Origin of the sequence: Pseudomonas sp. CP4, from assembly GCF_047758505.1 — a bacterium.
Taxonomy (GTDB): domain Bacteria; phylum Pseudomonadota; class Gammaproteobacteria; order Pseudomonadales; family Pseudomonadaceae; genus Aquipseudomonas; species Aquipseudomonas fluorescens_AO.
Genome location: NZ_CP180489.1, coordinates 2,808,715 through 2,865,517 on the forward strand (window position 1 = coordinate 2,808,715; position 56,803 = coordinate 2,865,517).

Genomic DNA, 56,803 nt, shown 5'->3' on the forward strand with positions numbered 1-56,803 from the left:
CTGTCGTTCGGCCTGCTGGCAGTGTCCAGCACGCCAGCGGTGAGCAATTTCGGCCTGTCGGTGAGCCTGGGGCTGGCGTTCAGCTTCATGCTCGCGCCGTGGGCCGGGCGCCATGAACCGGCTGCGGAGCCAAGCGCATGATGGTCTTCGGCTTCTGGTTGCTGGCCTTGGCGCTGTTTGCGCTGGCGACCCGGGTCGGCCGCCATGTCGGCCTGATTCCGATCGTCAGTCAGTTGCTGCTGGCGAGCTTCGGTTTGCCGTTACTAATGTATTTCTGGATCGAACCGGGCTGGCAGCTCAGCGGCGCACAGCTGATCGCACCGGACTGGTTGAAAAACCTCTACAGCCTGAGCTTCGCCTTGCTGCTCGGGCATATCCTCAGCGACGTCATCGACCTGCGTCTGGATCGCCAGAGCGTAAAAATCGCCGTGCCGAGTTTCGCCGTGCCGTTCGCTTGCGGGCTGGCGGTCGCGTATTGGTTGCTGCCGTCGCAGCCGTGGCTCAACGCACTGGCCATCGGCCTGGTCTTCGCGATTACGGCGATCCCGGTGTTGTACCTGTATTTGCGTCACATCGATTACCCGCCCGCTGCCACCCGGCGTCTGGTGCAGACCGCGATCCTTATCGACCTGATCTGCTGGACGCTGTTCGGCCTCGCCCAAGGCAGCCTGCACTTGAGCAGCCTGTTGCTGCCCGTGGCCATGGCCGGCGTGCCGCTGCTTTTGCACCTGCTGCGCGTGCGTCGCCCGCTGACTTACAGCCTCGGCTTCTTCGCGTTGCTGGTGATGGCGGAGCATTACAAACTCAACGCGCTGATTTTCGGCATCGGCTATCTGCTGTGCATGGCGCTGCTGAAAGTGCCGTTGGTGCTGCCGCTGCCGACGCGCTGGATGAGCCGCTTGCAGACGTGTATCGCAATCCCGCTGATCCTCACGTTCGGCATCGTCCAGATCGACGTGCACAGCGCCCTCGCCAGCCTAGACGCCGGGCAGTGGGCGGCGCTGCTGCTGTTGCCGATTGCCAGTAAACTGCTCGGCAACTGGCTCGGCCTCGGTTGGGCGGGCGCCTCGTTTGCCGGCGCCAGCCGCTGGCGCGAAAGCGTGCTGCTGAACATTCGCGGCCTCAGCGAAATCGTCTTTCTCAACCTGTTGTTGCAACAACAGCTCATCACCCCGGCGCTGTATTTCGCGCTGATGCTGATGGGCCTGATCGCGACGCTGCTGCCGGCCCTTATCGGCCTGCATCGCGCGCCCCTGAATCTGAACAGTCCCTTGCCCCGGAGCTCACGTGCCAATCGTTGAAATGGAATCCCGTCAGGTCGTGATCATCGGTGCCGGCCCGTCCGGCGCTATCGCCGCCGCCCTGCTCAAGCGCAAGGGCCACGATGTGCTGGTGCTCGAGCGCCAGCACTTCCCACGCTTTTCGATCGGCGAAAGCCTGCTCAGTCACTGCCTGGATTTCGTCGAAGAAGCCGGCATGCTCGACGCCGTCAATGCCGCTGGTTTCCAGCGCAAGACCGGCGCGGCGTTTGCCTGGGGCGAGCGTTACAGCGCTTTCGATTTTGGCGACACCTTCACCGCTGGCAAACCGACCACGTTCCAGGTGCAGCGCGCCGATTTCGACAAGTTGCTGGCCGATCAAGCGGCACTGCAAGGCGCAGAAATCCGCTATGGCGATGCGATCGTCAGCGTCGATTTCGATCAGGCGAAACCATTCCTTGATGTGCGTCGCGAAGACGGCAGCGAGTACCGCGTCGAAGCCGATTTCGTCCTGGACGCCAGCGGCTATGGCCGCGTGTTGTCGCGTCTGCTCGACCTCGAAGCGCCTTCGAATTTCCCGGTGCGTCAGGCGGTGTTCACGCACGTTGAAGATCACATCGACAATCCGGCGTTCGACCGCGAAAAGATCCTCGTCACCACACATCCCGAGCATCGCGATGTGTGGTTCTGGACCATCCCGTTCAGCAACGGCCGCTGCTCGGTGGGCGTGGTGGCTGCCGCCGAGCACTTCGCCGGTCGCGATGCCGATCTCGATGTCTGCCTGCGCAGTTTTATCGCCGAGACGCCAAGCCTCGCCGGGGTTCTGAACAACGCGGTCTGGGACACCCCGGCGCGCACCCTCGGCGGCTACGCGGCCAACGTGAAAACCCTGCATGGCCCGGGCTTCGCGCTGCTGGGCAACGCCGCAGAATTTCTCGACCCGGTGTTCTCCTCCGGCGTGACCATTGCCATGCGTTCGGCGAGCATGGCCGCTGGCGTGCTGCACCGTCAGTTGCAGGGTGAAACGGTGGACTGGCAAAGCGAATTTGCCGAGCCGTTGAAACGCGGCGTCGACACCTTCCGCTGCTACGTCGAAGGCTGGTACGCCGGCACCTTCCAGGACGTGATTTTCTACGAGGACAGCCAGGCGGAGATTCGCCGGATGATCTGCTCGATCCTCGCCGGTTACGCCTGGGACGAGCGCAACCCGTTCGTCAGTGAAGCGCGGCGCCGGCTGAAGATGATTTCCCAACTCTGCGCGCAGGACACCCCATGAATTACCTGAGCGACAGCTACGTCGAGGAAACCCGCTTCGGTCTCTGGTTCCTGCGCAGCCACACCTGGCAGCACCATGTGCTGCGCGTGGCGATCAACGACTTGCGTGGCTTGTTCAGTGAAGCGCTGCCGGAACACCCGGTGCTGCTGGACGCCGGTTGCGGGCAGGGCAAGTCGTTCGGCCACCTGCGCCAGACCTTCGCCCCGCAGCGCCTGATCGGCGTCGACGCCGACCCGCACAGCCTGCAACTCAGCGCCGAAGAGGCCGCGCGCCTGGGCATGCAGGTCGAATTGATCGGCAGCGATTGCGCCACGCTTCAAGTCGCCGATGACAGTGTCGATCTGCTGTTCTGTCACCAGACCTTCCATCATCTGGTCGAGCAGGAAAAGGCCTTGGCCGAGTTCTATCGCGTGCTCAAGCCGGGCGGCTATCTGCTGTTCGCCGAGTCCACCGAGGCTTACATTGATACCTGGGTGATTCGCTGGCTGTTCCGCCATCCGATGCATGTGCAGAAGAGCGCCGCCGGCTATCTGCAGATGATTCGCGAGCAGGGCTTCGAGTTTGCCGAGCGCAATGTGTCCTACCCGTATCTGTGGTGGAGCCGGTCGAAGGATTTCGGTTTGCTGGAGCGGTTGCGTTTGAGCAAACCCAAGCCATTCGGTGAGCGTGAAGAGACGCTAGTGAATGTCGTCGCGCGCAAGCCATTGCAAGGTGAGATCTGATGCACCACTTTCGACCTGAATACATTGGTCCCTGTGGGAGCTGGCTTGCCAGCGATGGCGGTGTGTCTGTCAAAAAAAATGCTGGATGTGCCGACGCCATCGCTGGCAAGCCAGCTCCCACAAGGTTTGTGGTGTGGTTAGTATTGGTGCTAGTTGCCTTGCTCAGCGCCTGCGCCAGCCAGCCGCCACTACCCGCAGCCAACCCGACTTTGCCCCTGCCGCTGCAACTGCACATCGAACGCGAGCAAGCCGGACAGCGGCAGGACTGGCTGCTGGTGATCCAGCACGAAGGCGCCGGCACGCGTTGGTCGATGATGGATCCGCTGGGCATTCCCCTGGCCCGTCAGCAGCTGATCGACGGACACTGGCAGGCCGACGGTCTGCTGCCGCCGAACCCGGAAGCGCGGGAATTGTTCGCCGCATTGCTGTTCGCCCTGACGCCGTCCGCCGAGCTGCTGCGCAACTATCCCGACGCCCGGCAACAGGCCGATCAGCGTTCACTGCCGGCGCGCTGGAACATCCGCTATTCACAACCGTTGAGCTTCCAATTGAATCTGCCTCAAGGCCCGCACTATCGCGTTTCCCAGTTAGGTGAATCGACGCCATGACCGCTTACCTGAATGCCCTCGGCGTGATCTGCGCTTTGGGCCGCGACAAGTCTGAAGTCGCGCGCAATCTGTTTGCCGGCGACTGCTCGGGGATGCGCCGCGATACCGGCTGGGTCGCTGAACGTGAGCTGCCTGTCGCGGGCGTGCACGGTGAATTGGCGCCGATCCCCGCCGAACTGCTCGAACACAGCAGTCGCAACAATCAGCTGCTGTTGGAAGCCGCGCTGCAAGTCCGCGCTGACATCGATCGCGCGATCCAGACCTATGGCCGTGAGCGCATCGGCGTGGTGCTCGGCACCAGCACCTCGGGCATCGACGAGGCCAGTAGTGGTCTGGCCCACTACATCCGCGAGCAGCAGTTTCCCCGCGAATACGACTATCGCCAGCAGGAACTCGGTGCCCCGGCGAATTTCCTTGCCGAATGGCTACAACTGAGCGGCCCGGCCTACGTGATTTCCACTGCCTGTACCTCCAGTGCCCGCGCGCTGATGAGCGCCCAGCGCCTGCTCGATCTGGGCCTGTGCGATGCGGTGCTGTGCGGCGGCGTCGACAGTCTGTGCAAGCTCACGCTGAACGGTTTTTCTTCACTGGAAGCCGTTTCAGATGAACGCTGCAATCCGTTTTCCGCCAACCGCAACGGCATCAACATCGGCGAAGCAGCGGTGCTGTTCGTGATGAGCAAACAGCGCGGCGAAGGCCCGGGCATTGCCTTGCTAGGTGCAGGCGCCAGCTCGGATGCGCATCATATTTCCGCGCCGGAGCCGAGCGGTCGCGGCGCCCTGCAAGCGATGCAAAAAGCCCTTGGCCGTGCGCATCTGCAAGCCGGGCAAATCAACTACCTGAACCTGCACGGCACCGCCACTGCGCACAACGACGCCATGGAAAGCCTGGCGGTCGCGGCGCTGTTTCCCGAAGGCGTCGCCTGCTCGTCAACCAAACCGCTGACCGGTCACACCCTCGGCGCGGCTGGCGCGCTGGAAGCGGCGTTCTGCTGGCTGAGCCTGAGTGCCGAAAACCCTGAACAGGCGTTGCCGCCGCACATCTGGGATGGCCAGGCCGATCCCGCGCTGCCGCCACTCAAGTGGGTGACCGCGAGCGAACGCCTGACGTCCATTGCACCGCGCTACCTGATGAGCAACTCGTTTGCCTTCGGCGGCAACAACGTCAGCCTGATTATCGGAGACGCCCCATGAGCCACTGGCCGCTCGCCGAACTGCTGCCGCACGCCGGCGACATGATCCTGATCGACGCCATCGAGCGCTTCGACGACGAGCAGATTTTCACCCGCCTCACGGTCAAGCCCGACGGCCTGTTCAACCTGCCCGACGGCAGCCTGCCGGCGTGGGTCGGCGTCGAGCTGATGGCGCAGAGCGTCGCCGCTTTCGCCGGTTGCCACGCCCGGCAAAAAGGCAATCAGGTGGAGCTGGGTTTTCTCCTCGGCACGCGCAAATTCGAGTGCAACGTCGAAGCCTTTGCGGCCGGCAGCGAGCTGACCATCCATGGTCTGCGCTCACTGGAGGACGACAACGGCATGGGCGTGTTCGAATGCCATATCCACGGCAACGGCATACTTGCCAGCGCTCGGCTCAACGTTTTCCGTCCACCCGAAGCCAACCAATATCTGCAACAGACAAAGGAGTCGCACGATGACTGAATCCGTACTGGTCACCGGCTCCAGCCGTGGCATCGGCCGCGCCATTGCCTTGCGTCTGGCGCAGGCGGGGCATGACATCGTCCTGCATTGCCGTAGCGGCATGACCGAAGCCCAAGCGGTGCAGGCCGAAATCGAAGCACTGGGTCGCCGTGCGCGCATCCTGCAATTCGACGTCGCCGACCGCGAAGCCTGCAGAAGCATTCTCGAGGGCGACGTCGAAAACCACGGCGCCTATTACGGCGTAGTGCTCAACGCCGGGCTGACCCGCGACGGCGCGTTTCCAGCGCTGAGCGATGACGATTGGGACGTGGTCCTGCGCACCAATCTCGACGGTTTCTACAACGTTCTGCACCCGGTGATGATGCCGATGATCCGTCGTCGCGCCGCCGGACGCATCGTCTGCATCACCTCGGTGTCGGGCCTGATCGGCAACCGTGGGCAAGTCAATTACAGCGCCTCGAAGGCCGGCGTGATCGGTGCGGCAAAGGCGTTGGCGATCGAGTTGGGCAAGCGCAAAATCACCGTTAACTGCGTCGCCCCTGGCCTGATCGACACGGCCATGCTCGACGAAAACGTGCCGGTGGAGGAACTGATGAAAATGATCCCCGCGCAGCGCATGGGCACCCCGGAAGAAGTGGCCGCTGCGGTGAATTTCCTGATGTCGGCGGAAGCCTCGTACATCACCCGCCAGGTGCTGGCGGTCAACGGAGGCCTGTGCTGATGAAGCGCGTCGTCGTCACCGGCATGGCCGGCATCACCTCGCTGGGCAGCGATTGGCCGACCATTGCCGGCAATTTCGCAGCCAATCGCAGCGGCATTCGCCGCATGGACGAGTGGGATCGCTTCACTGAGCTCAATACGCGTCTGGCCGGGCCCATCGATGATTTTCTCGTGCCGTCGCACTGGACCCGCAAGCAGTTGCGCAGCATGGGCCGGGTTTCGCGACTGGCGGTCGGGGCAGCAGAAAAGGCTCTGGCCGATGCAGGCCTGCTCGGTGACGAATCGATCAAGGACGGGCGCATGGGCGTCGCTTGTGGCTCGTCCACCGGCAGCACTGACGAAATCAAAGCGTTCGGCAACATGCTGCTCAACTCGGTGGCCGAGGGGCTGAACGCCAACTCCTACGTGCGGATGATGCCGCACACCACCGCCGCCAATATCAGCATCTTCTTCGGCCTCACCGGCCGCCTGATTCCGACGTCCAGCGCCTGCACCAGCGGCAGCCAGGGCATCGGCTATGCCTACGAGGCAATCAAGTTCGGCCGCTTGCCATTGATGCTCGCCGGCGGCGCCGAAGAACTGTGCCCGACCGAAGCCATGGTGTTTGACGCGCTTTACGCCACCAGCCTGAAAAACGATGCGCCACAGACCAGCCCACGCCCGTACGACAAGGGCCGCGACGGTCTGGTGATCGGCGAAGGCGGCGGCATGCTCGTGCTTGAGGAGCTGGAACACGCCCTCGCCCGTGGCGCACGTATTCACGCGGAAATCGTCGGTTTTGGCAGCAACGCCGACGGTCAGCACACTACGCGTCCAGAGCAAGTGACCATGCGCCGCGCCATGGAGCTGGCGCTGGAAGACGCTGGGCTGGCGCCAGAGGCCATCGGTTATGTAAATGGCCATGGCACGGCTACAGAACAGGGCGACATCGCTGAAACGCTGGCCACCAACAGCCTGTTTGGCGAACACATGCCGATCAGCTCGCAGAAGAGTTTCCTCGGCCACACCCTCGGCGCCTGCGGTGCGCTGGAGTCGTGGTTCAGCATCGAGATGATGAATCGCGATCAGTACGTGCACACCTTCAACCTCGACGAGGTCGACCCGCACTGCGGCAAGCTCGATTACCTGCGCGGCGAATTCCGCCAGATGCACCACGACTACGTGATGAACAACAATTTCGCTTTCGGCGGCGTCAACACTTCGTTGATCTTCCGCCGCTGGGCATAACCGAATCAATCCAGGTCAAGGAGACCTTCATGCACTTCAAGAATTTTGCCGCCGTCACCCTGCTGCTCTGCGCTTTGCCAGCGGTCAGCCAGGCCCGCGACACGGCGGTCTACCTGCCATTCGACAAAGCCGTCGCCGAAGCCACCCGCTCGGGCAAGATCGATGGCAGCGTGAAATTCTATCTGGCCGGCAACACCCCGGCCGGTAAAGTCACCGTGGTCAGCCCCGGCGCCGTGACCAACAAGAAAACCAACGCTTTCAATAAATCTGACGAAGTTGCCTGCGAGTGGGTCGCCCAATCGGCAATCATCAGCCTGCACCAGGCCGCGAAAAACGCCGGCGCCAATGCCGTGACCAACATCGTCAGCTTCTACAAGAGCAACGAGCGCAAGGACGCGCAAACCTACGAATGCCACGCCGGCGCGATCATGGCGGGCGTTGCATTGAAGGGCGATCTGGCGAAGGTTCAGTAAAGGCCAGAAATGACAAAGGGCGCCATTCGGCGCCCTTTCACAGACAGGTTGGCATGTCATCGCCGATTACCTGCCTGGCTCTGCGATGGCTGGTTGCCCAGGATCCTCAGAGTCTCACAAGCCCCTTTCGGGATAGTTACTCATAATTTCAAGACGCGCTCGCTCTATTCAGAAATGATCACTGACCACAGAGTGTGCTGCTACCGGGACCAGCATGTGTGCTGCTTCCGGCTTCTTCGCGAGCAGGCTCGCTCCCACAGGAGCTAGGAGACATACACAATTTCGGTGGAGACCCAGCTCAACTGTGGGAGCGAGCCTGCTCGCGAAAGCGCCGGCCGCCTTCACACCGTCAGCGGCTCGACCTTGCGCGTCAGCAGTTCGACAAACGCCTTGGCCATCGGCGATTTCTGGTCTTTGCGCTGCACCAGCCACACCGCCGAGATTGCTTCCGGATCTAGCAGCGAACGGTAGACCACGCCATCAATGCGCATGCGTTGATAAGACGCTGGCAGTACTGATACACCCAATCCCGCCGCCACCAGACCAATAATGGTCATCGCCTCGCCAGCCTCTTGGGCAAAATGCGGGCTGAAGCCGGCGTCACGGGCCAGACTGAGCAGTTGTGCGTAGAGCCCGCTGCCATAGCTGCGCGGAAAAAACACGAACGGCTCCAGCGCCAGCGCCGAGAGAAACAGGCCTTCGTCTCTGCCTTGGGCCAACGGATGCTTGGAACTGAGCACCGCCACCAATGGCTCGCGCATCAACTCCACAACACTCAGTGAATCTGGCAATCCGAGCGGGCGCATGATGCCGACTTCGATCGACTCGTCCACCAAGGCGTCGGCGACCATGGTGCTGCTCATTTCGCGCAGGTTCAGATGCACCGCCGGAAAGCGCTGACGAAAGGAAAAAATCGCCTGCGGAATGGTCGAGTTGAACGGTGCCGACGAGGTGAAGCCAATCTTCAGTTCGCCAAGCTCACCAAGCTGCGCGCGCCGGGCCACATCCGCTGCCTTGTCGACCTGCGCCAGCACCAGCCGCGCCTCCTGCAGAAACAACCTGCCCGCCTCGCTCAACTCGACCCGACGATTGGTGCGCTCGAACAGGCGTGCACCGAGCTGCTGCTCCAGCGCTTGAATCTGCTGGCTCAGCGGAGGCTGCGAGATGCCCAGCACCTGTGCGGCCCGGCCAAAATGCAGTTCTTCGGCGACGGCAATGAAGTAACGCAGATGACGCAATTCCATAGGATTTCCATTAGGTCGCTGAAGCTATCAAACAGGTCGAACAATATATTGGATAGAAACATTAGCCAGCTATATGATTTTTTCATTGCCTGCCCGGCTGCGCTCTCTGAGGTCTGAAGTGAAAACTGCTGTCGCGCCCCTTGCCCACGAAATCCCGCCCGCTGCCGACGACGATGTGCGCGCCGAGCTGCAGGAGATCTACATCGAAAAAGGCACGCCGGCGTTCATGCGCACGGTGCTGGCGCTATTCTGTGGCGGCTTTGCGACGTTCGCGCTGCTCTATTGCGTGCAACCGATGATGCCGCTGCTGTCCCACGAATACGGGATCAACGCGGCGCAGAGCAGTCTCATCCTCTCGGTGGCGACCGGCATGTTGGCCTTCGGTCTGCTGATCACCGGGCCGATTTCCGACCGCATCGGACGTAAGCCGGTGATGGTCGCCGCACTGTTCGCTGCCGCGTTGTGCACCATCGCCAGTTCGATGATGCCGAGCTGGCACGGCGTATTGATCATGCGCGCGCTGATCGGCCTGTCGTTGAGCGGGCTCGCAGCGGTGGCGATGACCTATCTGAGCGAAGAAATCCATCCACAACACATCGGTCTGGCGATGGGTTTGTACATTGGCGGCAACGCGATCGGCGGCATGAGCGGACGCTTGATCACCGGCGTGCTGATCGACTTCGTCAGCTGGCACACGGCGATGCTGGTGATCGGCGGTCTGGCGCTGGTCGCAGCGGCGGTGTTCTGGAAGATACTCCCGGAATCGCGCAACTTCCGCGCTCGCTCGCTGCACCCGCGCAGCCTGCTCGACGGCTTCACCATGCACTTTCGCGACGCCGGCCTGCCGCTGCTGTTTCTTGAAGCGTTTGTGCTGATGGGCGCGTTTGTCACGCTGTTCAACTACATTGGCTATCGCTTGCTGGCAGCGCCTTACAACCTGGATCAGGTGTATGTCGGATTGCTCTCGGTGGTCTACCTGTCCGGTATCTACAGCTCGGCCAAGATCGGCTCGCTGGCGGACAAACTGGGGCGGCGCAAAGTGCTCTGGGCGACGATTGCACTGATGTTCGCCGGACTGGCACTGACCATGTTCACTTCGTTGTTGCTGGTGATCGTCGGCATGCTGGTGTTCACCTTCGGCTTCTTCGCCGCGCACTCGGTGGCGAGCAGCTGGATCGGCCGGCGCGCGTTGACGGCCAAGGGGCAGGCCTCTTCCCTGTACCTGTTCAGTTATTACGCCGGATCGAGCATTGCTGGGACGGCGGGCGGGGTGTTCTGGCATCTGGGCGGGTGGAACGGGATCGGGCTGTTTATTGGTGCGTTGTTGCTGATTGCCCTGCTGGTGGCGTTGAAGCTGGCGAAGTTGCCACCGTTGCAGGGCGTCAAAGCCTGACATAAAACCATGTGGGAGCGAGCCTGCTCGCAAATGCACTGTGTCAGGCAACATCAGTGTTGAATGACACACCGCTTTCGCGAGCAGGCTCGCTCCCACAGTTGATCTGTGTCCGACATTGGATCGTGCAAACAAAAACGCCCGGCATTTGGCCGGGCGTTTTTTATTGGGCGCTGATCACTCGTGATACTGAGCCGACAGCTCATGTACCGCACGCAGGAACGCGCCGGCATGTTCCGGATCGACTTCCGGGGTGATGCCATGACCAAGGTTGAACACATGGCCGCTGCCCTTGCCGTAGCTGGCCAGAATGCGCCCGACTTCAGTGCGGATCGCTTCCGGTTTGGCGTAGAGCACGGTCGGGTCCATGTTGCCTTGCAACGCGACCTTGTCGCCGACGCGGGCGCGGGCGTTGCCGATGTCGCAAGTCCAGTCCAGGCCGAGGGCGTCGGCGCCGGCTTCGGCGATGCTTTCCAGCCACAGGCCGCCGTTCTTGGTGAAGAGGATCACCGGCACTTTGCGGCCGTCGTTCTCGCGGATCAGGCCGCTGACGATTTTCTTCATGTAGGCCAGCGAGAATTCCTGATACGCCGCCGCCGACAGGTTGCCGCCCCAGGTATCGAAGATCTGTACCGCTTGCGCACCGGCCATGATCTGGCCGTTGAGGTACGAGGTCACCGACTGCGCCAGCTTGTCGAGCAGCAGGTGCATGGCTTGCGGATTGTCGTAGAGCATCGCCTTGGTCTTGCGGAAGTCTTTCGACGAGCCGCCTTCGACCATGTAAGTCGCGAGCGTCCATGGGCTGCCGGAGAAGCCGATCAGCGGTACGCGACCGTTGAGTTCACGGCGGATGGTGCTGACCGCATCCATGACATAGCCGAGGTCTTTGTGCGGGTCAGGGATCGGCAGGGCTTCGATGTCGGCGAGGGTGCTGACGACTTTCTTGAAGCGCGGACCTTCACCGGTCTCGAAGTACAGGCCCTGGCCCATGGCATCGGGAATGGTGAGGATGTCGGAAAACAGGATCGCCGCGTCCAGTTGCGGGTAGCGGTCGAGCGGTTGCAGGGTGACTTCGCAGGCGAATTCCGGGTTCATGCACAGGCTCATGAAGTCGCCGGCGTGGGCGCGGCTGGCGCGGTACTCCGGCAGGTAGCGACCGGCCTGGCGCATCATCCACACAGGGGTGACGTCAACGGGTTGCTTGAGCAGGGCACGGAGGAAGCGGTCGTTCTTCAGGGCAGTCATGTCGGCATCCGGAAAAAAAGTGCGGGCATGGTCTCAAAAGACAGCGGCAAGCAGCAAGCTACAAGCGGCAAGTTAAAAGCAGGATTGCTTTGTAGCTTGCCGCTTGAAACTTGAAGCTTGCCGCTGGCGTCGTCAGACGCCCAGATAATCGAGGATCCCTTCAGCCGCATTGCGCCCTTCGAAGATCGCCGTCACCACCAGGTCAGACCCGCGCACCATGTCGCCACCGGCGAAGATTTTCGGGTTGCTGGTCTGGTGCTTGTACTGACCTTGCTCAGGCGCAACAACGCGGCCCTGGCTGTCGGTCTGGATCTCGAACTGTTCGAACCACGGCGCCGGGCTTGGGCGGAAGCCGAAAGCGATGACCACGGCGTCGGCCGGGATGATCTCTTCGGAACCCGGGATCGGCTCGGGGCTGCGACGGCCACGGGCGTCCGGTTCGCCGAGACGGGTCTCGACCACTTTCACGCCTTCGACCTTGTCTTCACCGACAATGGCGATCGGCTGGCGGTTGTAGAGGAATTTCACGCCTTCTTCCTTGGCGTTCTTCACCTCTTTGCGCGAGCCGGGCATGTTCGCTTCGTCACGACGATAAGCGCAGGTCACCGACTTGGCGCCCTGACGGATCGAGGTGCGGTTGCAGTCCATCGCCGTGTCGCCGCCGCCGAGTACCACGACCTTCTTGCCTTTCATGTCGACGAAATCTTCTGGCGACTTTTCAAAGCCCAGGTTGCGATTGACGTTGGCGATCAGGAAATCCAGCGCGTCATAAACGCCCGGCAGGTCCTCACCGGCAAAACCGCCCTTCATGTAGGTGTAGGTGCCCATGCCCATGAACACCGCGTCGTATTCGGCGAGCAGTTGTTCCATGGTCACGTCTTTACCGACTTCGGTGTTGAGGCGGAACTCGATGCCCATGCCGGTGAAGACTTCGCGACGATTGCTCAGCACGGTCTTCTCAAGCTTGAACTCGGGGATGCCGAAGGTCAGCAAGCCGCCGATTTCCGGGTTCTTGTCGAACACCACCGGAGTTACGCCGCCACGCACCAGCACGTCGGCACAACCCAGACCCGCCGGGCCTGCGCCGATGATCGCCACGCGTTTGCCGGTCGGCTTGACCTTGGACATGTCCGGGCGCCAGCCCATGGCGAACGCGGTGTCGGTGATGTACTTCTCGACCGAACCAATGGTCACCGCGCCGAAGCCGTCGTTGAGGGTGCAGGCACCCTCGCACAGACGATCCTGCGGGCACACCCGGCCGCAGACTTCCGGCAGGGTGTTGGTCTGGTGCGACAGCTCGGCGGCCTGAAGGATGTTGCCCTCGGCCACCAGCTTCAGCCAGTTGGGAATGAAGTTGTGCACCGGGCACTTCCATTCGCAATACGGGTTGCCGCAACCCAGGCAGCGGTGGGCCTGATCGGCCGACTGCTGGGGTTTGAACGGTTCGTAGATTTCAACGAACTCTTTCTTGCGTTGACGCAACAGTTTCTTCTTCGGATCCTTGCGCCCGACATCGATGAACTGGAAGTCGTTATTCAGACGTTCAGCCATTACTAAAACCTCTTACACGACAGCTCCAAGCTACAAGCTTCAAGCTGCAAGAAAATCACATTAGTCCGGTACAACGCGTACTAGCTTCAGCTTGTCGCTTGAAGCTAGTGGCTTGCAGCTGCGTCGTTACTGCGGACTCGCACGAGTACTGGAGAGCAGAGATTTCAGACTCGCTGCCTTCGGTTTGACCAGCCAGAAACGACGCACGTAATCGTCGAGGTTCTCGGCGAGTTCACGACCCCACTCGCTGTCGGTTTCGGCGACGTACTCGTTCAGCACGTTCTGCAGATGGCTGCGATAGGCTTCCATCGCCTCGCCGCTGATCCGCTGGATCTCCACCAGTTCGTGGTTGACCCGGTCAACGAAGGTGTTGTCCTGATCGAGCACGTAGGCGAAACCACCGGTCATGCCAGAACCGAAGTTGTAACCGGTCTTGCCCAGCACGCAGACGAAACCACCGGTCATGTACTCGCAGCAGTGATCACCAGTGCCTTCCACGACGGTGTGAGCACCGGAGTTACGCACGGCGAAACGCTCGCCTGCGGTACCGGCGGCGAACAGCTTGCCGCCAGTGGCACCGTACAGGCAGGTGTTGCCGATGATGGCGCTTTCCTGAGTTTTATAAACGCTACCCTTCGGCGGCACGATGACCAGCTTGCCGCCGGTCATGCCTTTGCCGACATAGTCGTTGGCGTCGCCTTCCAGGTACATGTTCAGACCGCCGGCGTTCCACACACCGAAGCTCTGCCCCGCCGTGCCTTTGAAACGGAAGGTGATCGGCGCTTTGGCCATGCCTTGGTTGCCGTGCTTGCGCGCGATTTCGCCGGAAATCCGCGCGCCGATCGAACGGTCGCAGTTGCAGATGTCCAGATCGAACTCGGCGCCGCTGAGGTCGTTGATTGCCGATGAGGCCAGCTCAACCATCTTCTCCGCGAGCAGACCTTGGTCGAACGGCGGGTTGCGCTCAACGCCACAGAACTGCGGTTTGTCCGCCGGGATGTGATCGCTGCCCAATAGCGGCGTCAGGTCCAGGTGATGTTGTTTGGCGGTCTGGCCTTCGAGGATTTCCAGCAGATCGGTGCGACCGATCAGCTCTTCGAGGGAGCGCACGCCAAGCTTGGCCAACCACTCACGGGTTTCTTCGGCGACGTAGGTGAAGAAATTCACCACCATGTCGACGGTGCCGATGTAGTGATCCTTGCGCAGCTTCTCGTTCTGCGTCGCGACACCAGTGGCGCAGTTGTTCAGATGGCAGATGCGCAGGTATTTGCAGCCCAGTGCGATCATTGGCGCGGTACCGAAGCCGAAGCTTTCGGCGCCGAGGATCGCCGCTTTAATCACGTCGAGGCCGGTTTTCAGGCCGCCGTCGGTCTGGACCCGGACTTTGCCGCGCAGGTCGTTGCCGCGCAGGGTCTGGTGGGTTTCAGCCAGGCCGAGTTCCCACGGCGCGCCAGCGTATTTGATCGAGGTCAGCGGCGAAGCACCGGTGCCACCGTCATAGCCGGAAATGGTGATCAAGTCCGCATAGGCCTTGGCCACACCGGCGGCGATGGTGCCGACGCCCGCTTCTGCTACCAGCTTCACCGAAACCAGCGCCTGCGGGTTGACTTGCTTCAAGTCAAAGATCAACTGCGACAAATCTTCGATTGAATAGATGTCGTGGTGCGGCGGTGGCGAAATCAGGGTCACGCCCGGCACTGCGTAACGCAGCTTGGCGATCAGCCCGTTGACCTTGCCGCCCGGCAGTTGCCCGCCCTCGCCCGGCTTGGCGCCCTGGGCGACCTTGATCTGCAGCACTTCGGCGTTGACCAGGTATTCCGGAGTCACACCGAAACGGCCGGTGGCAACCTGCTTGATTTTCGAACTCTTGATGGTGCCGTAACGTGCCGGATCTTCACCACCTTCGCCGGAGTTGGAACGCGCACCGAGACGGTTCATGGCTTCGGCCAGGGCTTCGTGAGCTTCCGGCGACAGTGCGCCCAGCGAGATGCCAGCGGAGTCGAAGCGCTTGAGCACCGACTCCAGCGGCTCGACTTCACTGATGTCCAGCGGCGTGTCGAGGGTCTTGACCTTGAACAGGTCGCGAATCATCGACACCGGACGGTTGTCCACCAGCGACGTGTATTCCTTGAACTTGGCGTAGTCGCCCTGCTGCACAGCGGCTTGCAGAGTGTTGACCACGTCCGGGTTGTACGCGTGATATTCGCCACCGTGGACGAACTTCAGCAGACCGCCCTGCTGGATCGGCTTGCGCGGACTCCAGGCTTCGACGGCGAGGGCTTTCTGCTCGGCTTCGATGTCGACGAAACGCGCGCCCTTGATCCGGCTCGGCACACCACGGAAGCTCAGGTCGCAGACTTCTTCGGACAGGCCGATGGCCTCGAACAGCTGCGCACCACGGTACGAAGCGATGGTCGAAATACCCATCTTCGACAGGATCTTCAGCAGGCCTTTGGTGATGCCTTTGCGGTAGTTCTTGAACACCTCATAGAGGTCGCCCAACACTTCACCGGTACGGATCAGGTCGCCCAATACTTCGTAGGCCAGGAACGGATACACCGCCGAGGCGCCGAAACCGATCAGCACCGCGAAGTGGTGCGGGTCACGGGCGGTCGCGGTTTCAACGAGGATGTTGGAGTCGCAACGCAAACCTTTTTCGGTCAGGCGGTGGTGCACTGCACCGGTCGCCAGCGAAGCGTGGATCGGCAGCTTGCCCGGAGCGATATGACGGTCGCTCAGGACGATCTGGGTACGCCCGGCGCGCACAGCTTCTTCAGCCTGATCGGCAACATTGCGGATCGCCGCTTCGAGGCCGAGGCTTTCGTCGTAGTTGAGGTCGATGATCGCCCGTTCGAAACCCGGACGGTCGAGGTTCATCAGCGAGCGCCATTTGGCCGGCGAGATCACTGGCGAGCTGAGGATCACGCGCGAGGCGTGTTCCGGCGACTCCTGGAAAATGTTGCGCTCGGCACCGAGGCAGATTTCCAGCGACATCACGATCGCTTCACGCAGCGGGTCGATCGGCGGGTTGGTCACCTGCGCGAACTGCTGGCGGAAATAGTCGTACGGCGTGCGTACACGCTGGGACAGCACGGCCATCGGCGTGTCGTCGCCCATCGAGCCCACGGCTTCGTAGCCTTGCTCGCCGAGCGGACGCAGCACCTGATCACGCTCTTCGAACGTGACCTGATACATCTTCATGTATTGCTTGAGCTGATCGACGTCGTAGAAAGCCGAACCGTGGTCGTTGTCTTCCATGGTCGCCTGAATGCGCAGGGCATTCTTGCGCAGCCATTGCTTGTACGGATGACGGGACTTCAAACGGTTGTCGATCGCATCGGTGTCGAGGATCTGCCCGGTTTCGGTGTCCACGGCGAAGATCTGCCCCGGGCCGACACGGCCCTTGGCGAGCACGTCTTCGGGCTGGTAGTTCCACACGCCGATTTCCGAGGCGAGGGTGATGAAACCGTTCTTGGTGGTCACCCAGCGCGCCGGACGCAGACCATTACGGTCGAGCAGGCACACCGCGTAACGACCGTCGGTCATTACTACGCCGGCCGGGCCGTCCCACGGCTCCATGTGCATCGAGTTGTACTCGTAGAACGCACGCAGATCCGGGTCCATGGTTTCGACGTTCTGCCACGCAGGCGGAATGATCATCCGCACGCCACGGAACAGGTCGATACCACCGGTGACCATCAGTTCGAGCATGTTGTCCATGCTCGATGAGTCGGAACCGACACGGTTGACCAGCGGACCGAGCTCTTCCAGATCCATCAGATCATTGGTGAACTTGGTCCGACGGGCCTGTGCCCAGTTGCGGTTACCGGTGATGGTGTTGATTTCGCCGTTGTGGGCGAGGAAGCGGAACGGCTGCGCCAGCGGCCATTTCGGCAGGGTGTTGGTGGAGAAACGCTGGTGGAACACGCAGATCGCGGTTTGCAGGCGCTCGTCACTCAGGTCTGGATAAAACGCGGCCAGGTCGGCCGGCATCATCAGGCCTTTATAGATGATGGTCTTGTGCGAAAAGCTGCAGATGTAGTGGTCGGTGTCAGCGGCGTTGGCCACCGACGAACGGCGACGGGCGCTGAACAGCTTCACGGCCATGTCCTGATCGCTCAGGCCTTCGCCGCCGATGTAGACCTGCTCGATCTGCGGCAGGCGCTCAAGGGCGAGACGGCCGAGGACGCTGGTGTCGATCGGCACTTTGCGCCAGCCGATCAGTTGCAGACCTTCGGCAAGGATCTCGCGGTTCATGTTCTCGCGAGCGGCTTCGGCCTTGGCCGGATCCTGATTGAAGAACACCATGCCCACGGCATATTGCTTGGGCATTTCGACGCCGAAGCTTTCCTGGGCAATGGCTCGCAGGAAGGCGTCGGGTTTTTGAATCAGCAGACCGCAACCGTCACCGGTCTTGCCGTCGGCATTAATCCCACCGCGGTGGGTCATGCAGGTCAGGGCCTCGATGGCCGTTTGCAAAAGGGTATGACTGGGCTCGCCCTGCATATGAGCAATCAGGCCGAAACCGCAGTTATCCTTGAATTCATCTGGTTGGTACAGACCTGCTTTCATAGACACTTTCTCACCAGGCTGCCTCTATTCGAGGCAAATTTCTTTTCAATTCAACCACTTGCGTTCCGCGCCGAACGTACGCCGGCTTAGCGGGGGCAAAAGGGTGGTCATTGTACACAGCGACACAGAGGCTCACAAATTTGACGACGAACTGTCGCAAATTCATGTCGCATTTGTGAAAGGTTTAAAGCGATCTGCTGTGCTAGTCAAAACTTTTTTAAATTCTGACCGCAACGACTCAAAAACTACTGTGACGCAGACACCACAAGGCACGCGATCTTTTCAGAAAGCGCGCACTCGTGGAGATTTTGAGGTGCCGGGAGAGGCGGCCTGGGTAAGGCCGCCGAATCTTCAGCGAGTTGTTGCCAGTTCCTGTTGGACGCTGGCGACAGTGCGAGGCCAAGGTTTACCAGCCTGAACCTTCGCTGGCAAGGCCTTGATGGCAGAAACGGCCGCATCACGATTGGCAAAGTTGCCGTAGGTGATCACGTAAAGCGGCTTGCCGTTGAGGACTTTCTTGAAATAACGGTACTCGCCGCCCTGCTCCTTGACGAAGTTCTGCGCGGCGGTCTCCGAGCTGGTGCCGAGGATCTGCACGACATAGTTGCTGGTCGGCTGACCGGCGTACCAGCTGCCACCGGCAGCCTTGGCCACGGTAACGGGCTTGTCGGCAGGCTTGGCCGGAGCAGGAGCCGGTTTCGCAGCTGGCGCTGGCGTGGCCGGAGCAGGCTTGGCCGTGGCGATCTGCGTCGGAGCCGGGGTTGGTGCCGGCTTGGCCGCAGGGGTCGGAACCGGTGTCGGCGCAGGACCGGCCGGAACGCCCGCAGGCGGCGCGGAGGTGGTTACGGTTGGCGGAGTATCGCTGGAGCCTTCCAGCGGCACGCCGTCGTCGCCTTCGGTGATACCACCGGCGGCTTCGGCCAGCGGGCCACGCATGACCGGCTGCGAGTTGCCGACCAAAGGCAGCGGCATCGGCTGGGTGTTGCCAGCGAACTCGACGGATGGATTGGCGCCGTTCGCGGCGCCCTGACCCAATGGCAGTTGCGCCTGTTCATTGGCCGGAGCACCGGTGGTCGGCGCCTTGCTGCGACCCGGCATCAGCCAGGCGGCGGCAACCGCGACCACAACGACGGCGGAAATCGCCAATACGTGTTTCTTCGGCATGTTGAACCCCATACTTGGACGCTTGACCGCGGAGCGGCTGGCAATCATGACTTCGATCAGAGCATCGCGAGCGACCTGGTTGATGTTGCCCGGCCAGCCCTCGGAGCTTTCGTGAATATCAGAGATCTGATCTGCGGTGAAAAGTTCGACACCCCGGCCCGCGCCTTCCAGCCGCTGGTCGAGATATTCGCGGGTCTCTTCTTCGGTGTACGGCTGCAATTCGATGACGTGGAAACGCTCTTCTTCGAGCTGCAACGCCTCGAGCTGAGCGATCAGCGACGACTCGCCGAACAGGAACACATGCGGACGACCTTCCGGCGTGCCGGCGCCCAGCGCCATCAACGCTTCCAGCGCCGACTCGTCGAGCTGCTCGGCATCGTCCACCAGCAGATAGACTTCCTGCCCGGTCAGACCGAGTTGCACCACCTGCTCGAGAATCGCGCCGACTTCGGCCTGCGCGACATCCAGCGCTTGCGCCACCTGGCGCAGCACGCCGGCCGCATCCCCGGCGCCACGGGCAGAAACCACCACGCTCTGCACCGATTGTTTATTGGTGCTGGCCACCAGCGCCTGGCGCAGCAGGGTCTTGCCGCTGCCCTGCGGACCGGTGACAACCAGCAGCAACTGGCTGTAACGCGCCAGATGATGCAGTTGACCCAGCACCGGCTTGCGCTGGGCCGGGAAGAATTTGAAGCCCGGCACCCGTGGCGCGAACGGGTCGTGACTTAACTGGAAATGGCCGAGAAACGCCTCGTCGGCATGCAAACTAGTCATCGGAATCGTTTTAACCTTTAAGCTGAGCCAGGGCGCGGTAATCCGCTCCCAGCGTGGCCTGTAGAACCTCTTTCGGATAATCGTCGGTCACTACCGCTTCGCCCATCCGGCGCAGCAGCACCAGGCGCAGACGACCGTCGATCACTTTTTTATCAATTGCCATGTGTTGGAGAAAATCGGCTTCGCTCATCTCTTCAGGCGGAATGACCGGCAGACCGGCCCGCTGGAACAGACGAATGCCGCGATCACGCTCCTGCTCGCTGATCCAGCCCAGGCGCGCGGACATTTCAAGCGCCATCACGGTACCAGCCGCCACCGCCTCGCCATGCAGCCAGACACCATAGCCCATGTGGGTTTCGATGGCGTGGCCGAAGGTATGGCCGAGATTGAGCGTGGCGCGCACGCCGGTTTCCTTTTCATCGGCGCCGACCACCGCAGCCTTGGCCGCGCAGGAACGCTCGATCGCATAGGTCAGCGCGGCCTGATCCAGCGCGCGCAGGGCGTCGACGTTTTCCTCGAGCCAGGTCAGGAACGGCTCGTCGCAGATCAGGCCGTACTTGATGACCTCCGCCAGACCCGCCGACAACTCGCGCTGCGGCAGGGTTTTCAGCGATGCGGTATCGATCAGCACTACGTTCGGCTGATAGAACGCGCCGACCATGTTCTTGCCCAGCGGATGGTTGATGCCGGTCTTGCCGCCGACCGACGAATCGACCTGCGACAACAGCGTGGTAGGAATCTGGATGAAATCGACACCGCGCTGATAACAGGCGGCCGCGAAACCGGCCATGTCGCCGATCACCCCGCCGCCCAAGGCGATCACGGTGGTGCGGCGGTCATGACGGGCGGTCAGCAAACCATCGAAAACCAGTTGCAGGGTTTCCCAGTTCTTGAAGGCTTCGCCATCAGGCAACACCACCGAGATCACCGAGAACTGCGCCAGGCTGCGGGTCAGACGTTCGAGATAGAGCGGCGCGACGGTTTCGTTGGAGATGATTGCCACCTGCCGCCCGTGGATATGCGGCGCCAGCAGTTCCGGCTGATCCAACAGACCTTCGCCAATATGAATCGGGTAGCTGCGCTCGCCTAGATCGACCTTGAGTGTCTGCATGTGTCCCCACAGTGAAGATGGAAGCAGGCATCCTGCCCTGAAATTATTGGTGTTCTGCGGCCTGTAGCGGTATGACGCCGCTCGCCCGGCATCCGCCACACCCTCGGCGGACGCTGACAGGACGCCGAGAATAGCGCATTTCCGCCGATGCTTTAACGGGGTGGCAACTGCGCGAGGCGGTCGAGAATGTCGAGCACCACCATGCGTGGCGGCCGCTCGTCGGTTTCCACCACCAGATCGGCGATTTCCCGATAAAGCGGATCACGGATTTCGAGCAGGTCACGCAAAGTTTTCGCCGGATCGGCGGTGCGCAGCAGCGGCCGATTGCGATCGCGGGAAGTGCGGCCGACCTGCTGCTCGACGGAGGCGTGCAGATACACCACGCGCCCGCCCTCATGCAGGGCCTTGCGATTGGCATCACGCATCACTGCGCCGCCGCCGGTCGCCAGCACCACGCCATCGAACGCGCACAGCTCGGCGATCATCGCCTGCTCGCGGTCACGAAAGCCGGGCTCGCCTTCCTTGTCGAAGATCCATGGGATATTGGCACCCGTGCGCAGCTCAATTTCCTTGTCGGAATCCTTGAACGGCAGGCGCAGCTCTTTGGCCAGCAATCGGCCGATGGTGCTTTTGCCAGCACCCATCGGTCCTACAAGTATCAAATTTCGCACAGAATCAACGACTCACAGCAATCGCCTGGTTATTCATGATACGCGGAGTGAGAAATACCAGCAGCTCGGATTTTTTCTCCGAAACCACATCACGCCGGAAAAGGCGGCCAAGATACGGCACATCGCCAAGAAATGGCACCTTATCTACAACCTTGCTCTGAGTATTTGAAAAAACACCGCCGATTACGATGGTCTCGCCGTCATTCACCAGCACTTTGGCGTTGACCTCGTTTTTCTTGATCGGCGGCACATCCTGCACTTTGTTCAGGTAGTCGGGCTCATCCTTGGTGACCTTGACCTCCATGATGATGCGGTTGTCGGGCGTGATCTGCGGGGTGACTTCCAGTGACAGCGAGGCCTCCTTGAACGACACCGACGTGGCGCCGCTGGAGCTGGCCTCCTGATACGGAATCTCGGTGCCTTTGAGGATTTTCGCGGTTTCCTTGTCCGAGGTGACCACCTTCGGCTGCGAGACGATTTCGCCGTTGCCGGTCTTTTCCATCGCCGTCAGTTCCAGATCCAGCAACACGTTGTCGGTGATGAAAGCGATACCGATCCCCGAAGTGTTGTTGACCGTGCCCATGTCGACGAACGGCGAGTTGGTGCCGGTGCTGCCCGGCGTGCCGATCGTGCTCGACGAACCGTTGACCCCGGAGGCGTTCCAGTTGCCCTTGTTCTGCACCGAACCGCCCCAGCGCACGCCCAGGCTCTTGTCATAATCGACGTTGGCCTCAACGATGCGCGCCTCGATCATCACCTGGCGCACCGGAATATCCAGTTGCGCGACGATCCGCCGCAATTCGTCGAGGCGATCCTGGGTCTGGTAGGCAATGATGTTGTTGGTCCGCTCATCAACGGTAATCGAACCGCGCTCGTCGACCTTGGCTTCGGCACTGGTCACCGACTGGAACAGCTTGGCAATGTCCGCCGCTTTCGCGTAATTGACCTGCAGCAGCTCGCGACGCAATGGCGCCAGCTCGGCGATCTGCTTCTGCGACTCCAGCTCCTGACGCTCACGGGCGGCGATTTCATCGGCCGGCGCGACGAGCAGCACGTTACCGATCTTGCGTTTATCCAGGCCCTTGGTTTTCAGCACCAGATCCAGTGCCTGGTCCCACGGCACGTTCTGCAGGCGCAACGTGATGCCGCCCTGCACCGTATCGCTTGCCACGAGGTTGAGATTGGTGAAGTCAGCGATCAGTTGCAGCACCGAGCGCACGTCGATGTCCTGAAAATTCAGCGAGAGCTTGTCGCCGACATACGCCTGACGGTCGGCGTTGCGCTTTTGCAGGTCGTCGACGCTCATCGGCCGAACGCTCACGGTGAGCTTGTTGTCGGTCTGGAACGTGGAATAGTCGAAGGTGCCGCTGGGCTCGACGCTGATCACCGTGCGATCGCCGGTAACTGCTGCGTTGACGAACTGCACCGGGGTCGCGAAGTCCTTGACGTCGAGGCGCACGCGCAGTTTTTCCGGCAATTGCGTGCGGGCGAAGCTGAGGATGATCTTGCCATCGTGCTCTTGGATATCCGGGGCAATGGTCGGATCAGAGAGGTCGATGACCACGTTGCCCTCGCCTTCGGTGCCGCGCTGGAAATCGACGCCGCGAATCGCCCGGCTGCGCGGCAGCGAAGATCTGGTGGGTGCCGCACTGGCCGTGGCGGCACGCGGTGCAACGGCGGCCGGGCGCGGCGCAGTCGTCGAGGCGCCCTGGCCGACCACGACGAACAGATTATTGCCTTCGACCCGCGTGCTGTACGGCGCCAATTGCGTCAGGCTGACAATCAGCCGCGTGCGATCCTTGGCTTCGGCTACCGTGGCCGTGCGCGCGTTGCCGCTGCCCAGATCAAGATTCCTGTTGGCCAACTGACTGGTCACGCCCGGAAGATCCAGTGCAATGCGTGCCGGTGACTCGGTTGTGTAGCCCTTGGGCTGTGGTGGCGGGCCGTCGAACGACAGCTTCAGTTCGACGCGGTCACCCGGCAGCGCGGCAACATCCAGCGCTTTCAGACTGGCCGCCATTACCATCGGTGACACCAGCGCTATCCATAGCGAAAAACCGAGGGTGGAGAAAATCCTGTTCATTGTTCGACTTCCACTATGAGTGCTCTTTCAAAGGAATGGTGCGCGGCCGCTCCAGCCAGGCGCCGGCGCCGTCGGGCACGATCTCGACGACATCGACCTGGGTGGCGCTGATGGCGACGATCCGGCCGTCGTTGCGGCCCAGGTAGTCGCCGACCTTGAGGCGATGCACTCCGCCCGCGCCGCGCAGCAGCGCAAACGAGCCCGAGGCATTGGCAATCGTGCCGACCATTTCGAACTGCTCGATATTGAACCCTTCAAGGTATTGCTTGACCCGGTTGGGGTCGGGTTTGACGTTGCGCGAGCCGTGCTTCTGCCCGGCCAGATCGACCCGCGCCTGCCGCGAAAACGGACTGCGCAAGTTGGCGGCGCTGTAAGTGAATGTGGGGTAAGACCGGAATGTCGGCGTTGGTTCAATCTTGCCCGCCGGGCGCAGGCGCACTTCGTTGAGGTACGCGTCGAGGTCGCTGAAGTCATCGCCTCCACCGCAGCCGCTCAGGACCAGCAGCATCGGCAGGACGAAATAACGAATCGGGGTCATTTTTCCAGCCCCTTATCGTTATAGCGATACGTCTTGGCGAGGATGCTCATGCGCAGCTTCGGCCCGCCTTCGGGGTTGGCCGGCGCCAGTTCGAAATCGTGCAGGGTGACGATGCGCGGAAGGCCGGCGACACCGCTGACGAAGGTCGCAAGGTCGTGATAGGCACCGGTTACGGTGATCTGGATCGGCAGCTCGATGTAGAACGGCTGGATCACTTCCGGCAACAGCTTGATTTCTTCGAATTCCAGACCGCTGCCCAAGCCTGTGCGGGTGATGTCTTCAAGCAGGCCCGGGACTTCGGTGTCGCTGGGCAATTGCCGCAGCAACACGCCGAAGGTGTTTTCCATTTCTTTCATCTGCTGGGTGTACAGCTCAAGGTTTGCCGACAACCGCGCCTTGCTGGCGAACTGCTCCTTGAGGGTGGTTTCCTCTTCGCGCTTGAGCTCGAGCTGATTTTCCATATCACTGATGAAGAAGTAATAGCCAAGCGCGAGGATCAACACCATCACCAGCGCACCGCACAGGGTTTTTACTGCCGCCGGCCAGGAGCCGATATTGCTGGTGTCGAGGTCGTTGAAATCGATATTGCGCAGGCTTAGCAGCCACTCGGAGGCTTTCATTGCTCGCCCTCCGGCACCTTGGGCTGGGTCTGACGAACGGTCAACTGAAAGACATTGGCCTGTTCGACCTGATCGGCGCTGGTCGTCTTGACCTCATTCAGGCTCGGCGCGTCGAACCAGTCGGACGCATCAAGGTTGCGCATCAGCTCGGAAACCCGATTGTTCGACTCGGCCGCACCACTGATGGACAGGGTCTTGCCGGCCATTTTCACATCGGTGAAATACACACCGTCCGGCAACGTACGCGCCAGTTGATCGAAGATCCGCCCGCTGATCTGCCGGTTGCCCTGCAGGTCCTGAATGATGCGCATGCGCTCGACCAGTTGCTGGCGGCGCGCCTTGAGCTCACTGATCTGCTTGATGCGTTCGTCGACCACGGCGATCTGTTTGCCGATGTAATCGTTGCGCGCCATCTGCCGCTCGATCGCTGCGCTGATGATCTGATCGGCAATCAGCACTGCGCCGATCGAGCCGGCGAGCACGCCGATCAGGATCAGCAGGAAGCGTTTGCGCCGCTCTTCGCGGCGCTCCTCGCGCCAGGGGAGAAGGTTGATCCGCGCCATCAGTCGAAACTCCTGAGCGCGAGCCCGCAGGCGATCATCAATGCTGGCGCGTCACTGGCCAGCGCGCCGGCGTTGACCTTGCTGCCCAAAGCCATGTCGGCAAACGGGTTGGCCACTTGGGTCGGGGTGTTCAGACGCTGTTCGATCAGACGATCGAGCCCGGGCACCGAAGCCGTGCCGCCGGCGAGCAGGATATGGTCGACCGCGTTGTATTGGCCGGAGGCGAAGAAGAATTGCAGCGAACGCGAAACCTGCTGCACCAGCGCTTCACGAAATGGCTGCAAGACTTCACTCACGTAATCATCCGGCAGGCCGCCCTGCTTTTTCGCCAGTCCCGCCTGCTCGACCGTGAGGCCATAGCGGCGCTGGATCTCTTCGGTGAGCTGGCGTCCGCCAAACAGTTGCTCGCGGGTGTAGATGATCTTGCCGTTGTGCAGGACGCTGAGGGTGGTCATGGTCGCGCCGATGTCGACCACCGCCACGGTCAGGCGCTCCTGGGAGGCCGCCAGATGCGTCGCCAGCAGGCCGAACGAGCGCTCGAGTGCGTAGGCCTCGACATCGACCACCCGTGCAGTCAGACCGGCGAGCGCCAGCGCTGCTTCACGAACCTCGACGTTTTCCTTGCGACAGGCGGCAAGCAGCACGTTGACCCGTTCCGGGTTGCGCGGCGACACGCCCTGGACTTCAAAGTCGATGGCGACTTCGTCCAGCGGATAGGGAATATATTGATCGGCTTCGATCTTGAGCTGGTTTTCCAGCTCATCGTCGGACAGCCCGGCGTCCATCTCGATGACCTTGGTGATCACCGCCGAACCGGCCACCGCTACTGCCACGCTCTTGACCCCGGTGCGCGCCTTGACCAGTACCCGGCTCAGCGCCTGGCCGACGCCCTCGAGTTCAGCGATGTTCTTTTCGACCACGGCGTTCGCCGGCAACGGCTCCACCGCGTAGGCCTCGACCCGGTAGCGCTCGCCCTGACGGCTCAGTTCCAGCAGCTTTACCGAGGTGGAGCTGATGTCGATCCCCAGTAACGCATTGGTCTTTTTATTGAAGAGTCCCAGCACTACCAATTCCCTATGACTTTCCGTGAGTTACGGACTCTGTAATACGCATTGCGTTCCTTGACCCCCGTCTTGACAGAAGCGCCAATGACGCCCCCGACGGAAAAGTGCTTATAATGCCCAGCGATTTTTTCCGCTTTTTACTGCCCGCGCGGATGGCTCTGTGTGTAACCGCAGCCCCGTGCCAAATTCATTCTTTGCCCTGGATGTCCAAAAGCCTTGATTCGTCTGCTGAAATTTTTCGGTTGGTCCATCGTCGCCGTTTTCTGCGGACTGCTCTTAGGTCTCAGCGGCGCCTTTCTTTACCTTAGTCCGGGTTTGCCGTCTGTGGAGGCGCTGAGAAGCATTCAGTTGCAGATTCCTCTGCGCGTCTACAGCAGCGACAACAAGTTGATCGCAGAATTTGGCGAAATGCGCCGTACACCGATCCGTTTCGCCGACATTCCGCCCAATTTCATTAATGCGTTACTAAGTGCTGAAGACGACAATTTTGCCAATCACTATGGCGTCGACCCGAGCAGCCTGATGCGCGCGGCGACCCAACTGGTCAAAAGCGGACACATTCAGTCCGGCGGCAGCACCATCACCATGCAGGTGGCGAAGAACTTCTTCCTCACCAGCGAGCGCAGCTTCTCGCGTAAAACCACTGAAATTCTCCTGGCCCTGCAGATCGAGCGGCAGCTGACCAAGGACGAGATCCTTGAGCTGTACGTCAACAAGATCTATCTGGGCAACCGCGCCTACGGCATCGAGGCGGCGGCGCAGGTGTATTACGGCAAGTCGATCCGCGACGTCAGCCTGGCGCAGATGGCGATGATCGCCGGCCTGCCGAAAGCACCGTCGCGTTTCAACCCGTTGGCCAACCCGGCGCGCAGTAAAGAACGCCGCGACTGGATCCTGGGGCGCATGTACAAGCTGGGCAAGATCAGCGAGGCCGACTACACCGCGGCGATCAACGAGCCGCTGAACGCCAGCTACCACGTGCCGACGCCGGAAGTGAACGCACCGTACATCGCCGAAATGGCCCGCGCCGAAATGGTTGGTCGTTATGGCAGCGACGCCTACACCGAAGGTTTCCGCGTCACCACCACAGTGCCGAGCAATCTGCAGGAAATGGCCAACACCGCGCTGCACGAAGGTTTGATGACCTACGACCAGCGCCACGGCTACCGCGGCCCCGAGTCGCGCCTGCCGGGCAAGACTCGCGAAGCCTGGGCCAGCGAGCTGACCAAGCAGCGCACCATCAGCAGCCTGGAACCTGCGATCGTCACCCAAGTCGATAAAACCGGCCTGCAAGTGTTGACCCGCACCGGTGAAGAGCACGTTGCCTGGGACACGATGAAATGGGCGCGGCCGTTCCTCAATACCAACAGCATGGGCGCCAACCCGCGTCAGCCGTCGGATGTCGCGCAGGTCGGTGATCTGATTCGCGTGCAGCGCCAAAAAGACAATTCGCTGAAATTCAGCCAGATTCCGCAGGCGCAAGGCGCGCTGGTGTCACTGGATCCGCAGAACGGCGCGATCCGTTCGCTGGTCGGCGGTTTTGCCTTCGAGCAGAGCAACTATAACCGCGCTCTGCAGGCCAAGCGTCAGCCGGGGTCGAGCTTCAAACCGTTCGTTTACAGCGCCGCGCTGGATAACGGTTACACCGCCGCCACCCTGGTCAACGATGCGCCGATCGTGTTCGTCGACGAATACTTGGACAAGGTCTGGCGACCGAAAAACGACACCAATACCTTCCTCGGCCCGATCCGCCTGCGTGAAGCGCTGTACAAGTCGCGCAACCTGGTGTCGATCCGCTTGCTGCAAGCCATGGGCGTGGGCAAGACCATCGACTACATCACCCGTTTCGGTTTCAACAAGCAAGACCTGCCGCCGAACCTGTCGCTGGCACTCGGTACCGCGACGCTGACGCCGATGGAAATTGCCACCGGCTGGAGCACCTTTGCCAACGGCGGCTACAAGATCACCCCGTACATCATCAACAAGATCGAAAGTCGTAACGGCGACACGCTGTTCGTCGCCAATCCGCCGACCGTGCCACAGGGTGGTTCGGCGACCGACGGTATCGCTGCGCCGGCCACCGAGTCGTTCACGGTCAATGCCGCCCCGGTTGCCGGTGAAGCGCCGGGCAACCCGGCAGTGCCGCAAGCGCCGGCCGTAGCCGAGCGGATTGTCGATGGACGTACCACCTACATCCTCAACAGCATGCTGCAGGACGTGATCAAGCTCGGTACCGGCCGGCGCGCACTGGCCATGGGCCGCAGCGACATCGCCGGCAAGACCGGTACCACCAACGAATCGAAAGATGCCTGGTTCTCCGGCTACAACGCTGATTACGTAACCACGGTGTGGACCGGTTTCGACCAGCCAGAAAGCCTCGGACGCCGGGAGTTCGGCGGCACCGTGGCGCTGCCGATCTGGATGAATTACATGTCCGCCGCACTGAAAGACAAGCCGCCGCATGTGCAGCCTGAGCCGGAAGGCTTGCTCAGCCTGCGGGTGGATCCGGTCAGCGGACGTGCAGCAACGCCGAGCACGCCGGGGGCCTACTTCGAACTGTTCAAGACTGAAGACACACCGCCATCGGTGAACGAGCTGGGCAACGGCACCGTGCCAGGCAGCCCGCTGCCGGCGGATGAGCAGGCGCCGATCGATCTGTTCTAGGGGAGCAGCTGCAAGCGCCAAGCTACAAGCGGTAAGCAAAAGCGCGAACGATGCACGCTTGCAGCTTGTAGCTTGTAGCCCATAAAAAAACCCAGCACCAGGCTGGGTTTTTTTATGGGCGGCTGCTTTTAACCGTTGAACACGTCATCCACGCTTTTCAGCGGGTAGTTCTTCGGATACGGCAGGGTGGCCACGCCGGTCTCGATCGCGGCCTTGGCCACGGCGTCGGAGATCAGGGTGATCAGGCGCTTGTCCATTGGCTTCGGAATGATGTACTCACGGCCGAATTCCAGCGGAGCACCGCCGTAGGCATCGCACACGTCCTGTGGAACAGGCAGTTTGGCCAGTTCGCGCAGGGCGTTGGCGGCGGCGACTTTCATTTCTTCGTTGATGCGCTTGGCGCGAACGTCCAGGGCGCCACGGAAGATGAACGGGAAGCCCAGTACGTTGTTGACCTGGTTCGGGTAGTCCGAACGGCCGGTGGCCATGATCACGTCGCTACGGGTGGCGTGCGCCAGTTCCGGGGAGATTTCCGGATCCGGGTTCGAGCAGGCGAACACGATCGGATTGGCCGCCATCGACAGCAGGCCTTCGGCGCTCAGCAGGTTCGGACCGGACAGACCGACGAATACGTCAGCGCCTGCCAATGCGTCAGCCAGGGTGCGCTTGTCGGTAGCGTGGGCGAATACGGCTTTGTACTGGTTCAGGTCGTCACGGCCGGAGTGAATCACGCCGGTACGGTCAACCATGAAGATATTTTCGATGCGAGCGCCCATGCTCACCAGCAGTTTCATGCAGGAGATGGCGGCAGCACCGGCGCCGAGGCAGACAATCTTCGCTTCCGGCAGGGTTTTGCCAGCGATTTCCAGGGCGTTGATCATGCCCGCAGCGGTCACGATCGCGGTGCCGTGCTGGTCATCGTGGAACACCGGAATGTCGCACTGCTCGATCAGAGCGCGTTCGATCTCAAAGCACTCTGGCGCTTTGATGTCTTCCAGGTTGATGCCACCGAAGGTGATGGAGATGCGCTTGACGGTGTCGATGAAGGCTTGCGGGCTTTCCGAATCGACTTCGATGTCGAATACGTCGATGCCGGCGAAGCGCTTGAACAGCACGCCTTTGCCTTCCATTACAGGCTTGGAAGCCAGTGGGCCGAGGTTGCCCAGGCCCAGAATAGCGGTGCCATCGGAAATGACTGCCACCAGGTTGCCCTTGCCGGTGTATTTGTAGGCCAGTTCAGGATCGCGAGCGATCTCGCGCACTGGTTCAGCTACGCCGGGGCTGTAGGCCAGCGACAGGTCGCGGGCGGTAGCAGTGGCCTTGGTGAGCTCGACACTCAGCTTCCCCGGACGAGGATTGGCGTGGTATTCGAGAGCGGCAGTTTTCAGATCAGACATTTTGGCATTCCGCTTTTTTACTGTTGGACAGACTGGTCAGCGAGGATACGCGCCTCGCAAAGTCCCCACAAGACTGGGCAGTCACTGCTGTCAAGCGCCCTGCCCTACGACTTTGGGCCAAGAGCCACGGCGCACAAGGGCTGGACTGTTCACAATCAATCAGAAAAATGTCTACAATTTTTCTTCAGCGCGATACTTGCAGCATCGAAGGATCGGTCAACGGCAGCAACCAGCGCGCCTGACCTTTTTGCAGACCACCGCGCCGGGATCGGTCAACCACCCAGCCACGTGCTTCGACCTGCTTGCCCTTCAGCGCCTGCAAGCGGGCGCTGTCGGATTGTCCCAGCAGATTGGGTGCAACCCGCAATACAAGCGTGTCCTGCAACTCGATCCAGATTCCGCCGCGATTGCGCTGCACCTTGCTCACCCGACCGCTGACCACGGCGAAACCCGAACGCTGAATCTGCTGAGCCTTGATTACCGGGGATTGCCGCCAGAGACCAAGTCCGGCCTGTCGCGCGCGGCGTTCGGCGGCCTGCTGGCAGACGACCAGATCGACGTTCGGCGCCACGGCAACCTGAAAACCCAGGCCAGCGGCAAGCATCTGCGCTTCGAGATTGGCACCGCTGACGCTGTAAACATGCGCGAGCGTACGGCCGTAATGGTCTTTCGCCTGCTTGCCAGGCCGCAGACCGACGCGGCCGCCACTGTCATCGACCAGCGCCTGCAGGTGTTTGCGCGCCGCCACGGCGAACGGTTCGTCGCTGCGGCCCTGCTTGCCCAGCTCTGGCGTATTGAGGCCGATCATGCGCACGCTGCGACCATCACTCAGGCGCAGGGTGTCGCCATCGACCACCCGCTGCACGGAAACGCTGGTCAGCCCTGCGGGTGCCGGACAAAAGGCCTGGGCGGCGGACAGCCAAATCGCAGACACAAAAAAGGCGCCCGCAAGGGACGCCTTTTTCATCAGTCTGGAGAAGTCGAAGCGACCTTCCAAAATGATCAGCCTCAGGCTTTTTTGCCGACGCCGAAAGTAGCGAAACGGTCTGCGAACTTCTGCACACGGCCGCCGGTGTCCAGAGTCTTCTGCTTACCGGTGTAGAACGGGTGGCATTCGTTGCAAACGTCGATCGCCAGGGCTTTGCCGTAGGTCGAACGAGTTTCGAACTTGTTACCGCAGCTGCAGGTAACAGCGATTTCCGGGTAGTTCGGGTGGATTTCGGCTTTCATGGTGTCTTCCTCAGGCTAGCGTGCCGCCACCCAACACTATTGTTGAATACCGCACGTAATTAGGCCGCGGATTCTACCAGACCTTTTCAATCGCGCAAGCTGTCACCGAGACCGACCGTCTGCTAGGCTCCCGGCCTTGAACGCATTACCCTGTGGGAGCGAGCTTGCTCGCGAATGCGTCGTGTCAGTCAATGTCCAAGCGCCTGATACACCGCCTTCGCGAGCAAGCTCGCTCCCACAATTGATCTGCGTTCAACCCTTCTTTTGCGTTTATAGAGATCCCCCCGCGTGCCCGACGCCATTCTGCGCCTTGCCCTGCCTTCGCCCCTGCGCCGCCTGTTCGATTACCGGGCGCCGGCCGGGGTGCGGCGCGAGCAATTGCAGCCGGGCATGCGCCTGCGGGTGCCGTTCGGGCGGCGCGAGATGATCGGGATTCTGGTCGAGGTCACCGATACCAGCGAAGTGCCGGCAGAAAAACTCAAACCGGCACTGGCTCTGCTCGATACGACTTCGCCACTGCCGCCAGCGCTGTTCAAGCTGTGTCTGTGGACCGCGCAGTATTACCAGCACAGCCTTGGCGACACCTTGAACTGGGCCTTGCCGGTGCTGCTGCGTCAGGGCGAGCTGGCCGAGGCACGGCAGGAACGCTTCTGGTCAATTGCCCCCGGCGCCAGCGTTGACGACCCTCGGGTCGCCCGTGCGCCGCGCCAGCGCGAGGCGCTGACCACTCTGGCCCAGCATCCCCACGGCGTGGCGCATCAGTTGCTGAGCAAACTGATGCTGAGCAAGGACAGCCTCGATCTGCTGCTGGCCAAGGGGCTGGTGCAGGTCGAAATCCGTCGCCACGCCCCCGGCGTTCGCCATGAACACTGGCTGGCGCAACCGGAGCTGCCGCTCAACAGTGAACAGCGCGCCGCGTATGAAGCGATTCGCGCCGGCTTCGACAGTTATCACGCCTTCCTGTTGGCCGGCGTCACCGGCAGCGGCAAGACCGAAGTCTATCTGCAACTGATCCGCGAGACCCTCGAAGCCGGCAAGCAGGCCTTGGTGCTGATCCCGGAGATCAACCTCGGCCCGCAAACCCTGGCGCGCTTCGAACAGCGTTTCAACGCGCGCATCGCCCTGCTGCACTCGGCGGTCAATGATCGCGAACGTCTCGAGGCCTGGCTCGCCGCGCGTGATGGCGAGGCTGACATCATTATCGGCACCCGTTCGGCGCTGTTCACGCCGATGAAAAATCCCGGGCTGATCATCATCGACGAAGAACACGACGGCTCCTATAAACAGCAGGAAGGCTTGCGCTACCACGCCCGCGATCTGGCGCTGGTGCGTGCGCGGCAGGAAAACATTCCGATCGTGCTCGGCTCCGCCACGCCGTCGCTGGAAAGTCTGCACAACGCTTACACCGGTCGCTACGGCCTGCTGCGCCTGAACGAGCGCGCCGGCGGCGCCAAGCAACCGCGCTTTCTGCGTCTGGACGTGAAAAGCCGCCCGCTCGACAGCGGTATTTCCGGGCCGATGCAGCAAGCCATCGGCCAGACCCTCGCCAACGGCCAGCAGGTGCTGGTGTTCCTCAACCGGCGCGGCTTTGCCCCGACCCTGCTTTGCCACGATTGCGGCTGGATGTCCGAGTGCTCGCGCTGCGATGCGCGCATGACCGTGCACCAGCGCTACGGTGAATTGCGCTGCCACCATTGCGGCAACGTCGAGCGCACGCCGCGCCAGTGTCCGAAGTGCAGCAAGGTCGATCTGCGCCCGGTCGGTGCCGGTACTGAACGCGCCGAAGAACGCTTGGCGATTCTGTTTCCGGATTACCCGGTGCTGCGCGTCGATCGCGACAGCACCTCGCGCAAGGACGCGATGAATCAGCTGTTCGCGACGATCCAGAAAGGCCAGCCGTGCATTCTGGTCGGCACGCAGATGTTGGCCAAAGGGCACCATTTCCCACGGGTGACGCTGGTGTCGATCCTGGATGCCGACGGCGGCCTGTTCTCCGGCGACTTCCGCGCCAGCGAGCGCATGGCGCAGTTGATTGTCCAGGTCGCCGGGCGCGCCGGCCGGGCTGAGGAACCGGGCAGGGTGATCATCCAGACGCACCTCGCCGACCATCCTTTGTTGGTGCAACTGACCGAGCAAGGTTATTTCGCCTTCGCCGAACAAGCCCTGAGCGAACGCCGCGCGGCCGGGTTGCCGCCGTTTGCCCATCTGGCGCTGCTGCGCGCCGAAGCGCACAAGCCGGGGCAGGCGGAAGGTTTTCTCGATGAAGCGTGCAGCGCGGCCGAACGCCTGCTGGCCGAGTTGAATCTGAGTGGCATCGAGCTGCTCGGGCCGGTGCCGGCACCGATGGAGCGCCGCGCCGGACGTTATCGCGCGCAGCTGTTGTTGCAGGCGACCGCGCGGGCACCGTTGCACCGGTTGCTGGCCAGCTGGATGCTGGTGCTGGAGCAGATGCCGAGCGGGCGGGCGGTGCGCTGGTCGCTGGATGTTGATCCCGTCGACTTGTATTGAAGATCAAAAGATCGCAGCCTTCGGCAGCTCCTACAGATAAATGCCCATTCCTGTGTAGGAGCCGCCGAAGGCTGCGATCTTTTGACTTTGATGTCACCACATATCCACATCCTGCCTGCTAAGGTTGGCAAGCCCGTCTTCGCAACGGATAATGCCCAGTTTTTCCACCCGCGCATCGATGCGCCCGCCGCGCTTGCGGTCGAAAGAGAAGACCATGAAAGACACCATTCGCCAGCTGATCCAGCAAGCCCTCACCCAACTCGTCAACGAAGGTGTGTTGCCTGAAGGCCTGACGCCGGCGATCCAGGTGGAGAACGCCCGCGACAAGACCCACGGCGACTTCGCCAGCAACATCGCCATGATGCTGGCCAAGCCGGCCGGCATGAAGCCGCGCGATCTGGCGGAGAAAATCATCGCCGCCCTGCCCGCTGACGAGAACGTCACCAAGGCCGAAATCGCCGGCCCGGGCTTCATCAATTTTTTCCAGAACACCCAGGCCCTGGCCGCGCGTCTCGACGCCGCGCTGGCCGATGCCCATGTCGGCGTACGCAAGGCCGGCCCGGCGCAGCGCACCGTGGTCGACCTGTCGGCACCGAACCTGGCCAAAGAGATGCACGTCGGCCACTTGCGCTCGACCATCATCGGTGACGGTGTGGCTCGCGTACTCGAGTTCCTCGGTGACGAAGTGATCCGCCAGAACCACGTCGGCGACTGGGGCACTCAGTTCGGCATGCTGATGGCTTATTTGCAGGAAAACCCGATCACCAGCGACGAGCTGTCCGATCTGGAAAACTTCTACCGCGCGGCCAAGCAGCGTTTCGACGAATCCGAAGAATTCGCCGACCGCGCCCGTGGCCTGGTGGTCAAGCTGCAGGCCGGCGATGCCGAATGCCTGGCGCTGTGGACCCGGTTCAAGGACATCTCGCTGTCGCACTGCCAGAAGATCTACGAACTGCTCAACGTCAAACTGACCATGGCCGACGTCATGGGCGAAAGCGCCTACAACGACGACCTGATCAACGTGGTCAACGATCTCAAGGCTGCCGGCATGCTGGTCGAGAGCAACGGCGCCCAGTGTGTGTTCCTCGACGAGTTCAAGAACGCCGATGGCGACCCGCTGCCGGTGATCATCGTCAAGGCCGACGGCGGTTACCTGTACGCCACCACTGACCTCGCCGCCGTGCGCTACCGCAGCGGCAAGCTCAAGGCTGATCGCGCACTGTATTTCGTCGATCAGCGTCAGGCCCTGCACTTCCAGCAGGTCTTCGCCGTGGCGCGCAAGGCCGGTTTCGTCACCCATCCGATGGAAATGGAACACATGGGTTTCGGCACCATGAACGGCGCCGATGGCCGTCCTTTCAAGACCCGTGACGGCGGCACCGTGAAGCTGATCGATCTGCTCACCGAAGCCCAGGAACGCGCCTACAACCTGGTGAAAGAGAAGAACCCGACCCTGGCCGAAGACGAGTTGCGCAACATCGCCAAGGTCGTCGGCATCGGCGCAGTTAAATACGCCGACCTGTCCAAGCATCGCACCAGCGACTACAGCTTCAACTTCGACCTGATGCTCAACTTCGAAGGCAACACCGCGCCATACCTGCTGTACGCCTACACCCGCGTGGCCGGTGTGTTCCGCAAACTGGGCAAGGACTTCAGCGAAGTCGACGGCCAGATCGTCCTCGAAGCGGCGCACGAGCAGGAGCTGGCGGCGAAGCTGGCGCAGTTCGGCGAAGTGCTGAACAACGTCGCTGAAAAAGGCACGCCGCACATTCTCTGCACCTACCTGTACGACGTCGCCGGCCTGTTCTCCAGCTTCTACGAGAACTGCCCGATCCTCGCCGCCGACACCCCGGCGCAGATGCAGAGCCGTCTGCGTCTGGCCGCACTGACCGGTCGCACCCTCAAGCAAGGCCTGGAGCTGTTGGGTCTGGAAACTCTGGAGCGTATGTAAGTTGGCTGCCAAGAAAAAACCTGCACCCAAACGCGGCGCCAGTCGCTATCAGGCCCCAGCGAAACAACCGATTCCGGGCTGGCTGTGGATGGCCATCGGCCTGACCGTCGGCGCGTTCATCGTGTTTCTGATGAAACTGGAACCGGGCAAGGGCAGCGACACGGTCAAGCGCGAGAAAGTCGAACAGCAGCAGAAAGCGTCGAAGATCGCCGAGGCCAACAAGACCCCGCCGAGCCCGACGCAACCGGTGAAGCCGAAGTACGACTTCTACACCTTGCTGCCGGAATCGGAAGTGATCGTGCCGCCGGACGCAGTACCTGAGAAGACCCTGCCGACGCCGCAAGTGCCGGCCATCCCGACCACGCCGGTGACCCCGGCCGAAGCGGCGAAGATCGACACCGCACGTGCGCAGGCAGCCCTGGCCGGGATTACGCCGCCGCCAGCGCCGCCAGTGAGCAAGGCCGCGCCAGTGACCAAGTTCTTCCTCCAGGCCGGTTCGTTCCGCAAGGAAACCGATGCTGACAAGGTGCGTGCGCAGATCATTCTGCTCGGGCAAGCCGTCGCGGTGGAGTCCGGTACGGTCAAGGATGAAACCTGGTACCGCGTCTTGGTCGGCCCGTTCAGCAACCGTGAACAACTGACAACGGCACAGAAACAACTGGCCGGTGCCGGCTTCAGCAACCTGTTGTTACAACAACGCCAGAGCCGCTAAGGCTCTCAGAGGTCAGCTGCAACTTGCAGGTGACCTTCAAACTTTGTGGCGAGGGGATTTATCCCCGTTTGGCTGCGGAGCAGCCCTGAAACCAGCCATTGCGGTGCAGTAGGCATACCGCAAATGATGGTTTCGCTACTGCTTCGCAGCCGAACGGGGATAAATCCCCTCGCCACCGTCATCACACACACCATTCGTCTCCCATCGTCCCTGCCGGTTGAAATCCCCTCCAGCACCCCCATATGAATGGGCATAAGGCATTTTCGCCCCGCTGCGTGGAGACTCTTCCCTTGACCACCATCGTTTCAGTCCGCCGCCACGGCAAAGTCGTCATGGGCGGCGACGGCCAGGTTTCTCTCGGCAACACCGTGATGAAAGGCAACGCCAAAAAGGTTCGTCGCCTGTACCACGGCCAGGTCATCGCCGGTTTTGCCGGTGCCACCGCCGACGCCTTCACCCTGTTCGAACGCTTCGAAGGCCAGCTCGAAAAACATCAGGGCCACCTGATCCGCGCCGCCGTCGAACTCGCCAAAGAATGGCGCACCGACCGCTCCCTGAGCCGTCTCGAAGCGATGCTCGCGGTTGCCAACAAGGATGCCTCGCTGATCATCACCGGCAACGGTGACGTGGTTGAACCCGAAGATGGCCTGATTGCCATGGGTTCCGGCGGCGCCTACGCGCAAGCTGCCGCCAGCGCCCTGCTGAAAAAGACTGACCTGTCGGCGCGCGAGATCGTCGAAACCGCCCTCGGCATCGCTGGCGACATCTGCGTATTCACCAACCACACCCAGACCATTGAGGAGCAGGATCTCGCTGAATAAGCCTGTTGCGGCCCGTGTGCCACGGCTTTTTTCTGCTTGAGGACCGTCAATTATTATGTCCATGACTCCCCGCGAAATCGTCCACGAACTCAACCGCCATATCATCGGCCAGGACGATGCCAAGCGCGCCGTCGCGATTGCCCTGCGCAACCGCTGGCGCCGCATGCAGCTGCCTGAAGAGCTGCGCGTTGAGGTGACCCCGAAGAACATCCTGATGATCGGCCCGACCGGTGTCGGTAAAACCGAGATTGCCCGTCGCCTGGCGAAACTGGCCAATGCGCCGTTCATCAAGGTCGAAGCGACCAAATTCACCGAAGTCGGTTATGTCGGTCGTGACGTCGAGTCGATCATCCGTGATCTGGCCGATGCTGCGATCAAGATGCTCCGCGAGCAGGAAATGACCCGCGTACGCCACCGCGCCGAAGACGCCGCCGAGGACCGCATCCTCGACGCGTTGCTGCCGCCGGCCCGCATGGGCTTCAGCAACGAAGAAGCGCCGAGCTCCGATTCCAATACCCGCCAGCTGTTCCGCAAGCGCCTGCGCGAAGGTCAGCTGGACGACAAGGAAATCGAGATCGAAGTCGCCGAAGTTTCCGGCATCGAAATCGCCACGCCGCCGGGCATGGAAGAGATGACCAACCAGCTGCAATCGCTGTTTGCCAACATGGGCAAGGGCAAGAAGAAGTCGCGCAAGCTCAAGGTCAAGGAAGCACTGAAACTGGTGCGCGATGAAGAAGCCGGGCGTCTGGTCAACGAGGAAGAGCTGAAGGCCAAGGCGCTGGAAGCGGTCGAGCAGCACGGCATCGTCTTCATTGACGAGATCGACAAGGTCGCCAAGCGCGGCAATGTCGGCGGCGCCGATGTCTCCCGCGAAGGCGTACAGCGCGACCTGCTGCCGCTGATCGAGGGCTGCACAGTCAACACCAAGCTGGGCATGGTCAAGACTGACCATATCCTGTTCATCGCTTCCGGTGCGTTTCACCTGAGCAAGCCGAGCGATCTGGTGCCGGAGCTGCAAGGCCGTCTGCCGATCCGCGTCGAACTCAAGGCGCTGAGCCCGGAAGACTTCGAACGCATCCTCAGCGAACCGCACGCCTCGCTCACCGAGCAATACTGCGCGCTGCTGAAAACCGAAGGCCTGAACATCCAGTTCCAGCCCGAGGGCATCAAGCGTCTGGCGGAGATCGCCTGGCAGGTCAACGAGAAAACCGAGAACATCGGCGCCCGTCGCCTGCACACCCTGCTTGAGCGCCTGCTCGAAGAGGTGTCGTTCAGCGCCGGCGACCTGGCCAGCGCCCACGATGACAAGGCGATTCTGATCGACGCCGACTACGTCAACAGCCACCTTGGCGAATTGGCGCAGAACGAAGATCTGTCCCGTTATATCCTGTAAGCCATACTTACAGCGATAGCGGACCCTGTGGGAGCGGGCTTGCTCGCGAAGAGGCCGTGTCAGTCGACATCATTGTTGTCTGACACACCGCTTTCGCGAGCAAGCCCGCTCCCACATTTGAAACAGGGTCACCCACACAACGGACGCCAGGCCATGACCTCGATTCCCACCGACATCAAACTGCACAAAGCCTCGAAAACCCTGACGCTCACTTACGCGTCCGGCGAGGAATACACTCTGCCCGCCGAGTTTCTGCGCGTGCACTCTCCCTCCGCCGAGGTCCAGGGCCACGGCAAACCGATCCTGCAATTCGGCAAGCTCAACGTTGGTTTGAGCAAACTGGAACCGGCCGGTAACTACGCACTGAAACTGACCTTCGATGACGGCCATGACAGCGGCTTGTTCACTTGGGATTACCTCTACGAACTCGGCCAACGCCAGAAAGAACTCTGGGACGATTATCTGGCCGAGCTGCGCGCTGCCGGAAAATCCCGGGATCCGAACGAGTCGTTCGTCAAGCTGATGCTCTAGGCCGTGGCTCTCGCTCTTTAGAGGGCATTTTCTAACTTCATCTGTTTGAATGCTCCGCTCACGCAGCCCAGGATGGGCCGCTTGCGAAAAAAATTAAACTCGGGTAACCAATGGAGCTGGCAAGTTCCCTGCAGTGCTCTACGACTGTAAAGCAGCTATGCAGAATCAACGGTCACCCGAGCAGTAGTACCCGGCATTGGCTGTGGAAGCGACAGCGTGAAACCGGGTACTCGTCTCAGGACAATGGAGCGTCGTAGATGAGTGACAAGAATAACGATGACCTGAAGTACCAAGCCTCGGAAAACACTCTGGGGCTTAACCCCGTCGTCGGGCTGCGCGGAAAGGATCTGCTGGCCTCTGCTCGAATGGTGCTGAAACAGGCCATCAGACAACCGATTCACAGCGTCAGGCACGTGACCCATTTCGGCCTCGAACTGAAGAACGTGCTGCTGGGCAAATCCGCGCTGCAACCGGCCGGTGACGACCGCCGTTTTGCCGACCCGGCGTGGAGCCAGAACCCGCTGTACAAACGTTATCTGCAAACCTATCTGGCCTGGCGCAAGGAACTGCATGCCTGGATTGATGACAGCAGCCTGTCCCCCAAAGACATCGCGCGCGGGCATTTCGTCATCAACCTGATGACCGAAGCCATGGCGCCGACCAACACGGCGGCCAACCCGGCGGCGGTCAAACGCTTCTTCGAAACCGGCGGCAAAAGCCTGCTCGATGGCCTCTCGCATCTGGCCAAGGATCTTGTGCATAACGGCGGCATGCCGAGCCAGGTCAACATGGGCGCGTTCGAGGTCGGCAAGAGCCTCGGCGTCACCGAGGGCGCCGTGGTGTTCCGCAACGACGTACTGGAGCTGATCCAGTACCGGCCGATCACCGAGCAAGTCCACGAACGCCCGCTGCTGGTGGTGCCGCCGCAGATCAACAAGTTCTACGTTTTCGACTTGAGCCCGGACAAAAGCCTGGCGCGCTTCTGCCTGCGCAACAACGTGCCGACCTTCATCATCAGTTGGCGCAACCCGACCAAGGCCCAGCGCGAGTGGGGTCTGTCGACCTACATCGAAGCGCTGAAGGAAGCGGTCGACGTGGTCACCGCGATCACCGGCAGCAAAGATGTGAACATGCTCGGCGCCTGCTCCGGTGGCATCACCTGCACCGCCCTGCTCGGCCACTACGCCGCGCTCGGCCAGAACAAGGTCAATGCCCTCACCCTGCTGGTCAGCGTGCTCGACACCACCCTAGACAGCGACGTCGCCCTGTTCGTCGATGAGCAGACCCTCGAGACCGCCAAGCGCCACTCCTATCAGGCCGGCGTGCTCGAAGGCAAAGACATGGCCAAGGTCTTCGCCTGGATGCGCCCCAACGATCTGATCTGGAATTACTGGGTCAACAACTACCTGCTCGGCAACGAGCCGCCGGTGTTCGACATCCTGTTCTGGAACAACGACACCACCCGCCTGCCCGCTGCGTTCCACGGCGACCTGATCGAGATGTTCAAAAACAATCCACTGATCCGCCCCAACGCACTGGAAGTGTGCGGCACGCCAATCGACCTCAAGCAGGTCACCGCCGACATCTTCTCGCTGGCCGGCACCAACGACCACATCACCCCGTGGAAGTCATGCTACAAGTCGGCGCAGCTGTTCGGCGGCAAAGTCGAATTCGTGCTGTCGAGCAGCGGCCATATCCAGAGCATTCTCAACCCGCCGGGCAATCCGAAGTCGCGCTACATGACCGGCGAAGAGATGGCCGCCACTGCTGATGACTGGCAGGAAAATTCGACCAAGCACACCGATTCCTGGTGGCTGTACTGGCAGGCATGGCTGGCCGAACGCTCGGGCAACCTGAAAAAGGCTCCGACGAAACTGGGCAACAAAGCGTACCCGGCAGGCGAGGCTTCGCCGGGCACTTACGTACATGAGAGATAGCGGCAAGTTTCAAGCTGCGAGCGACAAGCTGAGGGGTTCTGCTTGAAGCTTGCGGCTTGCAGCTGCTCCCAACTGACCCGAAGGGTTTGACCCATGCCGCAACCGTTCATATTCCGCACCGTTGATCTGGATGGTCAGACCCTCCGCACGGCGGTGCGTCCCGGCAAGCCTCATCTGACGCCTCTGCTGATCTTCAACGGCATCGGCGCCAACCTGGAGCTGGTGTTTCCGTTTGTCGCAGCGCTCGACCCGGATCTGGAAGTGATCGCCTTCGACGTGCCCGGTGTCGGCGGCTCGTCGACGCCGAACCGGCCGTATCGCTTCCCCGGTCTGGCCAAACTGACGGCGCGGATGCTCGACTATCTCGACTACGGTCAGGTCAATGTGATCGGTGTGTCGTGGGGCGGTGCCCTTGCGCAGCAGTTCGCCTACGACTACCCCGAGCGCTGCAAGAAACTGGTACTGGCGGCCACTGCGGCCGGTGCGGTAATGGTCCCGGGCAAGCCGAAAGTGCTGTGGATGATGGCCAGCCCGCGCCGCTACATTCAGCCATCCCATGTGATTCGCATCGCGCCGATGATCTACGGCGGCTCGTTCCGCCGCGACCCGACGCTGGCGGCCAGCCATGCGGCGAAAGTGCGCTCGGCGGGCAAGCTCGGTTACTACTGGCAGCTGTTCGCCGGCCTCGGCTGGACCAGCATCCACTGGCTGCACAAGATCCATCAGCCGACGCTGGTGCTGGCCGGCGATGACGACCCACTGATTCCGCTGATCAACATGCGCATGCTCGCCTGGCGCATTCCCAACGCGCAGCTGCACATCATCGATGACGGCCATCTGTTCCTGATTACCCGCGCCGAAGCGGTGGCGCCGATCATCATGAAGTTTCTCGAAGAGGAGCGTCTGCGCGCAGTCATGCATCCGCATCCGACGCCGCTGGGCGGCTGATCGCGGCGGCCTGCTTTATGCAGCACTTTCCAAATCAAGCGCGCGGCAGGACGCCGCGCAGGCAGCAACCGGTAACAGCGTCTATGGTGTTCTGGTTCGGTGAGTGTGTTTTTGCCCTGAAGACGAAGGAGTGTTGAGTCATGCGCGAAAAACCAGCGACGGGCGTGGTGCCCAGCCCCGCCGTGTTTATCAACGCCCAGAGTGCGATCGCCGGTCTGCGTGGCAGAGACCTGCTGTCGACACTGCGCAGCGTCGCCGCCCACGGCTTGCGCAATCCTTTGCACAGCGCCAGGCACGCGCTGAAGCTTGGCGGGCAGTTGGGCCGCGTACTGCTCGGCGAAACCCTGCACCCGACCAATCCGCAAGACAGCCGCTTCGCCGATCCGGCGTGGAGTCTCAACCCGTTTTACCGGCGCAGTCTGCAGGCGTATCTGGCCTGGCAGAAACAGGTCAAGAGCTGGATCGATGAGGGCGACATGAGCCCTGAAGATCGGGCCCGTGCGCACTTCGCTTTCACCCTGCTCAATGACGCCGTAGCGCCATCCAATACCCTGCTCAATCCGCTGGCGGTCAAGGAGCTGTTCAATTCCGGCGGGCAGAGTCTGGTGCGTGGCCTGAGCCATCTTTTCGATGATCTTTTGCACAACGACGGCCTGCCACGGCAAGTGACCAAACAAGCATTCGAGGTTGGCAAAACCGTGGCGACCACCAGCGGATCGGTGGTGTTTCGCAATGAAATGTTCGAGTTGATCCAGTACAAATCGATGAGCGAAAAGCAGTACGCCAAGCCGTTGCTGGTGGTGCCGCCGCAAATCAACAAGTACTACATCTTCGATCTGAGTCCGCAGAACAGCTTCGTCCAGTACGCCCTGAAAAACAGCCTGCAGACGTTCATGATCAGCTGGCGCAATCCTGACGTGCGCCATCGCGAGTGGGGCCTGTCGAGTTACGTCGAAGCGGTCGAAGAAGCGATGAACATCTGCCGGGCGATTACCGGCGCGCGCGAAGTGAACCTGATGGGCGCCTGCGCCGGCGGCCTGACCATCGCCGCCCTGCAAGGGCACTTGCAGGCCAAACGGCAACTGCGCCGGGTTGCCAGCGCGACCTATCTGGTCAGTCTGCTCGACAGCCAGATCGAAACCACGGCCACGCTGTTCGCCGATGAACAAACATTGGAAGCGGCCAAGCGTCGCTCGTATCAGAAAGGCGTGCTCGATGGTCGCGACATGGCCAAGGTCTTCGCCTGGATGCGCCCCAACGATTTGATCTGGAGCTATTTCGTCAACAACTACCTGCTGGGCAAGGAGCCGCCAGCCTTCGACATCCTCTACTGGAACAACGACAACACCCGCCTGCCAGCGGCACTGCACGGCGACCTGCTGGACTTCTTCAAGCACAACCCGCTGACCCACGCGGGCGGCCTCGAGGTGTGCGGCACGCCGATCGACCTGCAGAAGGTCAACGTCGACAGCTTCAGCGTCGCCGGCATGAACGACCACATCACGCCATGGGACGCGGTGTATCGCTCGACCCTGCTGCTCGGTGGCGAGCGACGCTTCGTGCTGTCCAACAGCGGCCACGTGCAGAGCATCCTCAACCCGCCGAGCAACCCGAAAGCTGCCTACGTCGAGAACGCCAAACTGAGCAGCGACCCGCGTGCCTGGTACTACGATGCCAAACACGTCGACGGCAGCTGGTGGCCGCAGTGGCTGGAATGGGTCGCGCAGCGCTCCGGCGCCCTGAATGAGACTCGCACCACCCTCGGCAATCCGAACTATCCACCGATGGAAGCGGCACCCGGCACCTATGTGCATGTGCGCTGACGCTCAACCGAATTTTTCTAAGAAGACTGGATGAAAACCCGCGACCGGATTCTCGAATGTGCACTGCAACTGTTCAACGAAAAGGGTGAGCCGAACGTTTCCACCATGGAGGTGGCCAACGAAATGGGGATCAGCCCGGGCAATCTCTACTACCACTTCCACGGTAAGGAACCGCTGATTCTCGGCCTGTTCGAACGCTTCCAGCACGAGCTCGCGCCCCTGCTCGACCCGCCGCCGGACGTGGAGCTGGCGCCGGAGGATTACTGGTTGTTCTTGCATTTGATCGTCGAGCGGCTGGCGCAATACCGGTTCCTGTTCCAGGACCTGTCGAACCTCGCCGGGCGCCTGCCGAAACTGGCCAAGGGGATTCGCAATCTGCTCAATGCGCTGAAGCGCACGCTGGCGTCGTTGTTGGCGCGGTTGAAGGCTTCGGGGCAACTGGTCAGCGATACCCAGGCATTGGGGCAACTGGTAGAGCAGGTGACCATGACGTTGCTGTTCTCGCTGGACTACCAGCGGATTCTTGATCGGGAGGGGGAAGTGAGACTGGTGGTTTATCAGATCATGATGCTGGTGGCGCCGCATTTGCTGCCGCCAGTGAAGGTGGCGACAGAGCGGATGGCGCTGCAATACCTTGAGAATCACGACTGAACGAAATATTCCTGTGAATGCAAATTCCATCTGTGGGAGCGGGCTTGCTCGCGAAGGCGTCTTGTCAGTCGACATTTGAGTTGACTGACACGCCCCCTTCGCGAGCAAGCCCGCTCCCACAAGGGATTCACGGCATTCTTGAGAAACAAAAACGCCCGACCTTCACAGGCCGGGCGTTTTTGATTTGCCCTGCAATCAGGACTGACTGGATGGGGTCGACGGTGTCGATGCTGCAGTCGGGGTGGCTGCCGCAGTCGGTGCCGCAGCGGAGTTTGCCGCGCTGGCCGGGGCTGTTGGAGCAGTCGATGGCGTAGCGGCCGGTTTTGGCGCAGCGGCTTTCGGCGCGGCCGGTTTTTTCACTGCTGGCTTTTTCGCCGCAGCCGGTTTGGCCGCAGGCTTCGCAGCGGGTTTGGCGGCAGCGGTCTTCGCTGCTGGCTTGGCCGCTGGTTTCGCTGCAGTTTTAGCCGCAGGTTTTGCTGCTGCTTTGGCTGCCGGTTTCGCAGCGGCTTTGGCGGCAACCGGTTTGGCGGCAGCTTTGGTCGCAGGCTTGGCGGCCGCAGTTTTGGTCGCAGCTTTCGCAGCAGGTTTTGCTGCCGCTTTGGCCAGTGGCTTGGCTGCGGTTTTCGCCGCAGGTTTGGCCGCTGCAGTTTTACTGGCAGGTTTCGCCGCAGCGGTTTTCGCCGCCACAGGCTGAGCTTTCAGACCGGTGAGTTTCTCGATCTGTTTGGTCAGCGTATCGACCTTGGCGTTGAGTGCCTTGACCTCATTGCGGCTCGGTACACCCAGGCGCGAAATCGCGCTGTTCAGACGCTTGTCGAATGCGCCTTCCAGCTCGTCCCACTTGCCCATGGCGCGGTCCTTCACGCCGCTGATGCGCGACTTGGCCGAGGAGGTCGAGTCCTCGACTTTCTTGCCGACAGCAGTCTTGGTGAGCTTCTCGGCTTTCTCGCCGTCTTTGACCAATGCATCGAAGAGTTTGCTGCCGTCAGTGTCGATCTTCGAGTACACGCCTAAACCAGCCAGCCAGATTTTGCGGGAGTAGGACTCGACCTTCCCGACCCACGAGCTGCTTTCTTTATCGGTGTTCTTTTTGCCAGCCATCCCGTTCTCCTTAAGATTTTCGCGCGACGCGTTCGAGCAATGCCGTCAGCTCATCGAGCTTAGCAGAGAGTGCCTCAACGTCATGTTTAGACGGAATGCCGATCCGATTCAAGGCGCTGGCCACACGGTTGTCGAAGGCCTTCTCGACCTTGTCGAGCTGAACTTCAACGCGACCTTTGAACGAGCTGACCTGAGTAGCCGCGTCATCAATCTCGGCGTTGGCTGCGAGGAGTTTTTCGGTGACGGCTTTTTTGCCTTTCTTTTCAACAGTTTGACCGGCGGCGACGAGCTCTTGAAAGTACTCGCTGCCCTCCTGCCCGACCTTGGTATAGGCGCCCAGGCCTGCCAGCCAGATCTTGCGGGCATAGGATTTGACGTCGCTCAGAGTGGAAGTCGGAGCGTCGATTTTTTTCTTCAAAATGACTTTGGCCATGGTGCACCTCACGCGCAGAAGGTTTGAGGAACTGCCGGACGAGTGTCGGGCTCAGGCACAAAGTAGGCAGAAAAATTAGAAAGGGCACCCTAACCAGCGGGAGCATCATTAAACAAATGTGGGAGCGAGCCTGCTCGCGAAAGCGGTTTGTCAGTCACGGATAATTTGACTGAAAGACCGCCTTCGCGAGCAGGCTCGCTCCCACAGGGGACTGGATTTCAATCTGGAAATCAGGCCAGGGCTTTATCCAACGCCTTCTCGATCTCGGCTTTGATCATGCCGCTCATGGCCGACATCATCAGGCCCAGTTCGACGTCGACCCGGATCGAATCGTCCGCCACATGCACTTCGCCTTTTACGCCCGAACGCTTGAGGTTCAAGGTATCGCCCGACCACTGCGGCTCAAGGCCGTATTGTTCGCTGAGCTTTTTGGCCAGTTTGTCGGCCTTCTCGCGGGCGGCTTCCTTGCCCAGGGTGTGGGCGCGCTCAACACTGATTTTGGCCATGGAATGACTCCTGATGATTGAATGGCTATCGTTGAATCTTGACCGCATCTGCGGCAAATCGTCCCGAGGGTTGCCCATCTTACCTTTAGCCATTCCAAGACAAAGCATGGCGTGGGGATTAGAATGTCGCGCATTCTCTTTTGGTGACAGCGATATGACTGATCAGCGCAAAGGCAGCGATGCCGAACCCACCACTCACTTCGGCTTCAAAAACGTTCCGGAAAGCCAGAAAGCGGAAAAAGTCGCTGAGGTTTTCCATTCCGTAGCCGCGAAATACGACCTGATGAACGACCTTCTGTCGGGCGGCATGCACCGTCTGTGGAAGCGCTTCGCGATCGAGCTTTCCGGGGTGCGCAGTGGCAACCGCGTGCTCGACATCGCTGGTGGCACCGGCGACCTGACCCGCAAGTTCTCGAACCTCGTCGGCCCGACCGGCCAGGTCGTGCTGGCCGACATCAACGAATCGATGCTCAAGGTCGGCCGTGATCGCCTGCTCGATCTCGGCGTTGCCGGCAACGTCGAATTCGTCCAGGCCGACGCGGAAAAACTGCCGTTCCCGGACAACCATTTCGACTGCGTGACCATCGCCTTCGGCCTGCGCAACGTGACGCACAAAGAGGACGCATTGCGTTCGATGCTGCGCGTGCTCAAGCCCGGCGGACGCCTGCTGGTGCTGGAATTCTCCAAGCCGACCAACGCACTTATGTCCAAAGCCTACGACGCCTACTCGTTCGCCTTCATGCCGCTGATGGGCAAGCTGATCACCAACGACTCGGAAAGCTATCGCTATCTGGCCGAATCGATCCGCATGCACCCGAATCAGGAAACCCTGAAGTCGATGATGGTCGAGGCCGGTTTCGACCGCGTGACCTATCACAACATGACCGCAGGCATCGTCGCCCTGCACCGCGGCATCAAGCCCTGATGTTGCTTACCGGGCTGCTCGCCAGCGTCGAACTCGGCCTCAACCGGGTGCTGCGTCTCGACAGCACGGCGCTGCCGCGCCTGGCGCATCTGACCGGCAAGGTGATTGCCGTCGACTGCCGCAGCCCGGCGCTGCAATTGTTCATTCTGCCCAGCGATGAGGGCCTGATGCTGGCTTCGCAGTGGGCAGCGGATGTCGATTGCACGTTGCGTGCACCGGCCTCAAGCCTGGTGAAACTGGCCCTGAGCAAAGACAAGACCGCCGTGCTGCACGCACCGGAAGTCGAGCTCGATGGCAACAGCGGCGTGTTGCTGGAACTGGCCGGCGTACTGCAAGACCTCGAGCTGGACTGGGAGTACGAACTCTCGCGCTGGCTCGGCCCGGTCGCCACGCAATTGCTCGGTGGCCATCTGCGCAGCCGCGCGCGCTGGTATCAACAAGGATTTGCCAGCCTCAACCAGAATCTTGCCGAATACCTCGCCGAAGAATCGCGCACCCTCGTCGGGCAACGCGAAGCCGAGGCGCGATTCAGCGAACTGGACCGGATCAAACTTGATCTGGAACGACTCGAGGCGCGTTTCGAGCGCCTTTCCCGATCCCTCGACCCAAGCGATAACGCATGAAGCTGCTTGCCGTCCGCCGTCTGTTGCGCATCCAGCGCGTCGTGATCCGCTACCGCCTCGATGACCTGCTGTTCGATCTGCCATTGCCCTGGTTTCTTCTGGCCGTGCGCTTTTTGCTGCCGTGGCGCTGGCTGCCGCGCAAGCCGCTGGAGCTCAATCGTGGTGCGCGCTTGCGCCTGGCGTTGCAGGATCTGGGGCCGATCTTCATCAAGTTCGGGCAGATTCTTTCGACCCGCCGCGACCTGTTGCCGGAAGACATCGCCGATGAGCTGATGCTGCTGCAGGACCGCGTGCCGCCGTTCGATTCGCAAGTGTCGATCAAGCTGATCGAAGAACAGCTGGGCAAGAAAATCAGCGAAGTGTTCAGCCGTTTCGACGTTGAACCACTGGCCTCGGCTTCGGTGGCGCAGGTGCACGCGGCGCAGCTGAAAAGCGGCGAAGAAGTCGTGGTCAAGGTCATTCGCCCGGGCCTGAAACCGGTGATCGCGCAGGATCTGGCGTGGCTGTTCATTCTTGCCCGCGCCGCCGAGAAATTCTCCGCTGACGCGCGCCTGCTGCACCCGGTCGACGTGGTACAGGATTACGAAAAGACCATTTACGACGAACTCGATCTGTTGCGCGAGGCGGCCAACGCCAGCCAGTTACGCCGTAACTTCGAAGGCTCGCAGCTGCTTTATGTACCGCAAGTCTATTGGGATTGGTGCCGGCCGAAAGTGCTGGTGATGGAGCGCATCTACGGCATTCAGGTCACCGATCTGGCGACCCTTGCCGACCAGCGCACCGACATGAAAATGCTCGCCGAGCGTGGTGTGGAGATTTTCTTCACTCAGGTGTTCCGCGACAGCTTCTTCCACGCCGACATGCACCCGGGCAACATCTTCGTCAGCACGGTGAACCCGTGGAGCCCGCAGTACATCGCGATCGACTGCGGCATCGTCGGGAGCCTGACCCCGGAAGACCAGGATTATCTGGCGCGCAACCTGTTCGCTTTCTTCAAGCGTGACTACCGCCGTGTGGCGCAGTTGCACATCGATTCGGGCTGGGTGCCGGCGGAAACCAAACTCAACGAATTCGAAGCGGCGATCCGTACGGTGTGCGAACCGATCTTCGAAAAACCGTTAAAAGATATTTCATTTGGCCAGGTGCTGATGCGCCTGTTCCAGACCGCACGCCGTTTCAACATGGAAGTGCAGCCGCAACTGGTGCTGTTGCAGAAGACCTTGCTGAACATCGAAGGCCTCGGTCGCCAGCTGTATCCGGATCTGGATCTGTGGAACACCGCGCAGCCGTTTCTCGAGCGCTGGATGCGCGAACGCGTCAGCCCGAAAGCCTTGCTGGGCAACGTGCAGAGCCAGCTGGAGCAAATTCCGCACCTGTCGAACATGGCCCGCGACCTGCTCGAACGCATGTCGCAACCTCACGCCAAAGACCCACCGCCGCCGTGGCGCAAACGCAAGGACGACTGGTTCCTGCGCCTGCTCGGCTGCGCGCATCTGGCCGGCGGCGCGATCCTCGCTGCGGGCGGCCCGTTGACCGAGTGGTCGCACTGGCCCGCCGGAATCATGATCGCGGTCGGTTTGTATCTGGTCGTTCGCCGATAGCACGAATCAGCTGCAAGTTATAAGCTGCAAGCCTCAAGCTTGACGACACAGGTACACCGCGCAACCTGCTTTTACTTGCAGCTTGAAGCTCATGGCTTGCTGCTGCTTTTCGAGATTTGAAGATGAAAAACTGGCTGGACGAGATCAAGTGGGACGCTGACGGCCTGGTGCCGGCGATCGCTCAGGATCACAAGACCGGGCGCGTATTGATGATGGCCTGGATGAACCGCGAAGCGCTGGAACTGACCGCAGCGGAGAATCGTGCAATCTACTGGTCACGTTCCCGTGGCAAGCTGTGGCGCAAGGGCGAAGAGTCCGGCCATGTGCAGACCCTGCATGAAATGCGTCTGGACTGTGACGCCGACGTGATCATCCTCATGGTTGAACAGATCGGCGACATCGCTTGCCACACCGGCCGTCAAAGCTGCTTTTACCGGGTCTTCGAAAACGGCGACTGGAAAACAGTCGACCCGGTTCTGAAAGACCCGCACGCTATCTATTCCGCAGGACACACACATGAGTGACACCCTGACCCGCCTCGCTCAGGTACTTGAAGAGCGCAAAGGCGCAGCAGCCGACAGCTCGTATGTCGCCAGCCTGTATCACAAGGGGCTGAACAAGATTCTGGAGAAAGTCGGCGAAGAGTCGGTCGAAACCATTATTGCCGCCAAGGATGCCGCCATCAGCGGCGATTGCAGTGATGTGATCTACGAGACCGCCGACCTGTGGTTCCACAGCATGGTCATGCTCGCCCAACTGGGGCAGCATCCGCAGGCCGTGCTGGATGAACTGGACCGTCGCTTCGGCCTGTCCGGACACGTCGAGAAAGCCTCGCGTCCGTCCGCCTGAACAACTTTTAGAGAGGAATCGCCACATGGGCATTTTTGACTGGAAACACTGGGTCGTCATTCTGATTGTCGTGGTGCTGGTGTTTGGTACCAAGAAACTGAAAAACCTTGGCACCGACGTTGGCGAATCGATCAAGGGCTTTCGCAAAGCCATGAACGACGATGAAAAACCGACCGAGCCGAACGTGACCCCGCCGGCGCAGCCAGTGCCACCGGTGCAGCCGCAAACCACCGCCCAGGCCAACCCGCCGCACACCATCGACGTGCAGGCGCAGAAAGTCGAAGAGCCGATCCGCAAAGACGTGTGAGCACTGACTAATGTTTGGTATCAGCTTCTCTGAATTGCTGCTCGTCGGCCTCGTTGCCCTGCTGGTGCTCGGCCCCGAGCGTCTGCCGGGCGCTGCGCGCACCGCCGGTCTGTGGGTCGGCCGTCTGAAGCGCAGCTTCAACGCGATCAAACAGGAAGTTGAACGTGAGATTGGTGCCGACGAGATCCGTCGGCAACTGCACAACGAGCATATTCTGTCGCTGGAGCAAGAGGCGCGGAAGATCTTCAATCCGAACCAGCAGGAGCCGACGCCGCCTGAGCACGTGGGCGAGCAGACGATTCACAGCGCTGCCGCTCCGACTCCTGCACCTGTTGTAACACCGCCAGGACCCGCACCGATTACCACAGACACATCGGTCGAACACGTAGCGCCCTCCGCCGCGCCGACTACATCAGCGCCTCAAGACCCTACACTGCCGCCGCGAGCCCCATGAGCGATCTCCCCGAAAACGACCAGCACATGCCGCTGGTATCGCACCTCACTGAGTTGCGCACCCGCCTGCTGCGTTGCGTGGCGGCGATCTTCATTATCTTTGCCGGGCTGTTCGCGTTTACCCAGCAGATCTACACCTTCGTCTCGACGCCGCTGCGCCAGTACCTGCCGGTCGGCGCGACGATGATCGCCACCGACGTGTCGTCGCCGTTCCTGACGCCGCTGAAACTGACGATGATGGTTTCGCTGTTCCTTGCGATTCCAGTGATCCTGCATCAGATTTGGGGCTTTATCGCGCCAGGCCTGTACAAGCATGAAAAACGCGTCGCGGTGCCGCTGCTGATCTCCAGCATCCTGCTGTTTTACATCGGCATGGCGTTCGCCTATTACTTCGTCTTTCCGCTGATCTTCAAGTTCTTCGCCGCCGCTACACCGGCCGGCGTGGAGATGATGACCGACATTGCCAGCTACCTCGATTTCGTCATGACGCTGTTCTTCGCCTTTGGCGTCGCGTTCGAAATCCCGGTGGCCGTGGTACTGCTGGTTTGGATCGGCGTGGTCGACGTCAAATACCTGAAGAAAATCCGCCCGTACGTGATCATCGGCTGCTTCGTGGTCGGCATGATCCTGACCCCGCCGGACATCTTCTCGCAGACGCTGCTGGCTGTACCGATGTGGATGCTGTTCGAGATCGGCATTCTCTTCGGCGCGCTGGTCAGCAAGCGCGAACGCCCGGACGAAACCCCGGCCGACGACCACAACGACCAGCCGCCAGCGACCCAGGCATGAACCTGCTGCTGCTCGAAGAGGCCGATTTCATTGCGGCGGACCGCGTAATCCTGGGTGATCGCCGCCTGACCCACATGCAGGAAGTGCATCGCTCGGAAGTGGGCGACAGCCTGCGCGTCGGGCGCATCAACGGGTTGATGGGTTCGGCCGAGTTGTTGCGTCTGGAAGCAGGCGAAGCGGAACTGCGTGTCAGCCTCGACCAGCCACCGCCGGTCAAGTTGCCGCTGACGCTGGTGCTGGCCCTGCCCCGGCCGAAAATGCTCCGCCGCGTGTTCCAGACCGTTGCGACCATGGGTGTGGCCAAGGTGATTCTGGTCAATAGCTATCGCGTCGAAAAAAGCTTCTGGCAGACGCCATTTCTGGAGCCGGAAGCGATTCGTGAGCAGTTGATCCTCGGGCTCGAACAGGCTCGCGATACGGTGCTGCCAGAGATCGTCATCGAAAAGCGCTTCAAGCCTTTTGTTGAAGATCGCTTGCCGGCGATCGCCGAGGGCACCCTAGGCCTGGTCGGCCACCCCGGCAACTTCCCACCCTGCCCGCGCGCCCTGAGCGAACCGGTGACCTTGGCCATCGGCCCCGAGGGTGGCTGGATTCCCTACGAAATCGATCTGCTGGCCAAATCCGGCCTGCAACCGGTGCAACTGGGCGAGCGCATCCTGCGCGTCGAAACCGCCGTTACCGCCCTGCTTGCACGCCTGTTCTGACGCAACCGCGTCGGACAAAAGGCGTTACAGATTGCCATCACCCAGCCGATACAGCCCCTACAAGTCCAATTGAGTGGTCCGAAGGGAGTGGTCGCATGTACCGTTGGTTAGCCGAGAGTCTTGGAAACGTCAGCGTCAAACGCAAGCTGGGCATCGGTTTCGGCCTGGTGCTGTTGCTGACGCTGTTGATCACTTTCACCGGCTGGACCGGCATGAGTGGGATTATCAGCCGTGGCGACAAGCTCGGCTTCATTTCCAGCCTCAACGAGCTGACCAAGGACCTGCGCCTGGCACGCATGGACTACGACATGCGCCGTGGCGAACAGGGTCCGGGCGCGGTCAACGGATACCTCAACCAACTCGAAAGCGGTCTGCAATCGGCACGCGGCATGATCGAGCAGCCGTCCGACGTGGCGATGGTTGATCAACAGCTCGCTGCGGTCGCCGAATACAAACGCGCCTTCGGCGAAATGACCCAGGCCACCGTGCAGCGTGAAGATGCGCGCAGCAAGCTGGGCGCCAACGCTGATAATGCCGTGGCCAAGGTCGGCGAAGTCGAAAGCGCGCTGCTGCAAGGCGACAGCGTTGCGCAGTACAACGCGGTGATCGAGCTGAGCAAACTGTTGCAGCAGGCGCGCTATCAGGTGCGCGGTTACACCTACAGCGGCAAGGCCGATGCCGAGCAACCGGCGCTGACCGCCATCGACAACGCCCTGAAAAACCTCGAAAGCCTGCCGACCCGCGTGCCGGAGCAGCACATCGCCAACCTGCAGCAAGCCACCGACTCGCTCAAGGCCTACCGCGCTGCTGTTGCCCAGTTCCGTGATTCGCAGGTCAAGAACACCGCCGCCCTGGCCAACATGTCGGCTCAGGGCGAGATCCTGATGTCGGTCAGCAAAAAACTCACCGAATCGCAAACCGTGGTGCGCGACACCGATGCCGCCCATGCCAAGAACATGCTGCTGATCGCCACTGCGCTGGCATTGGCCTTCGGTCTGATTGCTGCCTGGGCGATCACTCGACAAATCATCATTCCGCTGACCCAGACCCTGAAAGTCGCCGAACGCGTGGCCGCCGGCGACCTGACCCACAACCTGGTGTCCCTGCGTCGCGATGAGCTTGGCCAGTTGCAGCGCTCGATGCAAAGCATGACCCAAGGCCTGCGCGAATTGATCGGCGGCATCAGCGACGGCGTCACGCAGATCGCCAGCGCCGCCGAAGAACTCTCGGCGGTGACCGAGCAGACCAGCGCCGGGGTCAACAATCAGAAGGTCGAGACCGATCAGGTCGCCACCGCCATGAACGAAATGGCCGCTACCGTTCAGGAAGTCGCGCGCAACGCTGAAGAGGCTTCCGAGGCCGCCGTCGCCGCTGACCAACAGGCCCGCGAAGGCGACAAGGTTGTCGGCGAAGCCATCGCCCAGATCGAACGTCTGGCGCTCGAGGTGGGGCATTCCACCGAAGCCATGGGCGAGCTCAAGCGTGAAAGCGACAAGATCGGCAGCGTCCTCGACGTGATCAAGTCGGTCGCCCAGCAAACCAACCTGCTGGCCCTCAACGCCGCCATCGAAGCGGCCCGTGCCGGTGAAGCCGGACGTGGGTTCGCCGTGGTTGCCGACGAAGTGCGCAGCCTCGCCCAGCGCACGCAGAAGTCCACGGAAGAAATCGAAGAGTTGATCGTCGGCCTGCAAAACGGCACTCAGCAAGTGGCGACGATCATGGACAACAGCCGCAGCCTCACCGACAGCAGCGTCGAACTGACCCGGCGTGCCGGCGGCTCGCTCGAAAGCATCACCCGCACTGTGTCGGCGATCCAGGCGATGAACCAGCAGATCGCCGCCGCTGCCGAGCAGCAGAGCGCCGTGGCCGAAGAGATCAACCGCAGCGTGCTCAACGTGCGCGATGTGTCGGATCAGACCTCGGCGGCGAGTGAAGAGACCGCAGCGTCCAGTGTTGAGCTGGCGCGGTTGGGAACGCATTTGCAGATGCTGGTGGGCCGCTTCAAGGTTTAACAGCCCAAAAACAAAAGATCGCAGCCTCCGGCAGCTACAGGTGTACACATATCCCTGTAGCTGCCGGAGGCTGCGATCTTTTTTTGCGGTTAAAGGACCTGGCGCAGGAAGGCCTGAGCGCGCGGATCCTTTGGCGCATCAAAGAACGCCGCCGGCGCCGCATCTTCGAGCAATTTGCCGTGATCGAAGAACAACACCCGATCCGCCACTTCCCGGGCGAAGCCCATCTCGTGCGTGACGCAAACCATGGTCATGCCTTCCACGGCGAGATTTTTCATCACGTCGAGCACTTCGCCGACCATTTCCGGGTCGAGGGCCGAGGTCGGTTCATCGAACAGCATGACTTTCGGCTCCATCGCCAGCGCCCGGGCAATCGCCACGCGCTGTTGCTGACCGCCGGACAGGCGTGACGGAAACTCGTGGGCCTTCTGCGCAATGCCGACCTTCTCCAACAACGCCATGGCCTTGGCCTCGCGCTCTTTCTTGCCGCGCTTGCGCACGACTTTCTGCGCCAGACAGAGGTTCTCCAGCACGGTCATGTGCGGGAACAGGTTGAAATGCTGGAAGACCATGCCGACTTCGCGGCGATAAGCGTTGACGTCGGTTTTGGCGTCAGCCAGTTGCAGGCCGTCGATGCTCACCGAGCCGGAGTCGAATTCTTCCAGACCGTTGAGGCAACGCAAGAAAGTCGACTTGCCGGAACCGGACGGGCCGATTACCACCAGCACTTCGCCCTTGGCGACGTGGGTGCTGACGTTGTCCACAGCGCGCACAACCTGGCCACGGGTGTCGAAGACTTTTACCAGATCGCGGACTTCAATCACTTTGCGCGAGCCTCCGCTCAAGCCGGCTGGCGATTTTCGACAGCGGCAGGTTGATCAACAGGTACAGACCGGCGACGCAGAACAGGATTTCGAACGGCGAAAACGAGGTGGTGATGACTTCCCGGCCGCTTTTCAGCAGCTCGGTGATGGCGATCACCGACACCAGCGACGTGTCCTTGACCAGACTGATGAATTGCCCGGCCAGCGGCGGCAGCACGCGTTTGAATGCCTGTGGCAGGACCACATGGCGCATCGACTGGCCGGCACTCAGGCCCAGCGAGCGCGCAGCTTCGTTCTGGCCACGGGCAATCGATTGCACGCCGGAACGGATGATTTCGGCCACGTAGGCGCCAGTGAACAGCGACAGCGCGGCGATCCCGGCGAACTCGCGGGACAGGTTCATCACCGTGCCGATGAAGAAATAGAAAATGAAAATCTGCACCAGCAGCGGCGTGCCGCGTACCAGTTCGACGTAGATCGTCGAGAGGTCCCGCAGGGTCGGGTTGTTCGACAGGCGGCAGAGGCCCGTGACCAGACCGATCAGCAAACCGAGAACACCGGACACGAGCGACAGCCAA

At 61.2% G+C, this 56,803-nt stretch carries 53 protein-coding genes and 1 pseudogene (2 of these 54 running past the window's edge); 33 read left to right on the forward strand and 21 right to left on the reverse strand.

Going from position 1 to position 56,803, the window contains the following annotated elements; translation table 11 throughout:
• The 10 genes in view from ACMYUN_RS12435 to ACMYUN_RS12480 are tightly spaced (at most 29 nt apart) and all read left to right on the forward strand, a layout consistent with a single transcriptional unit that may run on beyond the window.
• On the forward strand, positions 1-141 hold the 3' end of the coding sequence (locus ACMYUN_RS12435) for an MMPL family transporter (protein WP_415763857.1). It extends 2,190 nt beyond the left edge of the window; only the last 141 of its 2,331 coding nucleotides appear in the window; the start codon falls outside the window, past its left edge; the stop codon is at positions 139-141.
• Positions 138-1,301 (forward strand): sodium:proton antiporter, encoded by a 1,164-nt coding sequence (locus ACMYUN_RS12440; RefSeq protein ID WP_415763858.1) that lies wholly within the window; start codon positions 138-140, stop codon positions 1,299-1,301. The genes ACMYUN_RS12435 and ACMYUN_RS12440 overlap by 4 nt, the downstream gene beginning before the upstream one ends.
• Positions 1,288-2,535 (forward strand): NAD(P)/FAD-dependent oxidoreductase, encoded by a 1,248-nt coding sequence (locus tag ACMYUN_RS12445; protein WP_129998246.1) that lies wholly within the window; start codon positions 1,288-1,290, stop codon positions 2,533-2,535. Before ACMYUN_RS12440 ends, ACMYUN_RS12445 begins: the two co-directional genes overlap by 14 nt.
• On the forward strand, positions 2,532-3,257 hold the full coding sequence (locus ACMYUN_RS12450; RefSeq protein WP_415763859.1) for a class I SAM-dependent methyltransferase: 726 nt from the start codon (positions 2,532-2,534) through the stop codon (positions 3,255-3,257). Before ACMYUN_RS12445 ends, ACMYUN_RS12450 begins: the two co-directional genes overlap by 4 nt.
• On the forward strand, positions 3,257-3,865 hold the full coding sequence (locus tag ACMYUN_RS12455) for a hypothetical protein (protein ID WP_415763860.1): 609 nt from the start codon (positions 3,257-3,259) through the stop codon (positions 3,863-3,865). Before ACMYUN_RS12450 ends, ACMYUN_RS12455 begins: the two co-directional genes overlap by 1 nt.
• Positions 3,862-5,058: a beta-ketoacyl-[acyl-carrier-protein] synthase family protein gene (locus ACMYUN_RS12460; protein ID WP_415763861.1), complete on the forward strand. Its 1,197-nt coding sequence runs from the start codon at positions 3,862-3,864 to the stop codon at positions 5,056-5,058. Before ACMYUN_RS12455 ends, ACMYUN_RS12460 begins: the two co-directional genes overlap by 4 nt.
• Entirely contained in the window at positions 5,055-5,519 is a 465-nt protein-coding gene (locus ACMYUN_RS12465; RefSeq protein WP_415763862.1) for a hotdog family protein, read from the forward strand. Before ACMYUN_RS12460 ends, ACMYUN_RS12465 begins: the two co-directional genes overlap by 4 nt.
• Positions 5,512-6,240, forward strand: a complete 729-nt coding sequence (gene fabG, locus ACMYUN_RS12470) for a 3-oxoacyl-ACP reductase FabG (protein ID WP_039756699.1) — start codon at positions 5,512-5,514, stop codon at positions 6,238-6,240. Before ACMYUN_RS12465 ends, fabG begins: the two co-directional genes overlap by 8 nt.
• The gene (locus ACMYUN_RS12475; protein ID WP_129998250.1) at positions 6,240-7,466 is read left to right on the forward strand and encodes a beta-ketoacyl-ACP synthase; all 1,227 of its coding nucleotides are present in this window, start codon (positions 6,240-6,242) and stop codon (positions 7,464-7,466) included. Before fabG ends, ACMYUN_RS12475 begins: the two co-directional genes overlap by 1 nt.
• 29 nt (positions 7,467-7,495) lie before the next feature.
• A complete protein-coding gene (locus tag ACMYUN_RS12480) occupies positions 7,496-7,939 on the forward strand; it encodes an excinuclease (RefSeq protein ID WP_415763863.1) in 444 nt (147 codons plus the stop codon).
• Positions 7,940-8,280: 341 nt separating this feature from the next.
• Here ACMYUN_RS12480 and ACMYUN_RS12485 read toward each other — a convergent pair whose 3' ends face one another.
• Positions 8,281-9,183, reverse strand: coding sequence for a LysR substrate-binding domain-containing protein (locus ACMYUN_RS12485; RefSeq protein ID WP_415763864.1), 903 nt, complete (start codon positions 9,181-9,183; stop codon positions 8,281-8,283).
• A 118-nt stretch (positions 9,184-9,301) separates the two neighbouring features.
• Between ACMYUN_RS12485 and ACMYUN_RS12490 the strand changes: the two genes are divergently transcribed.
• Complete coding sequence (locus ACMYUN_RS12490) at positions 9,302-10,576, forward strand: MFS transporter (protein WP_415763865.1); 1,275 nt, start codon at positions 9,302-9,304, stop codon at positions 10,574-10,576.
• A 177-nt stretch (positions 10,577-10,753) separates the two neighbouring features.
• Here the strand turns inward: ACMYUN_RS12490 and hemE are convergent, their stop codons facing one another.
• From hemE to ACMYUN_RS12545, 11 genes are all read right to left on the reverse strand, one after another.
• Positions 10,754-11,821: a uroporphyrinogen decarboxylase gene (hemE, locus tag ACMYUN_RS12495; protein ID WP_016772044.1), complete on the reverse strand. Its 1,068-nt coding sequence runs from the start codon at positions 11,819-11,821 to the stop codon at positions 10,754-10,756.
• A 132-nt stretch (positions 11,822-11,953) separates the two neighbouring features.
• Complete coding sequence (locus tag ACMYUN_RS12500; protein WP_007909438.1) at positions 11,954-13,372, reverse strand: FAD-dependent oxidoreductase; 1,419 nt, start codon at positions 13,370-13,372, stop codon at positions 11,954-11,956.
• 126 nt (positions 13,373-13,498) lie between these two features.
• Entirely contained in the window at positions 13,499-17,944 is a 4,446-nt protein-coding gene (gene gltB, locus ACMYUN_RS12505) for a glutamate synthase large subunit (protein WP_415763866.1), read from the reverse strand.
• Positions 17,945-18,295: 351 nt separating this feature from the next.
• A complete protein-coding gene (locus ACMYUN_RS12510) occupies positions 18,296-19,882 on the reverse strand; it encodes an AAA family ATPase (RefSeq protein WP_039756683.1) in 1,587 nt (528 codons plus the stop codon).
• A gap of 10 nt (positions 19,883-19,892) precedes the next feature.
• A complete protein-coding gene (aroB, locus tag ACMYUN_RS12515; RefSeq protein WP_039756682.1) occupies positions 19,893-20,993 on the reverse strand; it encodes a 3-dehydroquinate synthase in 1,101 nt (366 codons plus the stop codon).
• 152 nt (positions 20,994-21,145) lie between these two features.
• Positions 21,146-21,664, reverse strand: coding sequence for a shikimate kinase AroK (gene aroK / locus ACMYUN_RS12520; protein ID WP_024011270.1), 519 nt, complete (start codon positions 21,662-21,664; stop codon positions 21,146-21,148).
• A gap of 4 nt (positions 21,665-21,668) precedes the next feature.
• A complete protein-coding gene (gene pilQ / locus ACMYUN_RS12525; protein WP_310404130.1) occupies positions 21,669-23,747 on the reverse strand; it encodes a type IV pilus secretin PilQ in 2,079 nt (692 codons plus the stop codon).
• A 13-nt stretch (positions 23,748-23,760) separates the two neighbouring features.
• Positions 23,761-24,285: a pilus assembly protein PilP gene (locus tag ACMYUN_RS12530; RefSeq protein WP_310404132.1), complete on the reverse strand. Its 525-nt coding sequence runs from the start codon at positions 24,283-24,285 to the stop codon at positions 23,761-23,763.
• Positions 24,282-24,905, reverse strand: coding sequence for a type 4a pilus biogenesis protein PilO (pilO, locus tag ACMYUN_RS12535; protein ID WP_129998263.1), 624 nt, complete (start codon positions 24,903-24,905; stop codon positions 24,282-24,284). The genes ACMYUN_RS12530 and pilO overlap by 4 nt, the downstream gene beginning before the upstream one ends.
• A complete protein-coding gene (locus tag ACMYUN_RS12540) occupies positions 24,902-25,468 on the reverse strand; it encodes a PilN domain-containing protein (RefSeq protein WP_415763867.1) in 567 nt (188 codons plus the stop codon). The genes pilO and ACMYUN_RS12540 overlap by 4 nt, the downstream gene beginning before the upstream one ends.
• On the reverse strand, positions 25,468-26,532 hold the full coding sequence (locus ACMYUN_RS12545) for a pilus assembly protein PilM (protein ID WP_039756675.1): 1,065 nt from the start codon (positions 26,530-26,532) through the stop codon (positions 25,468-25,470). The genes ACMYUN_RS12540 and ACMYUN_RS12545 overlap by 1 nt, the downstream gene beginning before the upstream one ends.
• 219 nt (positions 26,533-26,751) lie before the next feature.
• Here ACMYUN_RS12545 and ACMYUN_RS12550 point away from each other — a divergent pair, with 219 nt between their 5' ends.
• Positions 26,752-29,196: a penicillin-binding protein 1A gene (locus ACMYUN_RS12550; protein WP_415763970.1), complete on the forward strand. Its 2,445-nt coding sequence runs from the start codon at positions 26,752-26,754 to the stop codon at positions 29,194-29,196.
• 128 nt (positions 29,197-29,324) lie between these two features.
• Here the strand turns inward: ACMYUN_RS12550 and ACMYUN_RS12555 are convergent, their stop codons facing one another.
• From ACMYUN_RS12555 to rpmE, 3 genes are all read right to left on the reverse strand, one after another.
• Positions 29,325-30,593 (reverse strand): malic enzyme-like NAD(P)-binding protein, encoded by a 1,269-nt coding sequence (locus ACMYUN_RS12555; RefSeq protein ID WP_129998265.1) that lies wholly within the window; start codon positions 30,591-30,593, stop codon positions 29,325-29,327.
• Positions 30,594-30,777: 184 nt separating this feature from the next.
• Positions 30,778-31,560: a thermonuclease family protein gene (locus ACMYUN_RS12560; protein WP_415763971.1), complete on the reverse strand. Its 783-nt coding sequence runs from the start codon at positions 31,558-31,560 to the stop codon at positions 30,778-30,780.
• 41 nt (positions 31,561-31,601) lie between these two features.
• Positions 31,602-31,823 carry a 50S ribosomal protein L31 gene (rpmE, locus tag ACMYUN_RS12565; protein WP_016772055.1) on the reverse strand — a complete coding sequence of 74 codons (222 nt, stop codon included), beginning with the start codon at positions 31,821-31,823 and terminating at the stop codon, positions 31,602-31,604.
• Positions 31,824-32,111: 288 nt separating this feature from the next.
• On the opposite strand from rpmE, the gene ACMYUN_RS12570 reads away from it, so the two are divergent.
• Positions 32,112-34,331, forward strand: coding sequence for a primosomal protein N' (locus tag ACMYUN_RS12570; RefSeq protein ID WP_073471597.1), 2,220 nt, complete (start codon positions 32,112-32,114; stop codon positions 34,329-34,331).
• A 93-nt stretch (positions 34,332-34,424) separates the two neighbouring features.
• Here ACMYUN_RS12570 and ACMYUN_RS12575 read toward each other — a convergent pair whose 3' ends face one another.
• Positions 34,425-34,547 (reverse strand): hypothetical protein, encoded by a 123-nt coding sequence (locus ACMYUN_RS12575; protein ID WP_016772057.1) that lies wholly within the window; start codon positions 34,545-34,547, stop codon positions 34,425-34,427.
• On the opposite strand from ACMYUN_RS12575, the gene argS reads away from it, so the two are divergent.
• The 9 genes from argS to ACMYUN_RS12620 all read left to right on the forward strand — a co-directional run bounded on the left by argS (position 34,546) and on the right by ACMYUN_RS12620 (position 45,098).
• The gene (gene argS, locus ACMYUN_RS12580; protein WP_415763868.1) at positions 34,546-36,282 is read left to right on the forward strand and encodes an arginine--tRNA ligase; all 1,737 of its coding nucleotides are present in this window, start codon (positions 34,546-34,548) and stop codon (positions 36,280-36,282) included. The genes ACMYUN_RS12575 and argS overlap by 2 nt on opposite strands.
• A 1-nt stretch (position 36,283) precedes the next feature.
• Positions 36,284-36,994, forward strand: a complete 711-nt coding sequence (locus ACMYUN_RS12585; protein WP_016772059.1) for an SPOR domain-containing protein — start codon at positions 36,284-36,286, stop codon at positions 36,992-36,994.
• Between the two features lie 290 nt (positions 36,995-37,284).
• The gene (hslV, locus tag ACMYUN_RS12590; protein WP_007968352.1) at positions 37,285-37,815 is read left to right on the forward strand and encodes an ATP-dependent protease subunit HslV; all 531 of its coding nucleotides are present in this window, start codon (positions 37,285-37,287) and stop codon (positions 37,813-37,815) included.
• Between the two features lie 55 nt (positions 37,816-37,870).
• Complete coding sequence (gene hslU / locus ACMYUN_RS12595; protein ID WP_016772060.1) at positions 37,871-39,208, forward strand: ATP-dependent protease ATPase subunit HslU; 1,338 nt, start codon at positions 37,871-37,873, stop codon at positions 39,206-39,208.
• Between the two features lie 153 nt (positions 39,209-39,361).
• On the forward strand, positions 39,362-39,739 hold the full coding sequence (locus ACMYUN_RS12600; RefSeq protein WP_415763869.1) for a gamma-butyrobetaine hydroxylase-like domain-containing protein: 378 nt from the start codon (positions 39,362-39,364) through the stop codon (positions 39,737-39,739).
• A 257-nt stretch (positions 39,740-39,996) separates the two neighbouring features.
• Positions 39,997-41,676, forward strand: a complete 1,680-nt coding sequence (phaC, locus tag ACMYUN_RS12605) for a class II poly(R)-hydroxyalkanoic acid synthase (RefSeq protein ID WP_039756663.1) — start codon at positions 39,997-39,999, stop codon at positions 41,674-41,676.
• Positions 41,677-41,769: 93 nt separating this feature from the next.
• Positions 41,770-42,624, forward strand: coding sequence for a poly(3-hydroxyalkanoate) depolymerase (gene phaZ / locus ACMYUN_RS12610; protein WP_016772063.1), 855 nt, complete (start codon positions 41,770-41,772; stop codon positions 42,622-42,624).
• Positions 42,625-42,764: 140 nt separating this feature from the next.
• Positions 42,765-44,447 carry a class II poly(R)-hydroxyalkanoic acid synthase gene (gene phaC / locus ACMYUN_RS12615; protein WP_415763870.1) on the forward strand — a complete coding sequence of 561 codons (1,683 nt, stop codon included), beginning with the start codon at positions 42,765-42,767 and terminating at the stop codon, positions 44,445-44,447.
• 30 nt (positions 44,448-44,477) lie between these two features.
• Positions 44,478-45,098, forward strand: coding sequence for a TetR/AcrR family transcriptional regulator (locus ACMYUN_RS12620; protein WP_415763871.1), 621 nt, complete (start codon positions 44,478-44,480; stop codon positions 45,096-45,098).
• 195 nt (positions 45,099-45,293) lie between these two features.
• Here the strand turns inward: ACMYUN_RS12620 and ACMYUN_RS12625 are convergent, their stop codons facing one another.
• The 3 genes from ACMYUN_RS12625 to ACMYUN_RS12635 form a co-directional block, all read right to left on the reverse strand.
• Positions 45,294-46,199, reverse strand: a complete 906-nt coding sequence (locus ACMYUN_RS12625) for a phasin family protein (RefSeq protein WP_415763872.1) — start codon at positions 46,197-46,199, stop codon at positions 45,294-45,296.
• A 10-nt stretch (positions 46,200-46,209) separates the two neighbouring features.
• A complete protein-coding gene (locus ACMYUN_RS12630) occupies positions 46,210-46,632 on the reverse strand; it encodes a phasin family protein (protein ID WP_039756657.1) in 423 nt (140 codons plus the stop codon).
• Positions 46,633-46,862: 230 nt separating this feature from the next.
• Positions 46,863-47,138 (reverse strand): polyhydroxyalkanoic acid system family protein, encoded by a 276-nt coding sequence (locus ACMYUN_RS12635; protein ID WP_039756655.1) that lies wholly within the window; start codon positions 47,136-47,138, stop codon positions 46,863-46,865.
• 154 nt (positions 47,139-47,292) lie between these two features.
• Between ACMYUN_RS12635 and ubiE the strand changes: the two genes are divergently transcribed.
• The 11 genes and pseudogenes from ubiE to ACMYUN_RS12690 all read left to right on the forward strand — a co-directional run bounded on the left by ubiE (position 47,293) and on the right by ACMYUN_RS12690 (position 55,401).
• Positions 47,293-48,063: a bifunctional demethylmenaquinone methyltransferase/2-methoxy-6-polyprenyl-1,4-benzoquinol methylase UbiE gene (gene ubiE, locus ACMYUN_RS12640; protein ID WP_016772069.1), complete on the forward strand. Its 771-nt coding sequence runs from the start codon at positions 47,293-47,295 to the stop codon at positions 48,061-48,063.
• Complete coding sequence (locus ACMYUN_RS12645) at positions 48,063-48,686, forward strand: SCP2 domain-containing protein (RefSeq protein ID WP_039756653.1); 624 nt, start codon at positions 48,063-48,065, stop codon at positions 48,684-48,686. Before ubiE ends, ACMYUN_RS12645 begins: the two co-directional genes overlap by 1 nt.
• Positions 48,683-50,287, forward strand: coding sequence for a ubiquinone biosynthesis regulatory protein kinase UbiB (gene ubiB / locus ACMYUN_RS12650; RefSeq protein ID WP_415763873.1), 1,605 nt, complete (start codon positions 48,683-48,685; stop codon positions 50,285-50,287). The genes ACMYUN_RS12645 and ubiB overlap by 4 nt, the downstream gene beginning before the upstream one ends.
• Positions 50,288-50,409: 122 nt before the next feature.
• On the forward strand, positions 50,410-50,811 hold the full coding sequence (hisI, locus tag ACMYUN_RS12655) for a phosphoribosyl-AMP cyclohydrolase (protein ID WP_007899278.1): 402 nt from the start codon (positions 50,410-50,412) through the stop codon (positions 50,809-50,811).
• A complete protein-coding gene (locus ACMYUN_RS12660) occupies positions 50,804-51,136 on the forward strand; it encodes a phosphoribosyl-ATP diphosphatase (RefSeq protein ID WP_003220849.1) in 333 nt (110 codons plus the stop codon). The genes hisI and ACMYUN_RS12660 overlap by 8 nt, the downstream gene beginning before the upstream one ends.
• A gap of 25 nt (positions 51,137-51,161) precedes the next feature.
• Complete coding sequence (locus tag ACMYUN_RS12665) at positions 51,162-51,443, forward strand: twin-arginine translocase TatA/TatE family subunit (RefSeq protein WP_039756649.1); 282 nt, start codon at positions 51,162-51,164, stop codon at positions 51,441-51,443.
• 10 nt (positions 51,444-51,453) lie between these two features.
• Positions 51,454-51,897: a Sec-independent protein translocase protein TatB gene (gene tatB / locus ACMYUN_RS12670; protein ID WP_415763874.1), complete on the forward strand. Its 444-nt coding sequence runs from the start codon at positions 51,454-51,456 to the stop codon at positions 51,895-51,897.
• Positions 51,894-52,685, forward strand: coding sequence for a twin-arginine translocase subunit TatC (tatC, locus tag ACMYUN_RS12675; RefSeq protein WP_016772075.1), 792 nt, complete (start codon positions 51,894-51,896; stop codon positions 52,683-52,685). The genes tatB and tatC overlap by 4 nt, the downstream gene beginning before the upstream one ends.
• Positions 52,682-53,389: a 16S rRNA (uracil(1498)-N(3))-methyltransferase gene (locus tag ACMYUN_RS12680; RefSeq protein WP_129998274.1), complete on the forward strand. Its 708-nt coding sequence runs from the start codon at positions 52,682-52,684 to the stop codon at positions 53,387-53,389. The genes tatC and ACMYUN_RS12680 overlap by 4 nt, the downstream gene beginning before the upstream one ends.
• 212 nt (positions 53,390-53,601) lie before the next feature.
• Positions 53,602-54,498 (forward strand): annotated as a pseudogene (locus ACMYUN_RS12685) (methyl-accepting chemotaxis protein); the annotation flags it as partial.
• Positions 54,499-54,696: 198 nt separating this feature from the next.
• Positions 54,697-55,401, forward strand: coding sequence for a methyl-accepting chemotaxis protein (locus tag ACMYUN_RS12690; RefSeq protein WP_413817871.1), 705 nt, complete (start codon positions 54,697-54,699; stop codon positions 55,399-55,401).
• Positions 55,402-55,490: 89 nt separating this feature from the next.
• Here the strand turns inward: ACMYUN_RS12690 and ACMYUN_RS12695 are convergent, their stop codons facing one another.
• Complete coding sequence (locus ACMYUN_RS12695) at positions 55,491-56,225, reverse strand: amino acid ABC transporter ATP-binding protein (RefSeq protein ID WP_415763875.1); 735 nt, start codon at positions 56,223-56,225, stop codon at positions 55,491-55,493.
• A protein-coding gene (locus ACMYUN_RS12700) for an amino acid ABC transporter permease (RefSeq protein ID WP_129998277.1) crosses the window boundary here: on the reverse strand, positions 56,218-56,803 show its 3' portion. 374 nt of this gene lie beyond the right edge of the window; the window shows 586 of its 960 coding nt (coding positions 375-960); its start codon lies off the right edge, out of view; the stop codon is at positions 56,218-56,220. Before ACMYUN_RS12700 ends, ACMYUN_RS12695 begins: the two co-directional genes overlap by 8 nt.

Excerpts from the sequence above, each read along its gene's own strand:
- ACMYUN_RS12440 (WP_415763858.1), top strand. The coding sequence starts at position 138 with ATGATGGTCTTCGGCTTCTGGTTGCTGGCCTTGGCGCTGTTTGCGCTG.
- ACMYUN_RS12450 (WP_415763859.1), top strand. The coding sequence starts at position 2,532 with ATGAATTACCTGAGCGACAGCTACGTCGAGGAAACCCGCTTCGGTCTC.
- ACMYUN_RS12455 (WP_415763860.1), top strand. The coding sequence starts at position 3,257 with ATGCACCACTTTCGACCTGAATACATTGGTCCCTGTGGGAGCTGGCTT.
- ACMYUN_RS12460 (WP_415763861.1), top strand. The coding sequence starts at position 3,862 with ATGACCGCTTACCTGAATGCCCTCGGCGTGATCTGCGCTTTGGGCCGC.
- ACMYUN_RS12465 (WP_415763862.1), top strand. The coding sequence starts at position 5,055 with ATGAGCCACTGGCCGCTCGCCGAACTGCTGCCGCACGCCGGCGACATG.
- fabG (WP_039756699.1), top strand. The coding sequence starts at position 5,512 with ATGACTGAATCCGTACTGGTCACCGGCTCCAGCCGTGGCATCGGCCGC.
- ACMYUN_RS12475 (WP_129998250.1), top strand. The coding sequence starts at position 6,240 with ATGAAGCGCGTCGTCGTCACCGGCATGGCCGGCATCACCTCGCTGGGC.
- ACMYUN_RS12480 (WP_415763863.1), top strand. The coding sequence starts at position 7,496 with ATGCACTTCAAGAATTTTGCCGCCGTCACCCTGCTGCTCTGCGCTTTG.
- ACMYUN_RS12485 (WP_415763864.1), bottom strand. The coding sequence starts at position 9,183 with ATGGAATTGCGTCATCTGCGTTACTTCATTGCCGTCGCCGAAGAACTG.
- hemE (WP_016772044.1), bottom strand. The coding sequence starts at position 11,821 with ATGACTGCCCTGAAGAACGACCGCTTCCTCCGTGCCCTGCTCAAGCAA.
- ACMYUN_RS12500 (WP_007909438.1), bottom strand. The coding sequence starts at position 13,372 with ATGGCTGAACGTCTGAATAACGACTTCCAGTTCATCGATGTCGGGCGC.
- gltB (WP_415763866.1), bottom strand. The coding sequence starts at position 17,944 with ATGAAAGCAGGTCTGTACCAACCAGATGAATTCAAGGATAACTGCGGT.
- ACMYUN_RS12510 (WP_039756683.1), bottom strand. The coding sequence starts at position 19,882 with ATGACTAGTTTGCATGCCGACGAGGCGTTTCTCGGCCATTTCCAGTTA.
- aroB (WP_039756682.1), bottom strand. The coding sequence starts at position 20,993 with ATGCAGACACTCAAGGTCGATCTAGGCGAGCGCAGCTACCCGATTCAT.
- pilQ (WP_310404130.1), bottom strand. The coding sequence starts at position 23,747 with ATGAACAGGATTTTCTCCACCCTCGGTTTTTCGCTATGGATAGCGCTG.
- ACMYUN_RS12530 (WP_310404132.1), bottom strand. The coding sequence starts at position 24,285 with ATGACCCCGATTCGTTATTTCGTCCTGCCGATGCTGCTGGTCCTGAGC.
- pilO (WP_129998263.1), bottom strand. The coding sequence starts at position 24,905 with ATGAAAGCCTCCGAGTGGCTGCTAAGCCTGCGCAATATCGATTTCAAC.
- ACMYUN_RS12540 (WP_415763867.1), bottom strand. The coding sequence starts at position 25,468 with ATGGCGCGGATCAACCTTCTCCCCTGGCGCGAGGAGCGCCGCGAAGAG.
- ACMYUN_RS12555 (WP_129998265.1), bottom strand. The coding sequence starts at position 30,593 with ATGTCTGATCTGAAAACTGCCGCTCTCGAATACCACGCCAATCCTCGT.
- ACMYUN_RS12560 (WP_415763971.1), bottom strand. The coding sequence starts at position 31,560 with ATGAAAAAGGCGTCCCTTGCGGGCGCCTTTTTTGTGTCTGCGATTTGG.
- rpmE (WP_016772055.1), bottom strand. The coding sequence starts at position 31,823 with ATGAAAGCCGAAATCCACCCGAACTACCCGGAAATCGCTGTTACCTGC.
- argS (WP_415763868.1), top strand. The coding sequence starts at position 34,546 with ATGAAAGACACCATTCGCCAGCTGATCCAGCAAGCCCTCACCCAACTC.
- ACMYUN_RS12575 (WP_016772057.1), bottom strand. The coding sequence starts at position 34,547 with ATGGTCTTCTCTTTCGACCGCAAGCGCGGCGGGCGCATCGATGCGCGG.
- hslU (WP_016772060.1), top strand. The coding sequence starts at position 37,871 with ATGTCCATGACTCCCCGCGAAATCGTCCACGAACTCAACCGCCATATC.
- ACMYUN_RS12600 (WP_415763869.1), top strand. The coding sequence starts at position 39,362 with ATGACCTCGATTCCCACCGACATCAAACTGCACAAAGCCTCGAAAACC.
- phaC (WP_039756663.1), top strand. The coding sequence starts at position 39,997 with ATGAGTGACAAGAATAACGATGACCTGAAGTACCAAGCCTCGGAAAAC.
- phaZ (WP_016772063.1), top strand. The coding sequence starts at position 41,770 with ATGCCGCAACCGTTCATATTCCGCACCGTTGATCTGGATGGTCAGACC.
- phaC (WP_415763870.1), top strand. The coding sequence starts at position 42,765 with ATGCGCGAAAAACCAGCGACGGGCGTGGTGCCCAGCCCCGCCGTGTTT.
- ACMYUN_RS12620 (WP_415763871.1), top strand. The coding sequence starts at position 44,478 with ATGAAAACCCGCGACCGGATTCTCGAATGTGCACTGCAACTGTTCAAC.
- ACMYUN_RS12625 (WP_415763872.1), bottom strand. The coding sequence starts at position 46,199 with ATGGCTGGCAAAAAGAACACCGATAAAGAAAGCAGCTCGTGGGTCGGG.
- ACMYUN_RS12630 (WP_039756657.1), bottom strand. The coding sequence starts at position 46,632 with ATGGCCAAAGTCATTTTGAAGAAAAAAATCGACGCTCCGACTTCCACT.
- ACMYUN_RS12635 (WP_039756655.1), bottom strand. The coding sequence starts at position 47,138 with ATGGCCAAAATCAGTGTTGAGCGCGCCCACACCCTGGGCAAGGAAGCC.
- ubiE (WP_016772069.1), top strand. The coding sequence starts at position 47,293 with ATGACTGATCAGCGCAAAGGCAGCGATGCCGAACCCACCACTCACTTC.
- ACMYUN_RS12645 (WP_039756653.1), top strand. The coding sequence starts at position 48,063 with ATGTTGCTTACCGGGCTGCTCGCCAGCGTCGAACTCGGCCTCAACCGG.
- ubiB (WP_415763873.1), top strand. The coding sequence starts at position 48,683 with ATGAAGCTGCTTGCCGTCCGCCGTCTGTTGCGCATCCAGCGCGTCGTG.
- hisI (WP_007899278.1), top strand. The coding sequence starts at position 50,410 with ATGAAAAACTGGCTGGACGAGATCAAGTGGGACGCTGACGGCCTGGTG.
- ACMYUN_RS12660 (WP_003220849.1), top strand. The coding sequence starts at position 50,804 with ATGAGTGACACCCTGACCCGCCTCGCTCAGGTACTTGAAGAGCGCAAA.
- ACMYUN_RS12665 (WP_039756649.1), top strand. The coding sequence starts at position 51,162 with ATGGGCATTTTTGACTGGAAACACTGGGTCGTCATTCTGATTGTCGTG.
- tatB (WP_415763874.1), top strand. The coding sequence starts at position 51,454 with ATGTTTGGTATCAGCTTCTCTGAATTGCTGCTCGTCGGCCTCGTTGCC.
- tatC (WP_016772075.1), top strand. The coding sequence starts at position 51,894 with ATGAGCGATCTCCCCGAAAACGACCAGCACATGCCGCTGGTATCGCAC.
- ACMYUN_RS12680 (WP_129998274.1), top strand. The coding sequence starts at position 52,682 with ATGAACCTGCTGCTGCTCGAAGAGGCCGATTTCATTGCGGCGGACCGC.
- ACMYUN_RS12690 (WP_413817871.1), top strand. The coding sequence starts at position 54,697 with ATGGCCGCTACCGTTCAGGAAGTCGCGCGCAACGCTGAAGAGGCTTCC.